The sequence below is a fragment of the Aeromonas sp. s1(2024) genome, assembly GCF_040908005.1.
GTDB lineage: Bacteria > Pseudomonadota > Gammaproteobacteria > Enterobacterales > Aeromonadaceae > Aeromonas > Aeromonas caviae.
On record NZ_JBFOCW010000057.1, the window covers coordinates 1 to 57,671 of the forward strand.

At 60.8% G+C, this 57,671-nt stretch carries 47 protein-coding genes, 1 tRNA gene, 1 pseudogene and 1 other annotated feature (1 of these 50 running past the window's edge); of the genes and pseudogenes, 16 read left to right on the forward strand and 33 right to left on the reverse strand.

What is annotated here, in order from left to right; translation table 11 throughout:
• The 5 genes and pseudogenes from AB5Y70_RS13205 to AB5Y70_RS13225 form a co-directional block, all read right to left on the reverse strand.
• Positions 1-271, reverse strand: a pseudogene (locus tag AB5Y70_RS13205) (hypothetical protein); the annotation flags it as partial.
• A 497-nt stretch (positions 272-768) separates the two neighbouring features.
• Entirely contained in the window at positions 769-1,512 is a 744-nt protein-coding gene (locus tag AB5Y70_RS13210; RefSeq protein ID WP_111736022.1) for a hypothetical protein, read from the reverse strand.
• Positions 1,512-4,688 (reverse strand): toxin VasX, encoded by a 3,177-nt coding sequence (locus AB5Y70_RS13215; protein ID WP_279988920.1) that lies wholly within the window; start codon positions 4,686-4,688, stop codon positions 1,512-1,514. Before AB5Y70_RS13215 ends, AB5Y70_RS13210 begins: the two co-directional genes overlap by 1 nt.
• Positions 4,685-5,554 (reverse strand): DUF4123 domain-containing protein, encoded by an 870-nt coding sequence (locus AB5Y70_RS13220; protein ID WP_279988919.1) that lies wholly within the window; start codon positions 5,552-5,554, stop codon positions 4,685-4,687. The genes AB5Y70_RS13215 and AB5Y70_RS13220 overlap by 4 nt, the downstream gene beginning before the upstream one ends.
• The gene (locus AB5Y70_RS13225) at positions 5,554-7,599 is read right to left on the reverse strand and encodes a type VI secretion system tip protein VgrG (RefSeq protein ID WP_279988917.1); all 2,046 of its coding nucleotides are present in this window, start codon (positions 7,597-7,599) and stop codon (positions 5,554-5,556) included. Before AB5Y70_RS13225 ends, AB5Y70_RS13220 begins: the two co-directional genes overlap by 1 nt.
• A 45-nt stretch (positions 7,600-7,644) precedes the next feature.
• On the opposite strand from AB5Y70_RS13225, the gene AB5Y70_RS13230 reads away from it, so the two are divergent.
• On the forward strand, positions 7,645-7,890 hold the full coding sequence (locus AB5Y70_RS13230) for a hypothetical protein (RefSeq protein ID WP_041211262.1): 246 nt from the start codon (positions 7,645-7,647) through the stop codon (positions 7,888-7,890).
• A 62-nt stretch (positions 7,891-7,952) separates the two neighbouring features.
• Here the strand turns inward: AB5Y70_RS13230 and hcp1 are convergent, their stop codons facing one another.
• Both hcp1 and AB5Y70_RS13240 read right to left on the reverse strand, forming a co-directional pair.
• A complete protein-coding gene (gene hcp1, locus AB5Y70_RS13235) occupies positions 7,953-8,471 on the reverse strand; it encodes a type VI secretion system effector Hcp1 (protein ID WP_005332563.1) in 519 nt (172 codons plus the stop codon).
• A 233-nt stretch (positions 8,472-8,704) separates the two neighbouring features.
• Complete coding sequence (locus AB5Y70_RS13240) at positions 8,705-9,469, reverse strand: LuxR family transcriptional regulator (RefSeq protein WP_279988914.1); 765 nt, start codon at positions 9,467-9,469, stop codon at positions 8,705-8,707.
• A 574-nt stretch (positions 9,470-10,043) separates the two neighbouring features.
• On the opposite strand from AB5Y70_RS13240, the gene AB5Y70_RS13245 reads away from it, so the two are divergent.
• Complete coding sequence (locus tag AB5Y70_RS13245) at positions 10,044-11,534, forward strand: SulP family inorganic anion transporter (RefSeq protein WP_279988913.1); 1,491 nt, start codon at positions 10,044-10,046, stop codon at positions 11,532-11,534.
• A gap of 145 nt (positions 11,535-11,679) precedes the next feature.
• On the opposite strand, the gene AB5Y70_RS13250 is transcribed toward AB5Y70_RS13245, so the two are convergent.
• Both AB5Y70_RS13250 and AB5Y70_RS13255 read right to left on the reverse strand, forming a co-directional pair.
• Positions 11,680-12,759: an ATP-binding protein gene (locus tag AB5Y70_RS13250; protein ID WP_279988912.1), complete on the reverse strand. Its 1,080-nt coding sequence runs from the start codon at positions 12,757-12,759 to the stop codon at positions 11,680-11,682.
• Positions 12,756-13,484, reverse strand: a complete 729-nt coding sequence (locus AB5Y70_RS13255; protein WP_279988911.1) for a response regulator — start codon at positions 13,482-13,484, stop codon at positions 12,756-12,758. The genes AB5Y70_RS13250 and AB5Y70_RS13255 overlap by 4 nt, the downstream gene beginning before the upstream one ends.
• Positions 13,485-13,639: 155 nt before the next feature.
• Between AB5Y70_RS13255 and AB5Y70_RS13260 the strand changes: the two genes are divergently transcribed.
• From AB5Y70_RS13260 to AB5Y70_RS13285, 6 genes are all read left to right on the forward strand, one after another.
• Positions 13,640-14,797: an efflux RND transporter periplasmic adaptor subunit gene (locus AB5Y70_RS13260; protein ID WP_319872562.1), complete on the forward strand. Its 1,158-nt coding sequence runs from the start codon at positions 13,640-13,642 to the stop codon at positions 14,795-14,797.
• A gap of 15 nt (positions 14,798-14,812) precedes the next feature.
• The gene (locus tag AB5Y70_RS13265) at positions 14,813-17,938 is read left to right on the forward strand and encodes a multidrug efflux RND transporter permease subunit (protein WP_319872561.1); all 3,126 of its coding nucleotides are present in this window, start codon (positions 14,813-14,815) and stop codon (positions 17,936-17,938) included.
• A gap of 810 nt (positions 17,939-18,748) precedes the next feature.
• Positions 18,749-20,086 (forward strand): putative glycoside hydrolase, encoded by a 1,338-nt coding sequence (locus tag AB5Y70_RS13270; RefSeq protein ID WP_279988906.1) that lies wholly within the window; start codon positions 18,749-18,751, stop codon positions 20,084-20,086.
• Positions 20,087-20,147: 61 nt separating this feature from the next.
• Positions 20,148-21,437, forward strand: coding sequence for a carbohydrate porin (locus AB5Y70_RS13275; RefSeq protein ID WP_233462984.1), 1,290 nt, complete (start codon positions 20,148-20,150; stop codon positions 21,435-21,437).
• 74 nt (positions 21,438-21,511) lie between these two features.
• Positions 21,512-22,381, forward strand: a complete 870-nt coding sequence (locus AB5Y70_RS13280; RefSeq protein WP_264787464.1) for a MalM family protein — start codon at positions 21,512-21,514, stop codon at positions 22,379-22,381.
• 139 nt (positions 22,382-22,520) lie between these two features.
• Entirely contained in the window at positions 22,521-23,543 is a 1,023-nt protein-coding gene (locus AB5Y70_RS13285; RefSeq protein ID WP_041201452.1) for a LacI family DNA-binding transcriptional regulator, read from the forward strand.
• Between the two features lie 326 nt (positions 23,544-23,869).
• Here the strand turns inward: AB5Y70_RS13285 and AB5Y70_RS13290 are convergent, their stop codons facing one another.
• From AB5Y70_RS13290 to AB5Y70_RS13300, 3 genes are all read right to left on the reverse strand, one after another.
• Positions 23,870-25,201: an ABC transporter substrate-binding protein gene (locus AB5Y70_RS13290; protein WP_368176055.1), complete on the reverse strand. Its 1,332-nt coding sequence runs from the start codon at positions 25,199-25,201 to the stop codon at positions 23,870-23,872.
• 10 nt (positions 25,202-25,211) lie between these two features.
• Positions 25,212-27,185 carry a methyl-accepting chemotaxis protein gene (locus tag AB5Y70_RS13295; protein WP_210601692.1) on the reverse strand — a complete coding sequence of 658 codons (1,974 nt, stop codon included), beginning with the start codon at positions 27,183-27,185 and terminating at the stop codon, positions 25,212-25,214.
• Between the two features lie 93 nt (positions 27,186-27,278).
• Positions 27,279-29,957: a glycoside hydrolase family 3 N-terminal domain-containing protein gene (locus tag AB5Y70_RS13300; RefSeq protein WP_368176056.1), complete on the reverse strand. Its 2,679-nt coding sequence runs from the start codon at positions 29,955-29,957 to the stop codon at positions 27,279-27,281.
• Positions 29,958-30,798: 841 nt separating this feature from the next.
• Between AB5Y70_RS13300 and AB5Y70_RS13305 the strand changes: the two genes are divergently transcribed.
• The 6 genes from AB5Y70_RS13305 to AB5Y70_RS13330 all read left to right on the forward strand — a co-directional run bounded on the left by AB5Y70_RS13305 (position 30,799) and on the right by AB5Y70_RS13330 (position 38,234).
• Positions 30,799-33,027, forward strand: a complete 2,229-nt coding sequence (locus AB5Y70_RS13305; protein ID WP_235663541.1) for a glycoside hydrolase family 9 protein — start codon at positions 30,799-30,801, stop codon at positions 33,025-33,027.
• Between the two features lie 826 nt (positions 33,028-33,853).
• A complete protein-coding gene (locus tag AB5Y70_RS13310) occupies positions 33,854-34,159 on the forward strand; it encodes a PTS sugar transporter subunit IIB (protein ID WP_010673339.1) in 306 nt (101 codons plus the stop codon).
• A gap of 27 nt (positions 34,160-34,186) precedes the next feature.
• Positions 34,187-35,539, forward strand: coding sequence for a PTS cellobiose transporter subunit IIC (locus AB5Y70_RS13315; protein ID WP_010673338.1), 1,353 nt, complete (start codon positions 34,187-34,189; stop codon positions 35,537-35,539).
• A gap of 57 nt (positions 35,540-35,596) precedes the next feature.
• Positions 35,597-36,976, forward strand: coding sequence for a glycoside hydrolase family 1 protein (locus AB5Y70_RS13320; RefSeq protein ID WP_042864290.1), 1,380 nt, complete (start codon positions 35,597-35,599; stop codon positions 36,974-36,976).
• A gap of 10 nt (positions 36,977-36,986) precedes the next feature.
• Positions 36,987-37,298 carry a PTS lactose/cellobiose transporter subunit IIA gene (locus AB5Y70_RS13325; protein ID WP_010673336.1) on the forward strand — a complete coding sequence of 104 codons (312 nt, stop codon included), beginning with the start codon at positions 36,987-36,989 and terminating at the stop codon, positions 37,296-37,298.
• A 240-nt stretch (positions 37,299-37,538) separates the two neighbouring features.
• On the forward strand, positions 37,539-38,234 hold the full coding sequence (locus AB5Y70_RS13330; protein ID WP_080560416.1) for a family 16 glycosylhydrolase: 696 nt from the start codon (positions 37,539-37,541) through the stop codon (positions 38,232-38,234).
• A gap of 94 nt (positions 38,235-38,328) precedes the next feature.
• Here the strand turns inward: AB5Y70_RS13330 and AB5Y70_RS13335 are convergent.
• Positions 38,329-38,416, reverse strand: a tRNA-Ser gene (locus tag AB5Y70_RS13335).
• Positions 38,417-38,614: 198 nt separating this feature from the next.
• Here AB5Y70_RS13335 and AB5Y70_RS13340 point away from each other — a divergent pair.
• A complete protein-coding gene (locus tag AB5Y70_RS13340; protein WP_039041345.1) occupies positions 38,615-39,364 on the forward strand; it encodes a DsbA family protein in 750 nt (249 codons plus the stop codon).
• A gap of 174 nt (positions 39,365-39,538) precedes the next feature.
• On the opposite strand, the gene galE is transcribed toward AB5Y70_RS13340, so the two are convergent.
• The 20 genes from galE to AB5Y70_RS13440 form a co-directional block, all read right to left on the reverse strand.
• Entirely contained in the window at positions 39,539-40,564 is a 1,026-nt protein-coding gene (gene galE, locus AB5Y70_RS13345) for a UDP-glucose 4-epimerase GalE (protein WP_052816338.1), read from the reverse strand.
• 85 nt (positions 40,565-40,649) lie between these two features.
• The gene (locus tag AB5Y70_RS13350) at positions 40,650-41,669 is read right to left on the reverse strand and encodes a hybrid-cluster NAD(P)-dependent oxidoreductase (RefSeq protein WP_182957401.1); all 1,020 of its coding nucleotides are present in this window, start codon (positions 41,667-41,669) and stop codon (positions 40,650-40,652) included.
• Positions 41,670-41,769: 100 nt separating this feature from the next.
• On the reverse strand, positions 41,770-43,419 hold the full coding sequence (gene hcp / locus AB5Y70_RS13355) for a hydroxylamine reductase (protein ID WP_109112613.1): 1,650 nt from the start codon (positions 43,417-43,419) through the stop codon (positions 41,770-41,772).
• Positions 43,420-43,655: 236 nt separating this feature from the next.
• Entirely contained in the window at positions 43,656-44,123 is a 468-nt protein-coding gene (locus AB5Y70_RS13360; protein ID WP_010673329.1) for a Dps family protein, read from the reverse strand.
• A 131-nt stretch (positions 44,124-44,254) separates the two neighbouring features.
• Positions 44,255-44,797: a DUF3833 domain-containing protein gene (locus tag AB5Y70_RS13365; protein WP_103244407.1), complete on the reverse strand. Its 543-nt coding sequence runs from the start codon at positions 44,795-44,797 to the stop codon at positions 44,255-44,257.
• An 11-nt stretch (positions 44,798-44,808) separates the two neighbouring features.
• Positions 44,809-45,351: a chalcone isomerase family protein gene (locus AB5Y70_RS13370; RefSeq protein ID WP_279988899.1), complete on the reverse strand. Its 543-nt coding sequence runs from the start codon at positions 45,349-45,351 to the stop codon at positions 44,809-44,811.
• On the reverse strand, positions 45,308-45,526 hold the full coding sequence (locus AB5Y70_RS13375) for a TIGR02450 family Trp-rich protein (RefSeq protein WP_010673326.1): 219 nt from the start codon (positions 45,524-45,526) through the stop codon (positions 45,308-45,310). The genes AB5Y70_RS13370 and AB5Y70_RS13375 overlap by 44 nt, the downstream gene beginning before the upstream one ends.
• Complete coding sequence (locus tag AB5Y70_RS13380; RefSeq protein WP_045523634.1) at positions 45,523-46,002, reverse strand: DUF2878 domain-containing protein; 480 nt, start codon at positions 46,000-46,002, stop codon at positions 45,523-45,525. Before AB5Y70_RS13380 ends, AB5Y70_RS13375 begins: the two co-directional genes overlap by 4 nt.
• 2 nt (positions 46,003-46,004) lie before the next feature.
• Entirely contained in the window at positions 46,005-47,261 is a 1,257-nt protein-coding gene (locus AB5Y70_RS13385) for a cyclopropane-fatty-acyl-phospholipid synthase (RefSeq protein WP_279988898.1), read from the reverse strand.
• Positions 47,262-47,367: 106 nt separating this feature from the next.
• Positions 47,368-48,147 (reverse strand): DUF1365 domain-containing protein, encoded by a 780-nt coding sequence (locus tag AB5Y70_RS13390; RefSeq protein ID WP_279988897.1) that lies wholly within the window; start codon positions 48,145-48,147, stop codon positions 47,368-47,370.
• On the reverse strand, positions 48,144-49,403 hold the full coding sequence (locus AB5Y70_RS13395; protein WP_279988895.1) for an NAD(P)/FAD-dependent oxidoreductase: 1,260 nt from the start codon (positions 49,401-49,403) through the stop codon (positions 48,144-48,146). Before AB5Y70_RS13395 ends, AB5Y70_RS13390 begins: the two co-directional genes overlap by 4 nt.
• On the reverse strand, positions 49,400-50,134 hold the full coding sequence (locus AB5Y70_RS13400) for an SDR family NAD(P)-dependent oxidoreductase (protein WP_279988894.1): 735 nt from the start codon (positions 50,132-50,134) through the stop codon (positions 49,400-49,402). The genes AB5Y70_RS13395 and AB5Y70_RS13400 overlap by 4 nt, the downstream gene beginning before the upstream one ends.
• On the reverse strand, positions 50,131-50,559 hold the full coding sequence (locus AB5Y70_RS13405) for a nuclear transport factor 2 family protein (protein WP_010673320.1): 429 nt from the start codon (positions 50,557-50,559) through the stop codon (positions 50,131-50,133). The genes AB5Y70_RS13400 and AB5Y70_RS13405 overlap by 4 nt, the downstream gene beginning before the upstream one ends.
• A 1-nt stretch (position 50,560) precedes the next feature.
• Entirely contained in the window at positions 50,561-51,985 is a 1,425-nt protein-coding gene (gene phrB / locus AB5Y70_RS13410) for a deoxyribodipyrimidine photo-lyase (RefSeq protein ID WP_279988892.1), read from the reverse strand.
• The gene (locus AB5Y70_RS13415) at positions 51,982-52,869 is read right to left on the reverse strand and encodes a MerR family transcriptional regulator (protein WP_042864296.1); all 888 of its coding nucleotides are present in this window, start codon (positions 52,867-52,869) and stop codon (positions 51,982-51,984) included. The genes phrB and AB5Y70_RS13415 overlap by 4 nt, the downstream gene beginning before the upstream one ends.
• 139 nt (positions 52,870-53,008) lie before the next feature.
• On the reverse strand, positions 53,009-53,953 hold the full coding sequence (locus AB5Y70_RS13420; RefSeq protein WP_279988890.1) for a DUF523 and DUF1722 domain-containing protein: 945 nt from the start codon (positions 53,951-53,953) through the stop codon (positions 53,009-53,011).
• Between the two features lie 173 nt (positions 53,954-54,126).
• Positions 54,127-54,756 carry an outer membrane beta-barrel protein gene (locus AB5Y70_RS13425; protein ID WP_039041374.1) on the reverse strand — a complete coding sequence of 210 codons (630 nt, stop codon included), beginning with the start codon at positions 54,754-54,756 and terminating at the stop codon, positions 54,127-54,129.
• Positions 54,757-54,934: 178 nt separating this feature from the next.
• Positions 54,935-55,489, reverse strand: coding sequence for a DUF3157 family protein (locus AB5Y70_RS13430; RefSeq protein ID WP_039041373.1), 555 nt, complete (start codon positions 55,487-55,489; stop codon positions 54,935-54,937).
• An 88-nt stretch (positions 55,490-55,577) separates the two neighbouring features.
• Positions 55,578-56,441, reverse strand: coding sequence for a hypothetical protein (locus AB5Y70_RS13435; RefSeq protein WP_279988888.1), 864 nt, complete (start codon positions 56,439-56,441; stop codon positions 55,578-55,580).
• A 114-nt stretch (positions 56,442-56,555) separates the two neighbouring features.
• On the reverse strand, positions 56,556-57,155 hold the full coding sequence (locus tag AB5Y70_RS13440) for an HAD family phosphatase (RefSeq protein WP_279990446.1): 600 nt from the start codon (positions 57,153-57,155) through the stop codon (positions 56,556-56,558).
• Between the two features lie 191 nt (positions 57,156-57,346).
• Positions 57,347-57,480: a sequence feature (Phe leader region), on the forward strand.
• Between the two features lie 38 nt (positions 57,481-57,518).
• On the opposite strand from AB5Y70_RS13440, the gene pheA reads away from it, so the two are divergent.
• Positions 57,519-57,671: the beginning of a prephenate dehydratase gene (gene pheA, locus AB5Y70_RS13445; protein ID WP_103244400.1), read on the forward strand. It continues 1,020 nt past the right edge of the window; only the first 153 of its 1,173 coding nucleotides appear in the window; it begins with the start codon at positions 57,519-57,521; its stop codon lies off the right edge, out of view.

The window sequence follows — 57,671 nt, forward strand, 5'->3', positions numbered from 1 at the left end:
CCCCCCCCATAATAATAAACCCCCAGCCTATAGAGGCCATGTTATCTCCTAACGCTAACCAAGCGCCAATCAAGATCAATATCCCTATTGGTATTGATATGATCAGCCAAGCGTGGGGATTTCTAACTCTAATATTCCACTCATGTAGCGTAGGAGCCTCACGCACCCTTTTTTGATTGGTATCGATAATGCGTTGTTGCTCCTGATGCGGTAGCAGATGGAAGGGGATTTCCTGCTCGCTCACCTCGATTGCCTCATTCACTTTGTCCATCAGTTATTCCCCAACTTACCGACCACCAACGCGGGCATTTAACCCAGATCGCCGCTGCTACTATTCAATATGACAGTACCGCCACTGCTACTACCACCATTGAAAATAAACTCCCGCTGAATCATGCCCCCCGAGATAGCCCAGTTCCAGTTTGATGGCCGAATTGGCATCCACACCCAGCGGAAGAGAATAGACCATGTCCTCCCAGCTCCCGCGATATGTCTCCAGCGTTCTGGGTTGCATGGCGGTCTGATAGCTGGCCAAGTCCTCTTTAGTGTGTACCGGCACCATTTGACCGACCAGAGCCAGAGGTTGGCCGATAACGCTTAGCCCAATGGTCAACCCCCGTAAGAGGTTAGCCACCAAGTGTTTAACTTTTATCAACCAGAAAGATGGCTTGATCTTGATGGATTACAACGGTAGAAATTTCACTACGTAAAATTGACGACCTGCTCTATTTAACATAGCTGATCGAATAAAAAACTTAATTTTTTTGGTTAAATCCCAGGGTGACCTTTGATATATTTCACACTCTCAACAAGGATATGAGACTTTATTAAATTGAGAATAACGTCTATATCCTCGACTCTACAATAAAGTGTACGACTGAACGCAGACTTAAACGGTACAGATTCAAACCGCAAAGCTCTATGTCTCTTCGAGATGGTAAAGACGTGTGGCCATTTTTTGTTAAATAGAGTGAATTCCTCACAGACTTCACTCTTAAAGTCAGTGAAAAATACAGCAAAGAGAGCCATGCCACCTGCACCAACCAGTGCTAATGGCCCCAATACAGCCACCGCCATCACGCAAACCACCACCCCAAACCAAGCCAAGCCACGCACTATGGTATAGGCCACTTCAGGAATGGCATCATGATAAGTGACTATTAAGCCTTCTGTCGTCATCCGGTAATGGTAGTTTTTATCCGCCATCACCAAGTAACGTAAATAGAGCGTCATCACTATCGACATTCCGACCATCATATAAACAAAAGTCCAATCATTATCCCCAGCAAACCATACCGCTGCACCTCCAAATAGCATCATAGAGCCAACGACTATTAATATCATTGGCCATGCAAATGCTGTAGATACCCGGATATCCCATTCATGAAGAGTTTGTGCCTCACGTACCCTTTTTCGATTGGCATCGATAATGTGTTGTTGCTCTTCCTGCGGTAACAGATGAAATGGGGTTTCCTGCTCGCTCACCTCGATTGCCTCGTTCACCTTGTCCATCAATTATTCCCCAACTTGCCGACCACCAACGCGGGCATGGTACCCAGATCGCCGCTGCTGCTATTCAATGTGACAGGGCCGCCACTGCTACTGCTGCCCTTGAAAATGCACTCCCGCTGAATCATGCCCCCGAGATAACCCAGTTCCAGTTTTATGGCTGAATTGGTATCGACACCCAGCGGCAAGGAATAGACCATCTCATCCCAGCGCCCTCGTAGCGTCTCTATCACCTTGGGTTGCATCGCAGCTTGATAGCGCACCAGCTCCTCCTTGGAGCGCGCCGCTACCATCTGACCAGCTCTCGCAATTGGCTGGCCGATGACCTTCAGGCCTATGGTCTGCCCTCGCAAGTGCGCAGGGAGCGAGAGTTGCAACTGCCACTGGGAACGACCTGTGTCCATCCACCCCTGAGGTGCGGTGCGTACCACAGTCAGGCTGGCCCCTGGCTTATTGACCAGCATTTCAAAGCGAGCGAGCTCATCTTCGACAGACCAGTTGGCAGGCTGCTTGCCCCAGGTAGATTGCAGCAACCATTTCTCCAGATCCGAGCGTTTAAAGATATTGAGCAGCACTGTCAATACCAGATAGGCAGCGCCCAATACAAATAACCCAACCGCCATCCAGGGTGCAAAAATCGCTGCTATGGTCGAGCCACCCAACCCATTGATACCTAAGAACACCAGCTGGGTAAAAAAGATCCCCCCCTGGCCTAGCAATACGACCGCTTTCATCTGCAGGAGTGTCTTTTCCATGCTGCTTATCAAAGGATCCTTGCTGGCCTGCAAGGTATCCCACATCTCTGCCCCTGCTGCAGCCAGACCCAGACTAGAAAACGCCACCATACGCCAAGTGAAGGCTTTAACCAAAACCGTATGATCACCTTCTTTAATCGCATTTTTAATTGAAAGAGACCGGATTGGGTTACCATCCTGAGCCGCTAGCGGCTTTAGCTTCTCCCACGCCGCCCCCTGATAGAGCGCGGCGATGGCATTACCCGTCCAGGCGAAGGCCGAGCCCAACTGCATATTTGCCCGTTCCCGACCGATGGACTGGGCGTTTTGCGCCGTCCCTGCGATGACCACTGTCAGATTCCAGAGGTTGAGCAGGGCAACCAGCCCGCCAAAGGTCGCCAGATTGGGAATTCTCTCGTTCATGGCCGTGATGCGTTGATTCACGCCGCTACGTACGCTCGCCAGATAGTCACCAACATATTGTCTGGCCTGCTGCTGGTAGAGATCGCCTTTCAGTTTCACCAGCAGGGGCATTTCGCTGGCAATCAGGGTATCAAGCTGTTGCTGCAAGGTTTTTAGCTGACCGTTGATGGCCTTCACCGTGGTGCTGCGCCCGGGAGGGGGGGAGCTGATGGCCGACATCTCCTTGACTATGATCCAGACCTTCTGCTGGAAGCGGTTGTGGAGCATCCGATAGTCTCGGTTGACCTGCAGCGGCTGGTCGCCGAGCAGGGATTCCAGCAGTACCAGTCTGAGGTTGCCCGCCAGGCTGTTCTTCCAGGCATGGGGCAAGATGGCCGCCATGATCTGGGCGTGAGCCCCCTTGGCCATGGACTTTCCAGCCATTTTCATGGCTTCAATGACGGCTTCGATCGTCTGGAACCAGGACTTTTGCTTGAATCTCTCGTCCCCCAATAGCGTCTCCAGATCAGCCGTTCTGCCATAGAGGGCTGTCATATCCCCAGAGGAGGTGCTGAGCCAGACATTGTCTACCGTCAGCTCGCTCAGTCCCTTGTGCAACGCGGCATCAAAGCCATAAGGGGCCAGCGCCAGCAAGTTGTCGCGGCTCTTTTCGCCCAGCAGTTTCTCCAGCGCTTTCTTCCTCTCCTCCGTGCGGCAGCTAAGAGAGAGAACCGGCCCGGCCTCGGCAAACAGGGTCTGCAGATAGGCTTGTCCCTTGGGTGTTCTGTTGTCCAGACCAAAAGGCAGCGGATCGGCCTTGAGGCGGGTCACACCGTTGAACAGATCTTCATGAGCCCGCGTCAGGGCCAGCTCCAGCTCATTGAGTGGCACCTGATACTGCTTGATAAAGGCATTGAGCCCGCTCCAGTTGACCTCATCCTGGAAGGCGGCGCGCTCTTTCCATTGGGAAACCTGTTTTTGGGATGGATTGAAACCATATTGTTCCCGCAAGATTTTCAGCTTCTCATCAGCCCGTTTCTCCATGGGGGAGTTGAACCGCACCATCCCGGGCTCTGCCGTCATGCTCTCCATGTCGGCGAGGTAGCGATCCCCAAGATAATCATCCAGCGCCTCTTCAAAGGCCTGGGTCCTGGCGACATTGCCCCTGACGGAGGCGGGCAACTCCTTCTCGTCGAGCCGCACCCTGGCCAGGTTGCGCGTGACCTCCGCCATCATCAGCTTGTGGCTGTTGACCTTGATGGTGGCATCATCTTTCCCCAGCAGAGCTTCGCGCTTGGCGAGCAGTTGATTGACCTTCATGGAAAGGTCGGCAAGGTCGGCCAGCGGGTCCTCCAGAGCGACCACCATGGCGCTCTTGGGATCCGGTATGCCCGCCTTGTAGGCGGTCGGCGAACTCGCCGGTTTGTGAGCCAGCAACTTGATCCCCTGCTCGTCCTCTTCGGCAGGCTTGGCAAGGGGGGTTGAAGAGAGCACAAATCCCTTGTTGGACATCCCCAGATCCGCAACCTTGTCGAGCACATCTGGCAGACCGCAATGAGGGGCCTTCATGGTGCTGGCAAAACTGCCCAGTTTCACCTGCCGCATCCAGGTGGTGCGCAAACCGCCGCTCTTTTCCATCTCATGCTTGATGCGCCCCGTCCAGCGCTGGGGAGAATAAGCGAGGAAGAGGGTATGGCTCGCCGGGTAGAGCAGATGCCCCTTGCTTCCCTTGCTCTGGCTGATAAAGGTCGCTCCCTTTATTTCGTACTCATCAAATGTCTTGGTCTTTTCGTCATAGACATAGAGCCAGCCATCACGCAGTTGACGCAAGGCATAACCGCTCTCTTTCAACTTGAAAGGCACCACAAAGCCTGCTCCGGCGGGGACTGGGTGAGGCTGCTTTTGTGGCGGGGAGAACGGCTCATCCAGGGCATAACGCACCGGGATGATGGCAATTTTCTTGTTCTTGAGCGGACAGACTCCTGCCGGGCTCTTGCTGTCGGTCGTGTTTGCACACTGGGCGGCTTGATTGGGCGTACTCATGCGTCTTGATCCTTGTTGCTCAATGCGGCAGCAAGCTCGGCGGCCTGCTCGATACGTTGCGAAGGGGTCTGGGGCGAACGCTGGGTAATCAACGCCTTGATCCGGGGATGCTCATCTTCATCAAACCAGCCACTGCCGAGATACCCCATCACATTGAAAAACAGCAGCAAATCCCGCTCGCTCTCGAATCCCTGGGCATAGGCGTAATCAGCCCAATGGGCAATCCAGGCCATGGGTTCTGGCAGCGTCAGCATGCGAGCCCCAAACCAGGTGTGCATGTGTGCTCTTATCCCATCGAGGGTGTGCAACCAGCTCACCTCTCCCAGACGGCGCCACTGCACGTCGGAAAGTCGCAGGCGATCCCCCATGGGGGACCCCATTCCAGGCGCGGCAACCTTGTGCTGCCACACCATCCCCTCCCCCTGCCGGGTCGGGATCCAGACTTGAGCCACCCCCTGCCAGAGCCAGGGTTCATCATCCATAAACAGCCGCCACATGGTCTCCGGCATGGCCAGCTTGAGCAAAATCCTGCTGCCATAGGGACTCTCCACCTCGATAAGCCCACGCAGTCGCTCGGCCAACGGCAACATAGAAAGAGGGGACGATAACAGGTAACCCCATGATGCATCGCGGTTTTGCATAAACCAATCCAGCAGATTAGGCGTTGCACAGACCAGACAGGGGCTCACTTCTCGCAAGCTGTCCCAGGGGGCGTGAAGGTAAACAGGCTGATAGGAAGGCGATGGGTCCTGCTCGAACAACGCGCGCTCCAGCGCGGGAATGCGCGCCCCATCGAGCAACAGATAGAGTTGCTCACCGCTGTTCAGCTCGATCTCGGGACGCTCTGCGACGAAAGCCATGGCCATCAGCCACCCCCCTCCTGTCTGGCCAGTTGCTCACAGATCTCGCACACAGGTTCGGCAGACTTGAGCGTCGCAATCTGACGTGCAGGGTCCATGGGAGGCGGGGGCGCCACCACTTCAACCGTACCAGGCTGGATCGGCATCTGGCCGCCCCAGCCAGAGCCAGACCCCGGGCTGCCGCCTGAGTTCATCTTGATGGAGCCGCCCGAGAGGGTGACACCGCTCGGGTCGATTTTGACAAAACTCCCCCCCACCTTGAGGGTCAGCTCGGCACCCGCCTCCATCACTATCTTCATGCCCGCCTTGTGGTGTACCTCGCTTCCCGCTTCCACCAGCAGGGATTGCCCCAGCTTCTGGTGCAAGCTGGCATCCACGGTCAGGGAATAGTCGGCCTTGATGTGATCGCGCTTCTCTCCATTGACGGTGAGATGGTCATTGGTCTTGATGCGGGTCACCCGCTCATTGTCGATGTCCCTGTGTTCGTCGTGCTTGATGTGCCAGGCTGCATCATTTTCGATAAGCACGTTCAGGTCTTTCTGACCGTGGATATAAATCTCTTCCTGTCCCGCCTGGTCTTCAAAGCGCAGCTCGTTGAACCCCTCCCCCTGATGGGTTTCGGTGCGCAGCACGGTACGGGTCTTGTTGGCCGGCAGCTCATACGGCGGTCGATTGGTGGCGTGGTAGGTGCGGCCGGTCACGATGGGCTGGTCCGGGTCCCCCTCCAGGAACGAGACAATGACCTCGTGGCCGATGCGCGGGATGGCCATCATGCCATATTGGCCGCCGGCCCAGCCCTGGCTCACCCGCACCCAGCAGGAACTCTGGTCGTTGGAGCTGCCATATCTGTCCCACGGGAATTGCAGCTTCACCCGGCCGTGTTCGTCGCAGTAAATCTCCTCCCCTTCGGGCCCCACCACCATGGCGATTTGCGGGCCATCCACCATGGGCTTGTGAGGGGCCTCCGGGCTGCCGATACGTGCCCGCCAGGTGGTGCTCGCTTTCACTACGCCAAATTCGTTGTGATAGACGGTAGGGCCGCTGCCCCCCTCCTCCTCCAGCGCCTGGGGCTGCAAGCCGGTGTGCTGGATGCGCACCACTTGCCAGTCGGTGTTGAGGTTGCCGTTGGGATGTTCAGTGAGCGAGAAGCTCTGCCCCGGCTGCAAGGCGGCGCAGTTGGACTTAGCCTGGCCCGCCACCGCATCGTTGCGCAGCGCATCCAGCCGGTGCTGGGCAAACGCCTTGCCGCTCTGGTCCGCTTTGTAGCGGCCCGGGTAGTCGAAGTGCTGGTAGGTATCGCGCTGGTGCTCAAGCTCGCTCCCCCGCTGCTTGTGGGACAGGCCATAGGCCGGCGTCTTGAAGCTGTAGTCTTTGAGCTCCACATCCGACGGGCGCACCGCCTCCCGGTAGTGGAACTGCCGCACATAGGGGCCTTGCTCAAGGGAACGATTGCCGAGGTTGAAGAAGAGCTCGGGGCCTTGAGTCAATGCGGCTGCGTCGTCGGCAAAGACGATGCGGTGCTTGCCCGCTTCAAACTCGTGGAAGTAGAACATCCCCTCTTCGGCGGCGAGGCGGTTCACAAAGTCGAGGTCGGTTTCCCGGTACTGAACACAGTATTCCCGCTGGGCATGCTCGTTTTTGAGCGCAAAGGCGTAATCGGTGATGCCGTGCTCTTGCAAGAGGATGGAGAGGATTTCATCGGGCTTCTGCGCCTGGAAGATGCGGGAGTTGTGGCGAAGCGACAGCCGCCACAGGGCCGGCTGCACCATGAGCTGATAGCGGGTGCGGCGAAAACCGCTGTTACCCTGCGCAAAATCACTGACCACCCCGCACACCCGGCGCTGCGGCTCGCCGTTGTACCAGACCAGCAGCTCGCACGGCTGGTCAAGCACGGCGCCAACGTCGATGTCGGGCTGGGCACTCGCCAGCGCCAGGCGCAGGTTGAATGGCCGATTGAGCGCTTCATCCAGCGCAAACTCGGCCACCACGAAAGTACTCTCGGGCAGAGCCCCCACCTTGACGGTGAATTGTAATCCTGTGCTGTCTGCCATGAGGGCTCCTTAACCTGCCAGTTCGCAGCCCCGGGAGCTGCACGGATGACGTCTGAGATCAGGCGCGTCGCAAGATGGGTCACCATCGCCATCAGCATCGCGAGGGAAGGCACGGTGCAAACTGAGAAGCGCCGCTTTCATCTGACAAGGCAATCGTGGGAGATGGCGCGACCGGCCTTCGTTGTGCTTTGCCATCCAGCCGCCATGCAGCCGGATGGCAAAACACAAAAGCTCCGACCACATCCGGTTGAATGGGTCGGAGAAAGCTTGCACGGGTCTGGTGACGGCTGACACGGCAGTCATCAGGCCCTGGGGTGCACTACAAGGAACAACGGCAATCAATAAATCGGTGATCAGGCCTCGATCGGCGCGCGCCAGTCATCCGCACCAGAGGTACCGGCAACGGTGTGCTCCCAGTCGATCTTGCGGTAGGCCATGGAGACCTGGATCAGCTGGGTGAAGTCGGACTTCGCCGGATCCTGGCAGTGGGGCATCTGGCAGTCGATGTCAACGATGGTGGCATCGGTCAGTACAGTGCTGAAGAAGTGCTCCTGCTTGCCCTCGACGGAGGTGCGGTACCACTTCAGGGTCACTTTCGGCAGCATCTCGCCGGAGGCCAGGGAGTTGTACATCAGCGGCACGGCCTTGTTCAGGGCTACGGTGAACTTGAACGGCTTGTGGACACGTTGACCCGCCGGCTGGCCGGATTGCGGATCGGTCGGCACGGTGACGACGTGCTGGAACTCTTGTACCAGCATCTCGTCTTCGTGGCCCTGCACGAAAATGTTGCCGACGGAATCGGAGGTGAAGGCACCGGCGGTGATGTTGCCCTGGGTTTTACCTTCGATGCTGATATAACATGGGGTTGGCATGGAATTGCTCCTGATGGTTGAACGGTTATGACACTCGCCCGAATCCGTTAGCAGCGTCCATGCCACTCTTTTTACCCATTACATTTCAATCAGTTATAACCCCCCCCCCCCCACAAGGCAGTACGCTCGGCGCAATAAGTTGTACTTTTCAACACGTTTGACCATCAGTCATTGCACTGGCAGTGTAATCTTCTGGTATGCGCGCAATTTTTTGCGCCAATCCGACGGGAACACTACTGTTCGTCCACATTGGCGACGGCGGCCAGCTCTACATTCAACCTCACCACCCCCTGTTTCAGCGCCCAGGAGATCGCCTGGCACTTGCTGCTGGCCCCCAGCTTGGTGACCACATTGTTCAGATGCAAGGTCACCGTGCGCGGGGTGATCCCCAGGATCTGCGCAATATCGCTCGTCTGCTTCCCTTCCGCCGCCCAGCGGCATACCTCCAACTCGCGCAGGCTCAGGGCATCATGAGAGGACTCCCCTACCAGACAGACCCTCACCACCGCCTCGAAGATATGCATGGATAGCCAGCTGAGAAAAGGCACCGCAGAGAGCCACTGCGCTCTGGTGCGAGGCGTGCTGGTGATCAGGGAGAGCAGGCCCACATGACCGTTGGCTCCGTGCCAGGGAAACGTAATGCCGTCGCGCAATCCCGCCTGCTGCGCGAGCGTCATCACCGCAAGGCGCTCATCGTCACAGACCCCCTGCACCATGAGATCCGCCCACAGGATGGGGGTGCTCCGCTCCATGCCGCGCTGGACGACGGGATCGATGGCAAAGAAGTTGGCCTGGGTATAGGCGTCAACCCACTCCTGAGGACAACCATTGAAGATGGTGACATCCGGTCGCTGTATGGTGCTGGGAGACATCAGGGCCAATCTGAAGTAGTCAAATCCCGCCTGTGTCGTCAACTGGCGCAGCAACGCCACTATGGTGTGCTCATCGTCGGCCTGTTCGAACCGGGAGATGAGATCTAACGCGTAGCTTGTATCCATGTTATCGAATTGTTTTCAAATGGTGTCGTCATTGTTTTTCATGAAACCCAATGGGAGCTGAATCACGTGCCAACAAATAGAAACGGAACCCGTGAAACCCTGATCTCAGGGCCCGCCACTAGCCTCGGGGCTCGCTCTCGGCGGGATGGAGGGCATGACGCAGAGCGAAATACCAATAACCAGAACTTAACTGCATTAAAATCACGAGTTTTTGCAAAAAACATCGCAATCATATAACAGCACTCGACGGGGAAGGGATAATAAACTTTCCAGATGAGACCTTGGTCACTGACAGGCCGATCGTTTTGTGTCCCGTCCCCCGTTTCTGGCCCTTTACGGGCTTCCCCGGCCTGGCACCGGCTGTTAACATGCGCCCCTTATGCCTGTTATGTGCTCTGGGGTGGCCGTCACGCCGCCCTGACCCTGCCCTGTGCGGCCTCTGCCGCCTGACTCCGGTTATGCCGACCGGCCGGTTTACCCGACCATCAACAGCCAGTCCAACCCTGTGATCCCCGCCATTCCCCCTGATTTGCGGGCCTGTGGCCATGGATCCTCAACGAGCGAGAAAATCCCCATGCTGGAACGTGCAAGACAAGAGTGGTTCTCCAACATACGGGGCGATCTGCTGTCGGGCATCGTCGTCGCCCTGGCGCTGATCCCGGAGGCCATCGCCTTCTCCATCATTGCGGGCGTCGACCCCAAGGTCGGCCTCTATGCCTCCTTCTGCATCGCCGTGGTCATCGCCTTCGTCGGCGGTCGTCCCGGCATGATTTCCGCCGCCACCGGCGCCATGGCACTCCTGATGGTGACCCTGGTCAAGGAACATGGCCTGCAGTATCTGCTGGCAGCCACCCTGCTCACCGGCCTCTTCCAGATAGCGGCGGGCTACCTCAGGCTCGGCAGCCTGATGCGATTCGTCTCCCGCTCCGTGGTGACCGGCTTCGTCAACGCCCTGGCCATCCTTATCTTCATGGCCCAGCTGCCCGAGCTCACCAACGTCACCTGGCAGGTCTACGCCATGACCGCGGCCGGGCTTGGCATCATCTATCTGTTCCCCCTCGTTCCCGTGGTGGGCAAACTGCTGCCCTCCCCCCTGCTGTGCATCGTCATCCTGACGGCGGTGGCCATCACCCTGGGCATCGACATCCGTACCGTGGGCGACATGGGCGAGCTGCCCGATACCCTGCCGGTCTTCCTCTGGCCCGACGTGCCCCTCAATCTGGAGACCCTGGCCATCATCTTCCCCTACTCAGCGGGGCTGGCGGTGGTGGGACTGCTCGAGTCCATGATGACGGCAGCCATCGTCGACGAGATGACCGACACTCCAAGCGATCGCAACCGCGAGTGCAAGGGTCAGGGGATCGCCAACATAGGCGCCGGTCTGCTGGGAGGCATGGCGGGGTGCGCCATGATTGGCCAGTCCGTCATCAACATCAAATCCGGTGGCCGCGGCCGCCTCTCCACCTTCGTGGCGGGGACCCTGCTCATCCTGATGGTGGTCTTCATGGATGAGTGGATCCGTCAGATCCCCATGGCAGCCCTGGTGGCCGTGATGATCATGGTCTCCATCGGCACGTTTTCCTGGGAGTCGGTACGCAACCTGAAGAGCCACCCCCTCTCCACCAACCTGGTGATGGCGACCACCGTCGCCGTGGTGGTCGCGACCCACAACCTAGCACTCGGGGTCTTCGTGGGGGTGCTGCTCGCCTCCCTCTTCTTCGCCCACAAGGTTGCCCGCGTCATGCTGGTCAAGAGCGACAGCGAGCGCAGCGGCGCCGTGCGTACCTATCTGGTGCGGGGCCAGGTCTTCTTTGCCAGCGCCGAGCAGTTCCTGGCCGGTTTCGATTTCAGAGAGGAAGTGGAGAAGGTGGTCATCGACCTGACGCACGCCCACTTCTGGGACATCACCGCCATCACGGCCCTCGACAAGGTGGTCATCAAGTTCCGCCGCGAGGGGAAAGAGGTGGCGGTCATCGGCCTGAACGACGCCAGTGCCACCCTGGTCGATCGCTTTGCCATCCACGACAAACGCCAGGAGGGAGAGCCCCTGCTGGCCGAGCATTGATCCCGGCGCCCCCATGAGGGCGCTGCCTGCAAGCCATAAAAAAAGCCCGTCTCTCACCATGAGATGGGCTTTTTTTGGGCTGTTGGATCACAGTCAACACACGCGCCTCGGCGCGCCCATCCCGAGCCGATGCGGCAACGCGGGGTCATGACCTGCCGTCAGGGTGCAAGAGGGGCCATGAAAGCAGGAACAGGGTGCCGCCCCGCCCGCCGGGTTGGCAGACCGCACTGCCGCCGTGGGCCTCGGCAATCGCCTTGACCACGGCCAGCCCGAGCCCGCTGCCGCCACTCTTGCGTGAGCGTGACGGATCCCCCCGGCGAAACGCCTCGAAGATATGGGCGGCGACCTCCTCGCTGATGCCAGGCCCCTCATCCTCCACGCTCAGGATGCACTGGGGGCCAGAACGATGCAGGCGCACGGTCAGCATGCCCGGCACCGCGTGCTTCTGGGCATTTTCCAGCAGCGCCATCAGGGCCTGACGGATGCGAAGTGCATCGCAACAGACACAAAGCTCGGCATCGAGCTCCCGCTTGAGGGTGAAACCGCTCGCGGCCAGAGGGGTGGCAAACGCCTCAAGCACCACGGCAAGCTCGTCGGCCAGCCTGATCGCCTCTCGTTGCAACTCCAGGTGGCCGCTGTCGTTGAGACTGAGTACCCGCAAGTCTTCGATCAGGTGGGTCAATCCCTCCACCTGACGCAGCAACCCTTCAAAGAGCGCACGCTCTGGCACAAATACCCCTTCGGCCAGCCCCTGCAAGCGGCCACGCAAGATGGTCACCGGGGTGCGCAATTCGTGGGCGATGGCGGCATTCCAGAACTCCCGTTCACGGGTCATGCTCTGCAGCCGTTCGGCCATGGTGTTGAAGTCCCGCACCAGTTGCGCCGTCTCCCCGATCGCCTGCTCATCCAGCGGCACGCGCGCATCGAGTTTGCCCTCTGCCACCTCTCGCAGGCTGTTCGCCACCGAATTGAGCGGGGTCAGGATGCGCCGAGAGAGGCGCACCGCCACGTACAGCGCCATCCCCAATGCAATGAGAATGGTCGAGCCAATCCAGATCATCTCGACCCTGGAGGGCATCCAGCTCTCGGAGATGCTGCCGGGCACATAGGTCACGGCAATGGCGTAGAACACATAGGTGCCGATCACCGCGAGGCAGATGATGCCGAGCGCCATCAGCCCCAGGGAGCGGATGATCTGCCTGCGCAGGCCGGGGGCCGATGTCACGCATCGCCCCCGAAGCGATAGCCGACGCCCCAGACACTGGCGGGCACCCCCTGGATGCCCTGTGCCTCCAGCTTCTTGCGCAGCTTGCTGATGTGGCTGTCCACCGTGCGCTCCTGGGTATCCCCCTCCGGCAGGCAGTGGGTCAGCAGTTCGGCGCGGCTGAACACCCGCTTGGGAGCCCGCATCAGAGAGGCGAGCAACTTGAACTCGGTCAGGGTCAGATCCAGCATCTGCTGCCCCTCATCGCGGCAAATGCTGGCCTCGTGGCTCTCCAGATCGATCTGGAAGGGGCCGACCCGCAGTACCCGGGCCGTGGTCTGTTTCGCAGCCTGGCTGCGTCTGAGCACCGCCTGTACCCGGGCCACCACTTCGGCCGGGTTGAAGGGTTTGACCACATAGTCATCCGCCCCCATGCGAAGCCCCATCAGCTTGTCGAGGTCCTGATCCAGGGCAGTCAACATGATCACCGGCGTGTCGCCACGGGCCCGGATTTCGCTGAGCACCTGCCAGCCATCGACCTGCGGCATCTGCACATCCAGCAACAGGAGATCGGGTTTGCATGTCTGGTGCATGGCCAGGGCTTCGCGGCCATCGGCGGCATGCAGGGTGCGCAATCCGTGGCGTTGCAGGTAAGCGGCGAGGATGTCGGCTATCTCGGCTTCATCCTCTGCAATCAGTACCAGTGACTGGGCCGCCAGGTTGGCGGAAGCAGGAAGATACGACATGGTCGGACTCGAAAATGGTGGGCTTGAACTTTATCACCGCCTCCATGGATTCTCCACAAAGCCTCGAATCATTCGCAATAGCCCCTCTCCATAATGCCCGTTCGATGTGCTCTCGCGGCAGCACCATGCCCGGGAGACGGTTTAACGAGGTGAGTATGATGTTTGTCAAACAGCGGTATGCGGGCACCCTGCTCGCCGTCATTGCCGCATTCGGGTTGGCAGGTTGCGATGGGGCGACGCAAGCGCAAGATGCGCCGACCCTTCCTCAGGTGTCGGTGATGACGCTGGCAGGTCAGGACCTGGTCATCAGCGAGGATCTGCCCGCCCGGGTGGCCGCGCTGCGCAGCGCCGAAATTCGGGCCCAGATCAGCGGCATCGTGCAGCGCCGCCTGTTCGAGCAGGGCGCCGAAATCGGCGCAGGCACCGTGCTGTTCCAGATAAATCCGGCCCCCTTCAAGGCGGATGTCGACAGCGCCACCGCAGCATTGCAGCGGGCGGAGGCCGTGCTGGCCCGCGCCCGTATCCAGATTGACCGTCTGGTGCCGCTGCTGCGCACCGAGGCCATCAGCCGCCAGACCTATGACGATGCAGTGTCCCAGCGGGATCAGGCGGCCGCCGACGTGGCTCAGGCCAGGGCGACCCTGGCCCGGCACCAGCTGAACCTGCAATTTGCCAGCGTGGAGGCCCCCATCGCCGGGCGCATCGATCAGGCCTTGGTGAGCGAAGGTGCCCTGGTGTCGCCCACCGATACCACCCCCATGGCCAGGATCCAGCAGATCGATCAGGTCTACGTCGATGTGCGTCAACCCGCCTCGGTGCTGGAAGCCCTGCGCCAGCAGGCAGGCTCAACGGCACCTGAACTGACGGTGGACATCCTCGGCAGCGATGGCAAGCCGCTCGGCATGCAGGGGCACATCCTCTTTTCCGGCATCGAGGTGGATGCCGGTACCGGTGACGTACTGCTGCGGGTACTGGTGGACAACCCGGAGCGGCGGCTCTTGCCCGGCCTCTACGTACAGGCGCGCATTCCCCGTGCCCGCTATGCCAACGCCCTGAGCGTGCCTCAGCAGGCGGTGGTGCGCACATCGGGCCAGACCAGCGTGTGGGTGGTGGATGGCCAGGGGCAGGCACAACTGGTTCCGGTCAACACCGCTGAACTGGTGAATAGCCAGTACCGAATCGCGTCCGGACTCAGCGCCGGACAGCGGGTGGTGATCGAGGGGATCGACCGCCTGACCCCGGGGGCGCAAGTCATTGCCCATCCCTGGCAATCCCCCGCAGTCAGCCAGCAGGCTGACGCCGGTAACCGCTGAATCGGAGACATTTTCATGCCGCAGTTTTTCATTCATCGCCCGGTGTTTGCCTGGGTGATCGCCCTCTTCATCGTGCTGGCGGGGGTCATCGCCATCCCCAAGCTGCCCATCTCCCGCTACCCCTCGGTGGCGCCGGTGTCGGTGACCCTCTATGCCACCTATCCGGGCGCAACGCCGCAGACCCTGAACGATGCGGTGGTGAGCCTTATCGAGCGCGAGCTGTCGGGGGTCAAGAACCTGCTCTACTTCGAGTCATCGGTAGATGCCTCCGGCAGCGCGCAGATCACCGCTACCTTCAAGCCGGGCACCGATCCGGAGCTGGCCCAGATGGACGTGCAAAACCGCATCAAGGCGGTCGAGCCTCGCTTGCCACAGGCGGTGCGGCAAACCGGCCTGCAGGTGGAGTCCGCCTCGTCCGGCTTTCTGATGATGGTCGGCATGACTTCACCGGATGGCCGCTTCGATGAGGTCGCGCTGAACGACTACATGGCCCGCAATATCGTGCAGGAGCTGCGCCGCATCGACGGCGTGGGGCGAGTGCAGCTGTTCGGCGCCGAGCAGGCCATGCGCATCTGGGTGGATCCGGGCAAACTCGCCGCCTACGGGTTGACCATCAGCGAGGTGGCGCAGGCCATCGAGCAGCAGAACGTGCAGATTGCACCGGGGCGCCTCGGCGACGAACCCGCCCTGCCTGGCCAGCGACTGACGGTTCCCCTCACGGTACAGGGGCAGCTGACCACTCCCGAGGCGTTCGCCGCCATCGTGCTGCGGGCCGGTAGTGATGGAGCCAAGCTGGTGCTGGGTGACGTGGCCCGGGTCGAGCTGGGGGCGCAATCCTACGCCTTTTCCAACCGCGAGAACGGGGTGGCTGCCACCAGCGCCGCCATCCAGCTCTCCCCCGGCGCCAACGCCGTGCGCACCGCCGATGCGGTACGCACTCGCCTTGCCCAGCTCTCGCCAACCCTGCCGGCGGGCATGGCCTATTCGATCCCGTTCGACTCGACCCCCTTCGTCAAGGTCTCCATCGACAAGGTGATCCACACCCTGCTGGAAGCCATGGTGCTGGTGTTCCTGGTGATGTTTCTCTTCCTGCAGAACCTGCGCTACACCCTGATCCCGGCCATCGTCGCCCCCATCGCCCTGCTCGGCACCTTCGCGGTGATGCTGCTGGCCGGCTTTTCCATCAACTCCCTGACCATGTTCGGCATGGTGCTGGCCATCGGTATCATCGTCGACGACGCCATCGTGGTGGTGGAGAACGTCGAGCGCCTGATGGCCACCCAGGGGCTATCGCCCCGAGAGGCGACATCGCGGGCCATGAAGGAGATCAGCGGGGCGGTGATCGGCATCACCCTGGTGCTCACGGCGGTGTTCATCCCCATGGCGTTCGGCAGCGGCTCCGTGGGGGTCATCTACCAGCAGTTCACCCTGTCGATGGCGGTGTCGATCCTGATTTCCGCCTTCCTGGCCCTGACCCTGACGCCGGCGCTCTGCGCCACCCTGCTACGTCCGATCAGCCCGGATCACCATGAGAAGCGCGGTTTCTTCGGCGCCTTCAACCGGGGCGTCGAGCGGCTCACCGCAGGCTACGGCGTTCGGGTCACCCGGCTGGTCGGGCGCAGCGGACGCATGATGGCTACCTTCGCCGCCCTCTGCGCCGTGCTGGCCATCGCCGCCACCCAGCTGCCCTCCTCTTTCCTGCTGGACGAGGATCAGGGCTACTTCATGACCTCCATCCAGTTGCCGACCGGTGCCACCAGCGAGCGCACCCTGGCCGTCATCAAGGAGTTCGAGGCCCATGTAGCCTCTCGCGAGGCGCTCGACACCAACCTGGTGGTGCAGGGCTTCAGCTTCTCCGGCGCTGGCCCCAATGCGGCCATGGCCTTCACCATGCTCAAAGAGTGGGACCAGCGTCATGGTGCCACGGCCGCCAAAGAGGCTGAGCTGGCACAGGCCGCCATGGCCAACAGCAAGGAAGGCACAGTGATGAGCCTGCTGCCGCCCGCCATCGACGAACTGGGCACCTCTTCGGGTTTCACGCTCTTCCTGCAAGACAGGGCCAACCAGGGGGAGGCCGCGCTGCAGGCCGCCCAGGCGCAACTGCTGGCACTGGCGGCCCAAAGCGAGGTGGTGAGCGATGTCTATCCCGACAGCCTGCCCCCCGGCGAGAGCATTCACCTCGAGATCAACCGGCAGAAGGCCGAGGCCATGGGACTCTCGTTCACCAGCGTGAGCAGCACCCTGTCGGCGGCGATGGGGTCGCTCTACATCAACGACTTTCCCAACGGCGGGCACATGCAGCAGGTCATCCTGCAGGCCGACGCATCGGCGCGCATGCAGCTCGATGACGTACTCGGCCTGCGGGTGCGCAATGCCAGCGGCGGCATGGTGCCCCTGCGGGAGGTGGTGACGCCGACCTGGCGCCAGTCGCCACAACAGATGATGCGCTTCGAGGGCTTCCCCGCCGTGCGTCTCTCCGGGAGTGCCGCCCCCGGGGTTTCCAGTGGCGCCGCGATGGCGGAAATGGATCGCCTGGTGGCGCAATTGCCGCCAGGCTTCGCCCTGGCCTGGACGGGACAGTCGCTGCAGGAGCGCCAGTCGGCGGCCGAGGCCCCCCTGCTGATGCTGCTGTCGGGGCTGGTGGTCTTCCTGGTGTTGGCCGCGCTCTACGAGAGCTGGTCCATTCCGCTCTCCGTGATGCTGGTGGTCCCCCTGGGCCTGCTCGGCGCCGTGGCGGCGGTGATGCTGCGCGGCATGCCCAACGACGTCTTCTTCAAGGTGGGCATGATCACCATCATCGGTCTGTCGGCCAAGAACGCCATCCTCATCGTGGAGTTTGCCCGCCAGTTGCACGGCGAAGGGCGCTCGCTGCTTGACGCTGCGGTGACCGCCGCCCGCCTGCGCCTGCGCCCCATCCTGATGACGTCGCTCGCCTTCACCCTCGGCGTGGTGCCGCTGATGCTTGCCAGTGGTGCCAGCGCGGAGACCCAGCATGCCATCGGCACCGGCGTGTTCGGCGGCATGATCAGCGGCACCCTGCTGGCCATCTTCTTCGTGCCGGTCTTTTTTGTCTTCGTCATCGGCACCCAGGCGCGCATTCAGGCCTGGCGGGCACAGCGAGCACAGCACCGATCATGCTGACCGCTGCGCGGGTTTGCTGGCCCTGGGGAGGCGATGATCATGCTATGCATGCCTGGCACCATTTTGCGTTCCTTCGAAGAGGATGAGCGCGCCATGGTGCCGGGCCTGTGGTTCATGACCGATGCTGCGGGGCGACCCTATCGCGGGTTGCCTCTCCTGGGTTTGTGTCCAGCCCTCCGTCGCCGGTGCATCCTTGGTCTTCTCCAAGATGGCGATCTGCTATCTGGCACAGGGGGCTTGCACCATCCCGGGTCGGTGCCGACCCAGCAGGAACCCGGCATCAGCATCGCTCTGAAGACCGACGCCATTGGCCTCATCGACTGCATGCTGTCTGCCATCACCAGTCAAGGCTGGACACTCCTGGTGTCTGAACCGCTGGAGAGGCCCCCGCAAGGTTGATGACACCCTGGTTCTCATACAATACACCATGAAATCGAAGTCAATTTAAGTGTTGCTCAGAAATCGACACATCGCAATCACCTCAGATACATTGCAGATCTACTCCGATACTTTCCCTCTGATCGTCAGCCTCAAGAGAAAAATAAAATAAACCATTAAAAACAACACTATAAACTCTTTTCATTTAAAGATAACTCTTTCTTGCACATCCCATCAGCTGGTCGTCAGGACACGTTTTCTGTGATTTGAAACACAAACTTTGATCATCACAGGGGATAAGCATTGCATTGGAAATCGATTTCAAGAAAATGAAGCCAGCATGATTTGTCTTGGCATCGATTGCATAGCGTCTGTTTGAGTCTTGACGGTTCATCGCGGTGGATATTTTTCCCATTGATTGGAGTGGTCAGTATGAATGCATCAAAAAAAGGACTTTTGGCGTCGTTGATCGCCGCTGCCCTGCTTGGCGGGTGTGGTGGGGCCGATAATATCGACTCGAATAGTGGCAACACCGGTGGTAATAACGGTGGCGACAACGGTGGCACCACGCCCCCTGGCGACAGCACCCTGATCCTGTTCGGGGTCGGTGCCAATGGGGGTACAACCCCCAGCATCCAGTCAGAGAAGGACAACTGGAGCTTGCAACCGGTCACCGCTTCTCCCGTCGCCATGACCAGCATCAGCGCCGTGCTCATCAACAATGCCGGTACCGATGACACCGCCGATGTGCAGGTAGCCGGTGACGGAGATGGCACCTTCATGCTCAAATCCGCCACCCCTCTGAACCTGAGCAAATACGCCTCCGGTTTCATCGAGTTCCAGCTGCGGACCAAGAGCAAGGTGCCGGAAGTGCTCAATGCCTCCATCGACAACGAGTATCCCAACCGCAGCAGCCTGCCCATTGCCAGCGCCCTGACCGGTTCGGGCGACTGGGAAACGCTCACGCTGCCCATCAACTGCATGAAGCCCTTCCCCGGTGCCACGGCCATCAACCTCGCCACTGTGGGCACACCGTTCCACCTGGCCACCAAGGAAGCCTTCAACTACGAAATCACCAACATCAAGTACCAGCTCACCACCTCGGCCAAGCCCGTTGTCGACCCGGTCACCTGTGAAGCGCCTGGCGGCGCTACCGACCCGGGCACAGACCCAGGCACCGACCCGGGAACCGATCCCGGTACCAATCCGGACACAGGCTCCGGCGTCAACAATGCCCCCGCGCTGGTGGCCACCGATGCCGCGCTCTACTACTCCGGTGACAAGAGCCAGGCCTTGGACCGCAGCGCCGATTACCCGGCAGCCAGCTTCGGCGGCACCCTGACCGATGAAAACCAGGTCATCACCATGGACCTGCCAGGCAATGGCGCCGCCTTCCTCGGGACCGACAGCGCCAATGGGGATCTCTCCGCCTATCAGGACGGCGCCATGCTGCTCGACCTGAAAGTCTCCAGCTATGGTGACTCCCCCAACATCCAGATCCGCATGGACGGTACCGCCGGCCCGGACTTTGGCACCTTCTTCACCATGGACAGCAACATCGTGCCCGATGACGACACCTGGTACCGCTGCATCCTGCCGGTCGCCTCTCTCATTCCTGTGGCCAACACAGGCTCGGTGCAAAAGGCGCTCTACCTGAGCGGGGCCTGGGACTCCATGGCCGGTCTGCGCTTCGCCTTCACCAACGTGGCCCTGAAAACAGCCATCCCGGCAGACTTTGACAGCAATCAGCCCTGCCAGCAGATCAAGTGACAAGGCATTGAATCTTCGAGAAATCGATTGAAAATAATTTTCTACGGATTGGAGCAATAAGATGAAATTGAAGTCACTCGCCTTGTTTGTCGGGGCATGTTGCGGGCTGGCAGCGCCCGCAGTATCGAATGCCGCCGAGAGTTTTGGCTTCCACGGTTATATTCGTGCCGGCTCGATGTTTGACGCCAAGGACAACTTCGCCAAGGCGGGGTACGAATATGAGATGGACAAGACCATGGGGCGCCTGGGCTCCGAGCTGGACAACAGCTGGGAAGCGGGCCTGAACAAGTTGTGGGATCTGGGCAGCAACAAGTCGGTCAACATCCACTTCAAGGTGGAGTCCGATGCCGACGGCCTGCAAACCCGTGCCGCGCCTCGCGAAAGCGGTGTGTCAGAAACCTATGTGGAGCTGGGTGGCATCACCCCGACCGGGACCATGTGGGGTGGCCTGCGCTATTACGACCGCGAGAACTACATCTGGACCACCGACTATTTCTACACGGACTACTCGGGAACCGGCGTCGGCATCAAAGCCATGGAGATGGCGGGTGGCAAGTGGGACTTTGCCTATATCAACAGCAACGACACCAGCCACTCCGACCGCGCCAATGGCACTGAAGCCACCATGCACACCCTCCACACCAGCGCCCTCTATGGTGCCTGGGACATGGAGATCGCACTCAAGCAGATGCCCAGCAACGAGTTCACCGGCGACAACAAGCAATATGCGACCAAGGGGGCAGAAGGAACCGTCATCTATTCCCGCGACGACTTCTTCTTCATGCCGGGCGGCTTCTCCAAGTTCATCGCCCAGGCAGGACGTGGGCTGGGTTCAGGGGACTTGCTGGGTGCCAACCTGACCAATACCGCCATGTATCGCAAGGGCTCCCTGTATCAGAAGACACTGCAGGACAAGGCGGATGGCTATAAACCCTACCAGTCCAAGGTGATGGAAGGCGATCAATCCTACCGCCTCTTCCTCTGGGGTGGCTGGTATGGCGCCAATATTCATCTGCTGCCGACCCTCTCCTACCAGTACAACGACTACGAGCTGGGTGGCCATGATTCCTGGTATGCCGCATCTCTGCGCCCGGTATTCCCGATCAATGAGTTCTTCTCCATCCAGACGGAAGTCGGATATGTGAAAAACAACCTGATCATCGACAACGTCGAACGGGGTGGCACCTCTCACAAGGTCAGCATAGTGCCGACCTTCACCGTCAATACCGGCATGGGGCCCTCACCGGAGATCCGCATTCTGACGACCTATGTCGATCACAACAACGAGACCCCCTGGCAGGAAGACCGGGAAGATTTCCTGGTCGGTGTACAGGCGGACATGTGGTGGTAGGTTAGGTCGCGATACTTATCTGCACTATAATCTCGGGTCCCTTGGGGGACCCGCATTGCATACGAGGAAACACGATGAAGGGAACGAAGCAGTGTCTGCCTTTCCTGGTCAGTCTGCTGATGGCCGGATGCGCCGGCATGGGCCCGGAGCATTCGCCAGGATCGGCAGTCTCCGCCCTGCAGCAACAGGTTGAACAAGGTCGGGAACAATTGTCGAACAAGGTGGCGGTCGAATCGTTCAAGGAACTTCGCTTCCAGTCCCTCGGGCAGGAGAGCCGCTGGGTCGATGTGAGCACCGACAGCCAGGTCTATGCATTTGATTCAGGCAAAAGCTATGTAATGGCCTTCTCGCTGCCCGAAGTCAGCCAGGCAACTCGCGTCAAAATAACCATTCCGGTCGACTATACCGTCTTCCTGCCCAGCATCCTGTTGCTGGACGAGCAATACAACGCCGTTCAAACCATTCCCGGTTCCACATTCAGTTATGACGGTCGTTCGTTAATTTCAGGGCAGAACATTCAGGGGGAATTCACCATTCCGGCCCCCATCGGCAGCGCTCGGGCCGCCTATATGGTGATCTATTCCACGGCGAAGGACATGCAGGGCAGTACCCGGCTCAATCCGGACGATCTCCAGCGCGCCATGCAATATGATCGCACCACGGATGTCGCCCGCCTCATCAATGTGGAAGTGCCTCACTCTGCTACCGGACGCCTATATTTGACGCTGGACGCAGAGCCCGCTGCAAATGCGACGCAGATCGCAAAAACCATATCGCCCGTGATGGTCTCACCAGATAAATCGTTGGGTGAACTGGATTATTATCAGCATATTCGCACTGCCGTTCAGAGCAAAAGCTATGAGCAGGCGCTCGCCTGGGTCAAAGCCGCCGAGCAAGCCGGTTTTACCAAGGCAAAAGAGGTCTTTTTTGCCGCCCAGCAGTAGCATTCCCTCCCCTGGCAAGGCGCATCATCGCTTGTCACCACCAGGGGAAATGGGTATCCTAACTTGCTGATTTATTAAGAAGATATTCATATAACACTGGCCATGACCAGAGGTTTTCACAGTCGAGTACGGAGGGGGGATGTCGAAGTCAGCTCAGGAGAAAAAAGCCACTGTCTATGATATCGCCCGCCGAGCCGGTGTCTCGGCAAGCACTGTATCCCGGATATTGAACGGCTCGGCCAAAGTGGCCGCAGATAAACGTCAGGCGGTGGAAGATGCCATTCAGGAATTGAATTTTCGTCCCAACCTGATGGCGCAATATTTGAAAACGGGTCAGTCCATGACCCTGGGTGTTTTGACCCAACATGTGGAGAGTCCATTTTCCAACGAAATGTTGCGGGGTGTTGAACACACTCTTCAGGGCATGGAGTATGTGCCGCTGATTGTCAGTGGTCACTGGAATGCGGAAGAAGAAGTTGAGCGGTTGCGCCTGCTGGTGGCCCGGCGGGTTGATGGCCTTATTATTTTGACCGGCCACGTCAATCAGCAAACACTGCTCGAGTTTTCCCAGCAAATACCGATTGTGGCCACAGGTCACAATATCATGACCGAGCGGGTACACTCCTTCAGCATCAATAACAGGCTGGGTGGCTATATGGCGACTCGCTATTTATTGGATCTGGGTCATCGTGACATCGCCCATATCGTCGGTTTGCCGGATCATAACGATGCCATCGAGCGTCATCATGGCTATCGCCAGGCCCTGGTGAGCGCAGGTATCGAATATGACCCCTCCCTGGTCATCCAGGGGGATTTCGCCGAAGTCGGCGGGCTCAATGCCGTTAAGAAGCTGGTGGAGAGCGGCCGGAAATTCTCCGCCATCTTCTGCGCCAACGATCAGACCTGTTACGGGGCCATTCTGGGGCTCAAGCAGTGCGGCTTGCGGGTGCCTGAGGATGTCTCTCTCATCGGTTTTGACGACCTGCCCTTCTCTACTTATTCCAACCCGCCATTGACCACGGTACGCCAGCCCATCTACGAGATGGGGGTCAAGATGGTCAAGACTCTGTTGGGTTTGATCGAGAACACGGAGCTGAACTCGGACGAACTGCCCGAATTGAGCATTGTGGTGCGTGATACCACACTGCCGTACAAGGGGTGAACACAGACCGGGGCAGTTCTCTGCGCAGCATCAGATCCCAGCACAGCATCAGCGCAAAGCGGCCTTCGGGCCGCTTTTCTTTTGTCAGCCACCTGTCCAGCGAGCGACGAGCCCCTGCCGCGACTTCCACCTTGACTCTCTGACATAGCACAGAGACTACACACAACCTGGCGTCCCTCTTCTGCCGGCCCCCAATCCGGCCTGGCCCCATGACACCAGCCAAAGCCTGGCAATCACAACCCGATGACCCCGGTCGACCTGAATGAAACAAGGCGCCTGAAGGCGCCTTGGGGAGTGTGCAGATCCCTGCGGGAGCAGGGCCACCGTCAAGGCGCTGCGAAGGGGGATTCCGTCCCGGTGGCCGCGCTGGTTGCCAGCGTGGGGAGAGGCTCGTCCGCTTCACACAGACTGGCTCTTCTCGTGGCCGCCTTCTGGGGGGGATACCAGCTTGCCAACCCCTGCTGGATGCGCGCGGCGGCGGCTTCCGGCGTCATGGTGCCGAGCACCACGGATTGCGATACCTCCGCAAGCTCTGTGGTAAGCAATGGCTCACCCCGGGTGAGGAACTGCGCCCCCAGACGCAAGGTGGAATCGCAGGTATCCCGCCAGCCCATCATGGTGCTCGCCACCGGATCCTTGAGCTCGAAGAAGTGATTGGAGAGGGAGAAAAAGCCGGGCACCGAATTGGAGAAACGCTCGGCAAAGTCGGCGCTTGCCATCCACTCCACCAGTTTCAGGGCGGCCTCCTTGTTCGGGCTGGCGGCATTGATGCCGATCCCCATGTCGGTGTGATCGGTGAAATAGCAGGTGTCCCCCTCCTGCGCGACGGGGGGCGGGAAGGCACCAAAATTGACCTTGCCGGTGAACTGGGCCAGCGACCAGGAGCCCGCCACTATCATGGCGGCCTTGCCCGCAGCAAAGGCATCCACCGCCTGTGCTTCGGTGGCATCGGCCGGATGGTCCCCTATGTAGGGCCGCCAGCTCGCCAGCTCACGAAACGCCGCCACATAAGGGGCATCGGTCACTCGCGCCTGACCGTTGATCAGCGCCAGGCGGCCATCTTCCCCATGCCAGTAATTGGGACCGATGTTCTGATAACCAAGCTCGGAGACCACCCAGCTGTCGTGAGCCGCCAGTGCCAGCGGCAGATAGCGGCCATCCTGCTTCACCTTCTCCAGCACGGCGAAGAAGTCGGCACGGGTTCGCGGCGGTGTCAGCCCAAGGGCGTTGAAGATATCGACATTGAAGTAGAAACCCTGGATCACGGAGGCAATGGGCAGGCAGAAGGTCTGGGCCCCGGAGTCGGTCTGCCAGGCGGCCTTGGCAAAGCTCGGGAAGTTCTCCATCCCGGGCAGGTCCGTCAGATCCAGCAGATGCCCCTGCTGGAACAGCCGCAGGGACTGATCATAAGGACGGCAAGTGATGAGATCCCCTGCCTTCCCCGCCGCCAGCCGCTCGGCAAGCTCCCGATCATAATCCGCCGAGCGCTGCGAATGCAGCTTAAGGGTGATCTCGGGATGGATCGCCTGAAAACGGGGCAGAAACTGCTCCTTCCAGAGCGCCTCGTCATCCACGCGCCAGGTTTCCAGCACCAGCTCCTGGGATACCGCCGCCGTACTCAGCCCCCAGACCAGCAGGGCACTCACAGATTTCCACATCGCCTCTCTCCTACACCTTGAAACGGGCCACCAGACTCTGCTGCTGGCTGGCCAGCCCCGACAACACCTCACCACTGCTCGCCGATACCCGGGACGCCTGCTCGGTCTCGTGAGCCACGTCTGCGATGGCCGCCACGTGCTGGGCCACTCCCTGACTCACCGAAATCTGCTCCGCTGCGGCATAAGCCATGTGATCCGCAATATCCTTGATGGCCTCCATGCGCGAGGCGATCCCCGCCAGGGCACTCTCGACATCCCGGGTCTGCAGCACACTCTGCTGGGTCTGCTCATGGCTCTGGGCCATCACGCTCGCCACATCGCGGGCGCATCCCTGCAGGTTGTCGATCATCACCTGGATCTCCTGGGTCGCCCCTTGTGAACGGGTAGCCAGCGCCCGCACCTCCTCGGCCACCACGGCAAAGCCCCGCCCGGCCTCCCCGGCACGGGCCGCTTCGATGGCCGCATTGAGGGCCAGCAGGTTGGTCTGTTCAGCCATGCCACGGATCACCTCGAGAATGTTGCCAATGTTGCTGCTGTAGCCTTCGAGCTTGCGGGTGATCGCCATGGCCCCGGCGATGTCGGTCGCCAGTTGCTCGATGCCATCCCGATTGGCCTGCATCAGATGACGTCCGCGCCGGCTCTCGTCATTGGCCTCCCCCACCTCCCGACGAACATGATCGCTCGAGCGCGCCACTTCGGTCGCACTGGTCTCCAGCTCGAAGATGGCGGCCGCTACCTGATCGGTCTGGGCCTTCTGCGCCTGCACCTGCGACATCACCTGCTCGCCGATCTCTGCGGTCTTGCGCGTCTCGCTCACCAAGTACTCAGAGCCGGTCTGGACCTCCATCAGAAGCGTCTTGGTGTGGTGGGCCAGCTGGTCGATGGAGTTCGCAACCTCACCAAGCTCGTTCCTGGCGGGGTAGCGAACCCGCAGCGTCATGTCACCTTGTGCCATCAGACCGAGAACCCGATTGATCCGCACCAGCGGCACCTGGATGCTGCGGGCCGTACTCCAGGCAACAATGAGGGCGATGAGCACGGAACACAGGGCCACCATCACGATCCAGGTGCGGGCGCTGTCAACCGCGACGTCGGCACTCAGCCTGTCCTCCTGCATGCTCTGGTTGCTGATGGCGATAAGCCTGTCCAGGACCTCCCCCAGTTGCTGGCTCTGCGCCTCCTGCTGTTCACGCAAGCCATGGAGTTGCTGGCTGATTTGCTGACGGCGCACCAGGGTGGCAATCAGCCCCTTGTCGCCAAATACCAGCTGGGGAATGCGCGCCACATGGCGGGTGAACCTGGCCTTGACGTCATCGGGGACAACAATCCGCTCCAGACGCTGGTTCGCAATGTCGATGTCTTTGGCCAGCACCCCCTGTAGCGCCACCAGATCCGTGTTGCCGTCGGCACGCAGGATCAGCTTGAGATCCCGTGCAATACCGCTGGTGATGAGCTCCGCCTTGTTCTGCAAAGAGCGCCGCCCTGCCGTGTAACGCACCAGCAGGTCTGCCGCCGAACGGTAGTTGTCGTCCAGGTGCAGCAGCTCGCTCCGCATCCGTGCGAGCACCCGTTCCAGCTCGACCGACTCTTCGTGCAGGCTCATCAACTGCTCAGAGATGGTAAACAGCCGGGGGGCCTGGTCGGTGACCCGGGCGAGTTGCCGCTCACTCTCGGTATCGAGTGTCAGGGCCGCGAATGCCTTGATGTGCTGCTCATAGCGGACCTTGTCATGGGCAACACGCTGACGGGACTCGGGGAACGCCGACGTCTCCCGGATGGCGAGATGCGCCAGGCTGTCCCTGTCAGCCATCAGCAACGCGGCGCGCAGCCGGCTGGCGGTCAGGGCCTGAGGCGTCGCCTCCTCGGTCACCTGCTGGAAACGACCGTGAATGGAGGTCGTCTTCAGGTAACTGATGGCCCCGAGCAATAGCAACAGGACCAGCAGCAGCGTAAAGCCCAATCTGATCCGCTGTACGATCGACATCCTTCTCTCCCACCTCTCCCTCCGCATCGGGGCGGAGCCGGTTATCAAGGCACCAGGAGCCCGACAGGCATCCTGGTGCATCTGGCTGACGGCTTATCGACTCAACCTGCCCTGGCAATCGAGCCTGACCACTTCCCCTGAGGCCCCCAGCAGAGAAGCCGGTACCCAGCGAACGGTCGCCATGTCGATACGCGCCTGTCCACTGGTGCCCAGGATGAAGGGGGTATTGACCTTCGCGAAGTCCATGCCCTCTTCGAGGCAGCGCAGGGGCAGACTCAGGGTCACCCACTTCTGCGGGGGCAACTGGCGCAAGGCCGGAGCAATCTCGATAGACTTGCCGCAGGGCCAGCCACACTGCAGCCCCAGCGTCATGTCCCCCGCTGGTGCCTGCTGCACCCGCAGCGTCACCTGCAGCTCGCTCTCTCCCTTCAGGTAGGTGCGACGGTCCGCCCCCTTGACCTGGGTGGTCTGCAACTGGATCGTGGCTCCGGAGTCGACACCCGGCTTGTCCGCCCCGAGGAAGGTGACCGCTCGCGCATCCTGCTGGCGCAGGTAGTCGATGGGCTGAACCTTGATGAAGGTCATCTCGGTCACGCTGTTGCCGGAGACTTCAGTCCCCGTCCAGTTGCTGGCATCCCCCATGCGCAGACGGTGTTCTTCACCCGCCTTTGGCCCGAACAGCTCGAGCACCTTGTCAGCGGCGCTCAGTTTGGCGGGGTCGCTCTCGTTGCAGCCGAAGGTACGATTATCCAGGGTCAGGGTATTGAGGTTGCTGACCCGGGCCGCCACAGGGGAAGGCTTGCCGTAGCTGAGCCCGTAGCCATAGGGGAAGAGCGGTGCGTACTCACCCGCTGGATCCTGCTCGAAGGCTGGACGCTGCCAGCCCGGGATATGGGTGGGCGTGCGATTGATGGTGGTGGCGCACTTGCCAAAGGGCCACGAGAAGGAGAGGCGTCCCTGGAAGTCATGGGCCACCTTGCCCTTGGCATCCCTGAACAGCAGATCGGTGATCCCCTCCCCCTCGGTGCCCGGCAGCCAGGCGGCGACAAAGGCGGAAGAGAGATTGAGCTCCTCATTGACGTAGAGCGGACGTCCGGAGAAAAGCACGGTCACCACGGGGATGCCGGCCGCCTTCAGCCGCTTGAGGGTCAACAGGTCCTCGTGATAGCTGCTCTTGAGATCCCCATAGGCAAGGGTCTTGTTGTCAGGAATGTCGCCGAACCACTCGGCATAGGGATCCTCCCCCATGACCAGGATGGCGACATCGGGCTTGGCTCCCGCAAACTCACCGGATCCCGTGCTCACCTGCACATGATCCGCACCGACGGTGGCGGTCACCGCATCCAGCACGCTCTGGGCACCGGGGAAATCACCGCGCCCGTTTTCGCTGCCTTGCCAGGTCAGGCTCCAGCCCCCCACCTGCTTGCCCAGATCATTGGCGGCGCTCCCAGCCACCAGCACCCGGCTCTGCCGGCTCAGGGGCAGGATCCTGCCCTCGTTCTTGAGCAGCACCAGCGACTTGCGTACCGCCTCCCGGGCCAGCGCCTTGTGCGTCACGGCACCAAGTTCACCCTGCTTGCCCGCCAGCTCACGGGCCGATGGCATGGGTTTCTCCCACAGCCCGGCCCGCATCTTGACCCGCAGGATACGCGTCACGGCATCGTCGATCCGGCTTATCGGGATCTGCCGGCTCGCCACGCCATCGAGCAGGCTCTGGCGAAACTCCATCCAGTCCTTGCGCGCTGTGACCATGAAGATGTCGACCCCGGCCAGCACCGCAGACAGGCAGCTCCCCATGGTGCAACCGGCGATCTCGCTGTGACCGTTCCAATCAGAGACGACAAGGCCATCAAAGCCCATCTTGCCCTTGAGCACGTCGGTCAGCAGATAGCGGCTGCCGTGCAGCTTGCCGTTGTACTCCACCCCGTCTTCTGGCAGCACGTCGCGGTTGAGCTCGTTGTGCCAGCTGTTGAACGAAGCCATGACCACCTGGGCACCGGCATCCAGCCCCGAGAAGTAGCCCACCGCGTGCAGGTTGCGCAGGTCCTCTTCCGAATAGAAGTTCTGACCCCGGTCGACCCCGTTCAGGGTACCGCCGTCCCCCACGAAGTGTTTCACGTTCGAGATGACATGGCGCTGGCCGCGCAGATCCGTCGCGGAACCTTGCAGGCCACGCACCATCTCGCCAGCATAGTGATAGACGATGGCGGGATCTTCGGAATAGCCCTCATAGGTCCGGCCCCAGCGATCATCCCTCGGCACCGCCACCGTCGGGGCGAAGGTCCAATCCAGCCCGGTGGCGGCCACTTCCCGCGCCGTCACCTGGCCGATACGGTAGATGAGATCCGGATCCCGCGCCGCCCCCAGGCCAATATTGTGCGGGAACAGGGTCGCCGCGAAGACGTTGTTATGGCCGTGCACCGCATCGGTCGCCCACATGAAGGGGATGCGATACCCACTGCCCTCGAAGCCCGCTTCCGCCGCCTGCCAATAGGTGTCGGCCTGGTGTGCCCAGTCCTGGGCCGACGCGTGTTTGTTGTTGCCGGGCCAACCCCCCCCTCCGTTGAGGACGGAGCCAATCTTGTAGCGCGTCACCTCCTCAGGTGTCACTTCACGAAAGTCGGGCTGGATCATCTGGCCAACCTTCTCCTCCAGGGTCATCCGGGAGAGCAGAGCCTGGATCTGGCGCTCCATCCCCTCGTCCCTGGCAATGGCGCTGTGGATCTGCGGCCAGGTGGAAAAATAGGGCATGGTCGACAACTCATCCGCCATCCCGGCACTCCAGATGCCGCACCCCACGAATAGGCAGGTCATAGACCTGGTGAGACCTGTAGTTTTACGCATTTTCCTTATGACTCTCCGGATGTTCTCGTTCATCGCCTGGACTCATCGTTCATGGCGAGTCGTCTTGAAAAACAGCCTAATTTGAAATCGATTGCAAGAATATTAAATGGTAAACAGAAATCTCTTCGTCATTCCAGCAGTATCTTTGTCATGCCATGACAAAGATCCCGCTGAAAGAGAAAATAGTGATGCAACTCACAAACTCGGGGGCTTGTCTCATCAGCAGAATACCCAGGAAGGAACAGAGAGAACGGGTAGATTCATGGCAGGAATACCAACAAAATAAAGTTAAAACAATAATTTAAATGCAATCAATCACGTTGATTTGCCGCGTGAGCTGTCTGGAACGACACCGATATGGCCAAACGGCTCGGGAGTCAGAGGAATGTTGAAAGGATTCAATGGAATTCAATTCAAGTGCATGAATATATCAATAAACGAAAATTTGCCGTCTCCATCACATTTCATAAAAGCAAACTTGATCTGCCAAAAAATTTACTGTTACCTGAATCGTGAAATCGATTTCCACTCAAGGATTGTGTGTGAATCTTGACAGTGAAATGCGGGCCGCAGGATGACTCGGTCATTTTCTGCGTGAGTGCGAAAATCGACGCCATTATTTCCGTCTGTGATCAAAGGGGTAACAATGAAAACATCTCGGCTTAGTGCCCTGACGCTTGCCATGTCTTGCGTCATTGGCTTGCATGGCTGCTCACTGCCCAGCGCAGGAGCATCTGGTTCAGCGACCTCCTCGGCATCTGCCGGACCTGTGGGTGAATTGCTGACCAATGGGGGCTTCCAGGGAACCGATGGATGGTGGACGGCCGGGGGGACCCTGAACGCCGAGAACCAGATGGGCTGTATCACCTTCACCGAGTCGGGCTCCAATCCCTGGGATGTCATCCTGGGTCAGTCCAATCTCGGCCTGGTGCAGGGGCAAACCTACAAACTCCATTTCACTGCCATGGCCAAGAGCGACATCAACGTCAAGGCCCTGATCCAGCATGATGGCGCCCCCTACACCAACTACATGGTGCAGGACCTCGCCCTCGGCAGCACGCCCAAACCGTTCGATATCCAGTTCACACCTTCTGCCACTGACGAGAAGACCCAGTTCCAACTTCAGATGGGCACCCAGACACCGACCACTGTCTGTATCGGTGAAGCCACGCTATCGGGCCCCTCCTTGATCAAGAAATCGGAGCTGGGCAGCGTGCGCGTCAACCAGGTCGGCTATCTCAGCAAGGCTCTGAAACGGGCGACCATCGCCACCGACAGCAAGGACGCGCTCCCCTGGACCCTGCGCAATGCCCAGGGTGAGACCATCGCGGAAGGCAAGACCACGCCCTTTGGCCTGAATGCCGCATCCGGCGAGAACGTACAGATTGCCGACTTCAGTCAGGTCACCACCCCGGGCACCGGCCTGGTACTGGAGGTCGCCGGCCAGAAGAGTCATCCGTTCAGCATCGGCGATGACATCTATCACACCATGAAATTCGATGCCCTCTCCTTCTTCTATCAGCAGCGTAGCGGCATCGACATCGAAGCCAAATATGTCCAGCGCCCCGACCTTGCTCGCCCGGCAGGACACAAGCCCGAGAACGTAACCTGCTTCAACAAGCTGGACGCCAAGGGCAACCAGTGGCCTGGCTGTGACTTCACGCTGGATGTGACCGGCGGCTGGTACGACGCCGGCGATCAGGGCAAGTACGTGGTCAACGGTGGGATCTCGGTATGGACCTTGATGAACCTTTATGAACGGGAGCAGCTGGCGAAAGAGGGTGACAAGAGCGCCTTTGCCGACGGCAAGGTCAAGATCCCGGAACAGCACAACGGCTACAACGATCTGCTGGACGAGTCCCGCTGGATGATGGAGTTCTTCCTCGCCATGCAGGTGCCCGAAGGCAAGAAGGCCTGGGTGCCGGTAGGCGATCAGTCCAAGCAGCTCGACAGCCTGAAACTGACCGAGATCGATGCCTCCGGCATGGTCTTCCACAAGGTCGCCGACGAAGCCTGGACCGGGATGCCGCTCCCGCCCCACAAGGATCCACAACCCCGTTTCCTGAGCCACCCCAGCACGGCTGCGACTCTGAACCTGGCGGCCACCGCCGCCCAGTCTGCTCGCGTATGGAAAGATCTGGATCCGGCCTTCGCACAGCGCAGCCTGCAGGCAGCGGAACGAGCCTGGAAGGCGGCCAACCGCCATCCGGACGTCTATGCCTATGACAACTTTGTGGGATCCGGTCCCTATGATGACACCAACCTGAAGGACGAATTCTACTGGGCTGCCGCCGAGCTGTTTGCCACCACCGGCAAAGCCGAGTACAAGCAGGCCGTCCAGCAGTCCCCTCTCTATCTGGCCGCCCCCAAGGGGGATCGTAGCGCAAGCGGTGATCTCTACTGGCAGGATCTCAGCAGCGCAGGGACCATCACGCTGGCCATGGTGCCTAACAAACTGGGCAAACAGGAAGTGGAGAAGGCGCGCGCCGCTATCATCGCCGCAGCTGACGGCTACCAGAAGAGCGTGGTGACGGAGGGTTACCTTATCCCCTATCAGGCGACCGAATACCCCTGGGGCTCCAACTCCAACCTGATGAACCGCAGCATCTTCCTCGGGTTGGCCCATGACTTCACGGGAGAGCGCAAATACCTGCAGGCCATGTCCGATGCCATGGACTATGTGCTCGGCCGCAACCCCCTCGACCAGTCCTATGTGTCGGGCTACGGCAGCCGTCCGCTGAAGAATCCGCACCACAGGTTCTGGGCTCACCCCATCGACCCCGCGTCTCCCCTGGTACCACCAGGCGTACTCTCGGGCGGACCGAACTCCATCAACTTCAGCGATCCCGTTGCCTCCACCCTCAAGGGCAAGTGTACCGGCCAGACCTGCTGGAAAGATGAGATTGGTGCCTGGACGCTGAACGAGGTCACCGTCAACTGGAATGCCCCCTTCTTCTGGACGGTCAGCGTACTGGATGAAGGTGGATTGACCCGCTGATCACCCTTCCAATGCTCCGTCCCCGTGACGGAGCATTGTTTTACTCCCCTGCCATTCTTGCCCAGGACAGCTCCCGCACCGGTCGCCACCCTCAGCTTTACGTTTTCCTTTTCCCTTTTCCATCATCATTCAGAGGCTGACGGCAGCAGAACCCTCTCTTATCGATCATTTCATCTGACCGCACCTTCGCAACCCTGTCATTTACATGTCCGTCTCTTGGCCACCTTATTTGCGCATCCACTTGATCCCTCATTTGCCATCAGATCTGCTTACGCCAACTGGGCATCACCCGCCCCCCGCCTCTTCTACAGTGCCCCGCGCGCGAAGAAGGCGGGAAAGCAGGATACCCGGCTCCTGAATCGGGTTTCGTGACCCTCAGCGAGAACCACAAGGCAACCCCAGGCTGAGCCCGCCATCTGAGCAAGACACTGTACAGAGCCCCTGAGCCGACACCATGACGCCCTGCCACCAGGGGGTGAAGGAGCACGGCGATGAGCTCGGTTACCCGGGGTTGCTGGCATGGTCGCCGGATCGACACCATGCCGAAAGCGCCCCCTGCATCATGCAGGGGTCCAGGAGCAGCATGAAAACCACGACAGATTTGAAATCGATATTTCAAAATGCCAAGTCGAATAAACATGGCTTAAACCACATCATAAAAAAATTATAACCAACTGACAAATAACGATATTTTATTTTATACGCCTTATATCAGATATCCATCAAGTGATCGCGATCACAATTACAAAACCCCATTTGTGAAATCGATTTCCCACTTTGTTGCATCGATCTATAGTGAGCCCAGCTTAATAACTGAGGAATGATCATGAAAAAAATCATGTTGTGCTGCTCTGCCGGGATGTCCACCAGCCTGCTGGTGAAAAAAATGCTGGTAGAAGCCGAAAAACGGGGCCTGGCTGCCGAGATCAAGGCTTTTGGCGCATCGGAGTTCGATGACCAGATGCCCCATTACCAGGTGGTCTTGCTGGGACCGCAGATCAAGTACATGCAACCGGAGTTGCAAGCCAAGGCGGCGGCTCACGGCATCAAGGTACAACCTATCGACATGATGGATTACGGCATGCAGCGCGGCGACAAGGTGCTGGACTACGCCCTGTCCCTGATTGGTTAAGCGTGCTCACAAGGAAGGACACACACTATGAGTTCACTCTATGGGATGCTGGTCAAGTTGATCGAACAACGGATCGGCCCATTGGCAGGAAAACTGGGTCAGCAACGCTATGTTCTGGCCATCCGTGACGGTTTTATTGCCGCGCTGCCGTTCATGATCGTCGGCAGCTTCATGCTGGTCTTCATCTTCCCACCCATCTCCAGCGAAACCACCTGGGGCTTTGCCAGAGCCTGGCTCGATTTTTCCAACACCTATCGTGCCGAACTCATGTTGCCCTTCAACATGAGCATGGGGCTGATGACAGTCTTCATCTCGGTGGGCGTCGCATCCAGCCTGGCCAAGCAATACTCCCTGGACCCCATCACCACGGGCCTGCTGTCGCTGATGTCGTTCATGCTGGTGGCAGCGCAATACAAAGACGGCACCATCTCCACCCAGTATTTCTCCGGTCAGGGCATCTTTACCGCTCTTATTTGCGCCATCTATTCGACTGAGGTCTATGCCTGGCTCAAGCGCAACAACATCACCATCCGTCTGCCCGAGCAGGTGCCGATGGGGGTGGCGCGCTCCTTCGAGGTGCTGATCCCGGTCCTGGCGATTATCCTGACCCTGCACCCCTTCAACATGCTGCTGCAGGAAACCACAGGCATGATCCTGCCCGAGGCGATCATGTCCATGCTCAAACCGCTGGTGGCGGCTTCCGACAGCCTGCCTGCCGTCTTGCTGGCTGTGCTGTTGTGCCAGATCCTCTGGTTTGCCGGCATCCACGGCACCATGATCGTCACCGGCATCATGAACCCCTTCTGGATGGCAAACCTGGCCAGCAACCAGGCCGCATTGGCCGCCGGCCAAGCTATTCCCCACACCTTCCTGCCCGGTTTCTGGGATCACTTCCTGTTTATCGGCGGCGTGGGCTCCACCTTGCCACTGGCATTCCTGCTGATGCGCAGCCGCGCCGTGCACCTGCGCACCATAGGGCGAATGGGCGTGGTCCCCGGGTTCTTCAACATCAACGAGCCGATCCTGTTTGGTGCTCCCATCATCATGAACCCGGTCTTCTTCCTGCCCTTCATCCTGGTGCCGGTGATCAACGCCATCCTGGCCTGGTTCGCGGTGGATCTGGGTCTGGTTGAGAAGGTCGTGATGCTGACCGCATGGACCACGCCGGCCCCCATCGGCGCCTCCTGGGCGACCAACTGGGCCTTCAGTCCGGTCATCATGTGCTTCATCTGCATGGGGATCTCCGCCCTGATGTATTACCCCTTCGTGCGAGCTTACGAACGCACCCTGCTCAAGCAGGAAGCCGAGACGGCTGAAGCGGAAGAAGCCGCCAGATCAGAAAAAGCAGACACAATCACACCGATTCAGAGTCAGGCGTAAGCGCCAGGCGTGCGGGCGCCACGCCGCCTGCACGCCGGTCATCAAGAGGAAACTGCAATGCAATATACATTCCCCGAAGGCTTCTGGTGGGGTAGCGCCTCGTCGGCCGCACAATCGGAAGGAGCTGCCAATATGGGCGGCAAGGCACCGACCATCTGGGATCACTGGTTCGAGACGGAGCCACACCGTTTCCACGGCCAGGTTGGCCCGGCCAACACCTCCACCTTCTACGATCGCTATCGTGAAGACATCGCATTGATGGAACAGATTGGCCACAACAGCTTCCGCACATCCATCTCCTGGGCCCGGTTGCTGCCGGATGGCCACACCGTCAATCAGGAGGCCGTCGACTTCTACAACAAGGTTATCGATGAGCTGCTGGCCAAGGGGATCAAACCCTTCATCGGCCTGTTCCACTTCGACATGCCGATGTACTGGCAGGAGCAGGGGGGCTGGGAGAGCCGCGAAACCGTGGCGGCTTATGCCGAGTACGCAGCGCTCTGCTTCAAACTGTTCGGTGATCGCGTCGCCTGCTGGATGACCTTCAATGAACCCGTTGTAGTAGTGGAAGGAGGGTATCTGTATGACTTCCATTACCCGAACCAGATGGACTTCAAACGGGCAGCCCAGGTGGCCTATCACATGATGCTGGCCCACAGTCTGGCGGTGAAGCGTTATCGCACACTCTCCCTGCCCGGCCAGATCGGCATCGTCCTGAACCTGACCCCCTCCTATCCGCGCTCTTCAAACCCGGCAGACTTGAAGGCCTCGTTCATTGCCGACCTGTTCTTCAACCGCGCCTTCCTCGATCCTGCGGTGAAGGGGGTTTATCCCCAGGAGCTGATCGATATCCTGCGCGAGCACGATCAGATGCCAGTTGTGCAAAGCGGCGACTGCGAACTGCTGGCCGCCGGCAAGATCGATCTGCTCGGCATCAACTACTACCAGCCGCGGCGAGTGAAGGCACGCATGACGGCCATCAACCCGGACTCCCCTTTCCTGCCTGACTGGTTCTTCGAGAATTACGAGATGCCAGGCCGCAAAATGAACCCTTATCGCGGCTGGGAAATATATGAGCGCGGTATTTATGACATATTGATCAACCTGCGCGACAACTATGGAAATATCCCAAGCTATATCTCCGAAAATGGTATGGGTGTCGAAGGGGAGCACAGATTCATTGGTGAAGATGGTCAGGTAAAAGACGATTATCGTATCGACTTCATTCGCGGCCACCTCCAGTGGATTCATACCGCCATTGCTGAAGGAAGTAATTGCCGTGGTTATCACCTGTGGACCTTTATTGACAACTGGTCCTGGATGAATGCCTACAAAAACCGTTATGGATTCATCAGCCTTGATTTGGAAAGCCAGCAGCGCACCGTCAAGAAAAGTGGTGAATGGTTCGCCAACGTCTCTCGTAATAATGGATTTTAAGGAGTCATAAATGATGGATCTTGAAGAAGCAGTCATGGGCATCATCGTCAATGCCGGCCAATCTCGCAGTCTCTGTTTCGAAGCCCTGCGTCAGGCTCGTGCTGGCCAGTTCAGCGAAGCGGATGCCTTGCTGCTCCAGGCCACCGACGCGGGGAAGGCTGCCCATGCCGTACAAACCAAACTGATTGAAGCCGATGAGGGCGAAGGCAAGACCAAGATGACACTGGTCATGGTACATGCCCAGGATCACCTGATGACCTCCATTCTGTGCCGCGAACTGGCCACCGAACTGGTCGAGATCTATCGCCGCCAAGCCAGCTGATTTTAACTCATCGGATCGGGAGTCCGTGCTTTTGCCACCGTTATATACGGTGGCTTTTTTTATTCTGGTTATACCAGCCAGCCGTCATGTCTTTCATACCTTTTTCAGGCAATTTCAAAAGTATGAAACTGTCATGACGCGATACCAGTATAAGTTTCAATATCTGTTTATGGCTATTCTGATGCTGCTTGCAGTCATCAATAAAACACTCATTAATAAACACACAGGAATGTGGATAATATGCGTAAACTTGGACTGATGTCAGTATTGCTGATGGCGGGAGGATTATATTCCACTCAGGCATCGGCATGGTGGTGGAGCAATCAGGATTGGCAGGTCTCTGATGGTTGGCGCAATGGCGGGTCAGAATTCGACTGCACCTGGCGCGCCGCCAACGTCTGGATGGAGTCCGGCACGGCCATCCTCCATGCGAAATCCGACAAAGGGAACAAGAGCTGTGCTGAGCTGCGAACCTACAACTACACCCGCAAGGGTCGTTATGAGGTGCAAATGCAGGCAGGATCGGTGCCCGGCACCATCAGCTCCTTCTTTACCTATACCGGAGATGCAGGCACCAGCTCTCACTATGAAGTCGACATCGAGCTGATGGGGGGCACCAACCTGCTCCATACCAACGTCTGGATCCAGGGGCGTCAGTATCCCCAGGACATCGACCTGGGCAAGTACGGTATCTCCATCTGGAACATGGAGCGCTACGCCTTCAACATCGACGAGGCGGGAGTCACCTGGCAGGTCTTCAGCCGCACCCAGAACAAATGGGTGAGCGTGCGCCGCGAGAGCCGCCCCGTCACCAGCTGGATGCAGACGTTTGTGAATAACTGGATCAGCGCCAACCCGAGCTTCCCGCCCAGCTCCTACAACGGCCAGCCCGTCTACGCCAAATACAAGTACGCCAATGTGACGCCCTGGGAGTGATCGCGATGGTCAACTAAATCCGGGCACACGGCGGCATACCCAAAACCGAAGACACAAAAAAGCCCAACTGAATAAATCAGTTGGGCTATATGGATGGCGGAGGAGGTGGGATTTGAACCCACGGATGGTCGCCCATCGCCGGTTTTCAAGACCGGTGCATTCAGCCGCTCTGCCACCCCTCCGCAGCAGTGCGACGCATATTACCCATGCCCCCAGCCCTTGTAAATCCCCACTCCGTTTGTTTGCCCATTTATTGGGCTATCTGGCGCACAAAACCGGCAAAACCTCTGCAAACCGTGCTTTTTCAAGCGGATGGCTTGACTTGAAAACAGACTCACCCACTATAGGGGCCACTACCACATCCCCAGCAAGATGGACTTATGAGAATCAAACATGCCCTGTTCGCCGCCCTGACCGGCGCGACCCTGCTTGCGGCGCCCGTGCAGGCGAGCGAGCTGACCAAGAGCGATGTCGAGCAGATCGTGCGCGACTATCTGGTCAAGAATCCGGAGATCCTGGTCGAGATGTCCAACGCCCTGCGTGCCAAGCAGGAGAGCCAGCAGGCCGAGAACGACAAGACGCTGATAGAAGCCCATGCCAAGCAGCTCTTCGCCAACCAGGATCCCGAGAGCGGCAATCCCAAGGGCAGCCTGACGGTGGTGGAGTTCTTCGACTACAACTGCGGCTACTGCAAGCGCGCTCATCCCCTCATTCAGCAACTGCTCTCTGAGGACAAGGAGATCCGCTACATCTACAAGCAGTTCCCCATCCTGAGCGAAACCTCCTACTACGCCGCCCGCGCGGCGCTGGCGGTGAAGCTCGGCCAGCCCGACAAATACCAGGCCTTCCACGACAAGCTGTACGCCCATCAGGGGCCCCTCTCCGATGAAGCCCAGGTGAAAGACGTCGCCAGGGCCGCCGGCGTGGACTGGAGCAAGGTAGAGGCGAAGATCAAGGACGGCAGCATCGATCAGAATCTGGGTACCAACCGGGCGCTGGCCGAAGCCATGGCCATTTCCGGCACCCCGGCCTTCATCATCGGCGATCAGATCCTGCGCGGCGCACCGCGGGATCTGGCCAGCCTCAAGGCCATCATCAAGGATGTCCGCGCCGGCAAGAGCATTCAGTAACCCGCGCGTTGTTCATGAAAAAACGCCCCGGCATGCCGGGGCGTTTTGCTATTCATGCTACAAACCATCAGGCCTGATGGGCCGTCGCGAGAAGCTGTCAGCAAGGCGAAGAGCAGCGCTGGGACCCGAGTTGATATGAATAAATGAGGCTCCCGAGCAACGCATGACCCGTGATCACGGCTTCGCAGCAGGGCCATAACCGTTCGGGTTCTGGCTTTGCCAGCGCCAGGTATCGATCATCATCTGCTCCAGACCCCGCTCAGCCTGCCAGCCCAGCTCGTCACGGGCCAGGGCCGGTTCAGCCCAGCACTCGGCGATGTCACCGGGGCGACGGGGCTTGATCTGGTAGGGAATGGCACGGCCACTGGCTGCCTCGAACGCCTTGACCATCTCCAGCACGGAATAGCCCTGACCGGTGCCGAGGTTATAGGTGAAGACGCCGGTATCACTCTTGATGCGGGCCAACGCTTTGAGGTGACCGATGGCGAGATCCACCACGTGGATATAGTCGCGCACCCCGGTGCCGTCCGGGGTCGGATAGTCGTTGCCAAAGACCCCCAGCTCCTTGAGCTTGCCCACGCCGACCTGACTGATGTAAGGCAGCAGGTTGTTGGGGATGCCGTTGGGATCTTCACCGATGAGGCCGCTCTCGTGAGCACCCACCGGGTTGAAGTAGCGCAGCAGCACGATGGCCCAGCGGGGATCGGATTTGGAGAGGTCACGCAGGATCTCTTCGACCATCAGCTTGGAGCGGCCATAGGGGTTGGTGGCGCTGGTGGGGAAATCTTCCCGCAGGGGTACCGAGGCCGGATCCCCATAAACGGTGGCCGAGGAGCTGAACACCAGCCGGAACACGCCGGCCCTGGCCATCTCTTCGCACAGCACCAGGGTGCCGGTCACGTTGTTCTGATAGTAGGTGAGCGGGATCTGGCCGGATTCCCCCACCGCCTTGAGGCCGGCGAAGTGGATCACGGATACTATCCTGTGCTCGGCAAACAGCCGCTGCAGGCAGGCTCTGTCCAGAATGTCCCCTTCCACGAAGGTGACCGGCTTGCCGGTGATCCGCTCGACCCGTTTGAGCGATTCGGGGGAAGCGTTGGAGAGGTTGTCCAGTACTACGACCTGCTGCCCGGTACCAAGCAGCTCGACCAGGGTGTGGGAACCGATGTAACCGGCTCCCCCCGTCACCAGAATTGTCATTTTTTATCCCGTACTTTGCTGAAACTGGGGTTGAGTCTACCCGCACGACCCGCCCGAGAAAAGCTCGGGATACCAATGACGCCCGTCAGTACTCCAGACTCACATCCCCTCTGGCGGTGCAGGAACAGGCCAGCGCCACCCCGTTCTCGAGGTCCTGCGCGCTCAGGGTCATCACGCTCTGGCGCTCGATTTCGCCTTCCGTGGTGCAGCGACAGGCGCCGCACACCCCGGCGCGGCAAGCGGCCATCATGGTCTCCCCCGCCCCCTCCAGTGCCGCCAGCAGGGTCTGACCCGGCAGGATCTTCACCTTCTTGTCGCTCTTTTTGAGGGTCAGCCAGAAGTGGTCGCTGCCGGCCGCAACTGGCGCCGCACTCGATGTTCCAGCAGGCAGGCCGAACGACTCCTGGTGCAACTGCGCTGCCGGCAGTCCCAGCTCCGCCAGCATGGTGCAGACTGCGGTCATGTAGGGGGCAGGCCCGCACAGATAGACGTGGCGCGCCAGCAGGTCTGGCGCCAGTTCCCTCAACATGTCCGGTGTGAGCCGGCCAACCCAGGGATGAGCCGTTGGCGCCTCTTCCCCTACTTTCTCCAGCACTAAAGCATGGCGCACACCGGCATGAGCCTCGGCCAGCGAAGCCAGTTCCCTTGCGAAGATCACATCCCCGGGGGTTCTGGCGCTGTGAATAAAGCGAATGTCTGCATCCGGCCGTTTGGCCAGCTCGTCCCGCAGCATGGCCCACATGGGGGTGATGCCGGAACCGGCGCTGAGCAGCAGCGGCCGCTCGCAGGGCAAAGCGGTCAGGTGGAAATCGCCGAAGGGGCCGTCTACCCGGATCTCGTCCCCCACTTGCAGGCTCTGGTGCAGATGGTGAGAGACCAGCCCCACATCCTTGATGGTGACCTGCCAGAAAGGATCCTGCGGGCTGGAGGAGAGGGTGTAGGCGCGGCAGTGGGGCTGGCCGTCAATCATCGTGTGCAGAGTGACGCACTGGCCAGCCAGCACGGAGGGCAGGTCGCCAGCCAGGGGTTCAAATTGCCAGCTCGCCACGTCGTGGGTCTCTGCCCGGCGGGCTATACAGCGCAGGCTCAAAGAGGTGGAGGTCATCGCAAGGCTCCTCTTGCTCGGAAATAGCGTTGAAAAAAGGCGAGCCATCAGGCTCGCCAAAGGCTTACAACATGCTGAGCGTGTAAGGCTGTATCTTTGCTCAGGCCGCCAGGATCTCGGCGAGATCCGCGTCTGCCGTGGTGGTTCCTTTCAGGCCGAACTGCTCCTCCAGCACCTTGAGCAGGGCCGGGGTGAGGAAGGCCGGGGCGGTCGGGCCGGTGCGGATGTCCTTCACACCGAGCGCCAGCAGGGTGAGCAAAATGACGATGGCTTTTTGCTCGAACCAGGAGAGCACCAGGGTCAGGGGCAGATCGTTGACGCCGCACTCGAACGCGTCGGCGAGCGCCAGCGCCAGCTGGATGGCGGAGTAGGCATCGTTGCACTGACCCACGTCCAGCAGACGGGGAATGCCGCCGATGTCGCCGAAGTCGAGCTTGTTGAACTTGTACTTGCCGCAGCCCAGGGTCAGCAGCAGGCTGTCCTGCGGGATCGCCTTGGCAAACTCGGTGTAGTAGGCGCGCTCGGCACGGTCACCGTCACATCCCCCCACCAGGAAGAAGTGGCTGATTTCGCCAGCCTTGACCTTGTCGATCACCGCAGGAGCGGCCTGCATCAGGGCGTTGCGGGCAAAACCGATGGTGATGAAGTGCTCGAGCTCAACGTGCTTGAAGCCTTCCAGCGCTTGCGCCTTGGCGATAACGGCGGAGAAATCTTCCCCTTCCAGGTGGGTCACACCGGGCCAGCCGACGATAGAGCGGGTGAAGATGCGATCCGAGTAGTTGCCCACGTTCGGGTCGATGATGCAGTTGGAGGTCATCACCACGGCGCCCGGGAAGTTGGCAAACTCCTTCTGCTGGTTCTGCCAGGCGGAGCCGTAGTTGCCCACCAGGTGCGGGTACTGCTTGAAGAAGGGGTAGGCCAGGGCCGGCAGCATCTCGCCGTGGGTGTAGACCTTGATGCCGGTGCCCCTGGTCTGCTCCAGGATGAGCTTGAGATCCACCATGTCGTGGCCGGAGACCAGGATGCACTTGCCCGGTACCGGAGTGACGCGTACCTGGGTCGGCTCGGGGTGGCCGAAGGCGGTGGTTTCACCGAGATCCAGCATCTCCATGATCTTGAAGTTCAGCAGGCCAATATCCATGGCGCACTTGAACAGGAGATCCAGATCGCAGGGATCCGTGCCGAGCCAGCTCATGATGCGATGGAATTCGGCGGCGACCCCGGCATCCTGCTGATCCAGCACCCGGGCGTGTTCCATGTAGGCGGCGGCGCCCTTGAGGCCGTAGAGGCAGAGCAGGCGCAGCCCCATGATGTCTTCGTTGACCTCGTTCTTGCCCCGGTTGACCGCGGTCTGCGGCGCCTGGGCAAGCTGGGCCAGCAGATCGGCACCCGGTTCGAAGCTGGCCGCGGCGGGCAGCGTGTCGGCCTGCACCGCCAGCGGTGCCAGCTTGGCGGCCAGTTGCTGGCGATAGGCCAGCGCCTGGTTGACGTAGGCGACGATGCGAGCGGAGTCGAAGTTGACGTTGGTGAGGGTGGCAAAGAACGCCTTGGGCACGAAAGCGTCTATTTCGCTGTCGACGATGCCGTGCTCGCGGGCCGCCAGGGCCCAGGCGCTGAGCCCTTGCAGGGTATAGATCAGCACATCCTGCAGATCGGAAGTTTCAGCCGTCTTGCCGCACATGCCTTGTGCATAGGCGCAGCCGTTGCCTGCCGGGGTACGAATAGTCTGTTCACATTGCACACAAAACATCATGTCTCTCCTAATTGGACATTTCAGTTATCTGTTTTGTGGCGATTCTATTCCGCTCCTGGAAAACTTAATAGGCATTCAATTTACCAATTAACATTTCATTGATGCAGATCAAATAGAAAAAAGCCGCCCAAATCGGGCGGCAAGCGGGTGGGAAATCAAGGAGAGACAACTCGGGTTTGCAACAACAGGGGCAATGATACGGGCCGGGGCATGGGCAGCCGGCCCCAGGTTCATCAGGCCAGATAGGCGCGCAGCATCCAGACCAGTTTCTCCTGCTGCTGCACATAGTCGGAGAGGATGGACGCAGTCCCTTCATCACCGGCATCGGCGGCCTGACCCAGGATGCGGCGCTGGGCAACCAGCAGTTCGCGGAAGCTCGCCAGCAGGGATTCCACGCAGGCACGACCGTCATGCAACCCCTTCTGCTCGGGGATGGCGGACACCTGGATGTAGTCGCTGAAGCTGTGCAGGGGCACCCCATCCAGGGTCAGAATGCGTTCGGCCAGGGCATCGACTTTCAGCAGCAGGTCGTTGTAGATCTCTTCGAATTTCAGGTGCAGCTCGAAGAACTGGTTGCCGCGGATGTTCCAGTGGAAGCCACGGACGTTCATGTAGAGGATCTGGTAGCTGGCCAGCAGCTTGTTGAGCTCGGCGGCCAGGGCTTGTGATTGAACGGTATCAAGACCAATGGGGCTCTTCATGATTCACCTCCAGGTGGTAAGCATTATCGGGAACGGAGTCAGCTTATCCAGAAGCAGACTCAAAGGACAATCGTCAGTGCCTTGCCGATCCATAGCCAATGGCTATCGTCGGCAAAAAAATGCACCGGCTTTCATTGCTCAAGCCGTTCGATATAGAGGATCACCTCGCCGAGATGAATACCGAACTTGCTGATCTTCGCGCGGTTGATCAGGCGGTCGTCGTCCAGCAGATACATCCAGTCATCAAAGCTCACCCTCACCACGCTCTCATCCGGCAGAGCCAGATCGAGTTGATAACGCCAATTGAGGGCAAAGCCCGCTGTCTTGCCTACCGCCTCCCCCACCACGTCTGAAGCCGTGCCGCGCCAGTGGCCATCCGCCCCCTTGCTCAAGAACCAGGTGCGGGTCTGCCGACGGCCATCATCAAAGTAGAACTGCTCGAACAGCTCCCCCTTGCCCTCTCGCCAGTGCCCCTGCATCTCGACCCGAAAGCGACTGGTCACTTCGCCGCTGCGGTCCGTCACCAGGCCATGGGCCACCAGCTTGCCATTGAAGAAACGGGCGAGATCCCAGCCCGGCCGGGAGCCGCGATAATCGTCAAGACCCGCGCCGCAACCAGAAAGCCACAGCAGGGGCAGCAACCAGGCAAGACGCCACCAGGAAGAGAACTTCATGGAATACTCCATCAGGATTGGCCGCGCAGGCGGCGGGTCAGAGCGGGATCCCGGCTGTCGTCAGTCAGCCAGATAGCAAGAAACGCGGGGGCGAAGGCGGGATCATCAAGAGAGCCAAGGAGGCGATCTCGCAACCAGAAGTGGCCCGAGCCTTGCTCGTCCACATAAAAAACCAGCTTGTCGCCGGGGGCGACATCCGGCCAGAGCGTGGCCAGTCGAGCCAGCCAGCGTTGGCGCTCACTCTCGCTGCCAAGGCCGAGCCGCTGCCACTCGGCGGCGGTCGCCTCCAGCAAATCCTGGCGCTCGATGGCCCTCGCGTAGGTAATGCTGAGGGCCTGCGGGTAGCGCCCCGGCTGATAGCGACCGCTCTCGCTGTAGAGGGTGGCGTCATAGAGCTTGAACCAGAGCCAGCGCATCTCCCCCTGTCCCACGGTGCGCAGCCCCTGCCAGGGGGAGGCAACGCTCTGGGCGGTCGCAAACAGTGGCAGGCTCAAGGCCGCCAGCAGCAGGCTAGTTCCACCCCATGTGCCAACGGGCGGGATCCTCCAGTTCATGCCAGTCCATCTCCTGTTCCTGCAGGGTGTTGATATCCTGCATCACCACGCTCGCCAGATGCCCCTGGGCATCGCGCTGGCAGGCCACCACCAGGTAGAAACGCTCGGCCAGCTCGCACTGGCCATCCCTGGTCCACTTGGAAAACAACAAGGTGTCGGTCGAAAAGGTGTTCATCTCGTCTCACCCTCCAGCTTGACCGTTACCCACAGGAGTACGGGTAACCACCACATCCAGATCACCGCCAGCAGCACTGCGCTTGTCCAGATGCCCCAGGGTAAGTTTACTGCCCCCATGGCGGCCCCCGCCATATAGGAGGAGGCACCCCCCACCATGCCGAACAGCCCCTGTTGCCAGCGCGGCAAGGGGCGAAGCCAGCGAAGGCCGTGGGAGAGGGTCAGGGCGAAACCGCACCAGAGCAGCAACAGCCAGAGCGGAAAACCGGACGGAAAGTGAAACAGGCCGAGGCGCCAGAGCAGGATGTCGAGCAGGCAGCCTGCCAGGGCGACCGGGATGAGGCGCCAGTCCTGCCCACGGCGGGGGGAGAAGATGAAATGGAGCAGCAGCATCCCGAGCAGCGGGCCCGGTTGCTGCCATGTCACCGCCAGCAACCAGTAGAGGTTGAACCCCAGCAGGTGGGCCCACTGCCACATGATCAGCGACCGCTTGCCGGCAAGTCCCCGGACCAGCCATGGGGCCCCGGCTTGGCAGCCTCCAGTTGCACCAGGCTGATGGCCCGCTCCCAGAATCCCCCTTCACAGTAGGCGAAGTAGAAGTGCCAGAGCCGGATGAAATCCTGGCTGTAACCGAGCTTGGGCAGCTCCGGGGCCAGCGTCAGGAAGCGTTCGCACCAGTGGGCCAGGGTACGGGCATAGTGGTGGCCGTGATCGTGCAGCCGTACCAGCTGCATGTCGGTCTCCCGCGCCAGCAGACCCGCCATCTGGGAGACGCAGGGCAGGCAGCCTCCCGGGAAGATGTAGCGCTGGATGAAGTCCACCCCGCGCAGATACTGGGCGTGGCGCTGATCGGCGATGGTGATGGCCTGGATCAGCAGGCGTCCGCCGGGCTTGAGCAGGCGCGACAACTGGCGGAAATAGTCGGGCAGGAAGGCGTGCCCCACCGCCTCGATCATCTCGATGGAGACCAGCTTGTCATAGCGTCCCTCCAGCTTGCGGTAATCCTCCAGCAGCAAGGTGATGCGATCCCCCAGCCCCTCCCGCTCGATCCACGCCTTGGCATAGTCGTGCTGGGCCCGGGAGATGGTAGTGGTGGTGACCCGGCAGCCGTAGTGACGGGCCGCATAGACGGCGAGACCGCCCCAGCCGGTGCCTATCTCCAGCAGGTGGTCGTCCGGCCCAAGCTCAAGCCGCTCACAGATGGTGCGCAGCTTGGCCTGCTGCCCCTCCTCCAGGGTGGCATCCGGGTGGGGATAGATGGCGCTCGAATACTGCATGTGATCGTCGAGAAAGCCCTGATAGAGGGTGTTGCCAAGGTCATAGTGGGCGGCGATGTTGGCGCGCGAACCGGTCAGGGTATTGCGATTGAACCAGTGGCGCACCTTGTTGAACGGGAAGCTGAGCCAGCCGAGGCGCCGTTCCAGGGCGTCGAGCAGCTGCAGATTGCGGGCCAGCAAGCGCACCAGTGCCACCGGCTCCGGGCTGGTCCAGAGACCCTCCACCCAGGTCTCTCCTGCGGCGATGCTGCCCCCCAGCAGCAGGCGGCGATAAAACGCCGGATCCTGCACCACCAGCTCGGCATGCAGGTCGCTGCCCGCCTTGCCGAAACGGTGGCACTCGCTGCCGTCGTGGAGCACCAGCTGGCCCTGCTCAAGGCGCGCCAGCAATTTGAGCAGCAGTTGCTTGGCCCCCTTGTCGATGAAAGAGGCAGAGAGGGTTGATTGAGCAAGTTCCATTAGCGGCTCTCCGAATGGGTCAAGAGTGGGGTCGTTCGGTTGGGATGAACCCGCACCATGGGCTGCTGACAACACCAGGAAGCGGAGTTAAACGGGTGTGTCAGCGTCACGGGCGGCTCTCCGGATGGGTGAAGACGGGGGTGCGTTTGATAAAAAGGCGCAGGGCCTGCCAGTAGATCCCGAGCAGCACCTTCAGGGTCATCCAGGGCCAGCGAGCCAGCAGCGCCGCCAGCCCCTTGCGCGACAGCGGCACGCGGCGCAGGGCCAGGGTGGCGTCAAACAGCTTGCTCTCACCGGATACGGGGTGGCTCTCGATATGGATCAGCGCCTCCTCTTTCGGCGCCCGGATGCGCCAGTGGTAGCGCATCCCCAGTCCCATGAAGGGGGAGACATGAAAATCCTTGTCATGGGGGGAGAGCGCCGCCAGATCCAGCAGGTAGTAGTGGCGCTCGTTCCAGGGGGTATTGGAGACCTCCGCCAGCAGGTAGCGGGTCTCCCCCGCCCGATCGCAGAAATAGAAATTGACCGGGCTGAAATAAAACCCGAGGCAGCGCACGTTGCCAAGGAGCAGCACCCGCCCGCCGGGCTCCGCATCCCCCCCAAGGGCCGCCACCTTGTCCCAGACCGCCTGCTTGAGGGGCCCTTCGCTGCCCCGCAGATAGTCCTCGCGGCGAAACGAGAGCAGTCCGGCCCGCTCCACAGCAAACCAGCGCCCCTGCTCAAGCCCGGGCAGTTCGTCCAGATCCAGCCCCAGCATGAAGAGGCTGTATGAAAAAGCGTGGACCCTGGGGGCGAAGCGGCGATGGCGCACCGAGCCTTGCCAGATGGCGCTGATCCCCTCCCCCATTCCCTCGTCCCCCTGCGTCAAGGCCGCGGCGCCGCTCATAGCTCGGCCCCGAAGCGTCTGGCCACGTCCAGGGCGCTGCGCACCCCGTCCTCGTGAAAACCGTTGTACCAGTAAGCCCCGCAGAAGTGGGTATGCTGATGGCCACAGATCTCGCCCCGTCGCTGCTGGGCGGCGATGGAGCCCTGATTGAATACCGGATGATGATAGACGAAACGGCGCAACACCTTGCTCTCGTCCACCCGTCCACGGGGATTGAGGCTGACGCAGAAGGGCGCGGAGGAGCTTACCCCCTGCAGGATGTTCATGTTGTAGCTCACCAGGGGGCGCGCCCCGTCATCCTCACCGAGCTGGTAGTTCCAGCTCGCCCACGCCTTGCGGCGCATCGGCAGACAAGAGGCGTCGGTGTGCAGCCAGACGTCGTTGGCCTGATAGGGCATGTTCCCGAGGATGGCCCTCTCTGCGTCGCTCGCATCCGCCAGCAGGGCCAGGGCCTGATCGCTGTGACAGGCGAAGATCACCTCGTCAAAATGGGCCTCCTGCCCCTGGCTGGTGACCACGACGCCATCCGCCACCCGGCGCACCGCCTCCACCGGGGTAGCGAGGCGGATGCGCGACTGCCAGCCCGCCGTGAGCGGCCCTATGTACTCTCGCGAGCCACCCGGGATCACATACCACTGGGGCCGGTTCGCCACCTCCAGCAGCCCGTGGTTGGCGAAAAACCGCAGGAAGAAGCTCAAGGGGAAGGCACGCATGTCCGCCAGGGTGGAGGACCAGATGGCCGCTCCCATGGGCAGGATGTAGTGGCGGGCGAAATAGTCGCTGAATTTCCCCGCCTGCAGGAAGTCCCCCAGGGTCAGCTCGGGGGTCAGCTCCCGCTGGCGATGCGCGGCCAGCCAGGCCCGCGCCTCCCGGTTGAAGCGCAGGATCTCGGCGACGAAGCGATAGAAGCGCGGGCTCAGCAGATTGCGGCGCCGGGCGAACAGGGTATCGAGGTTGTGACCGTTGTACTCCATCCCCTCGGGACTCTTGACCGAGAAGCTCATCTCGGCGGGTTGGCGCCCCACCCCGATGCGCTCCAGCAATTTGAGGAAGTTGGGATAGGTGCGGTCATTGAAGACGATGAAGCCGGTGTCGATGGCATAGTGGCGCCCAGCCTGTTCCACCTCCACGGTGGCGGTGTGGCCTCCCAGGGTCGGCGCCGCCTCGAACAGGGTGATGTCGTGCCGCTTGTGGAGCAGAAAACCGGCGGTGAGACCGGAGATACCGGAGCCGACGATGGCGATCTTTTTCTTCATGAAGGGCGTCCTTTCGAAACGAGTGTGCGGCCAAGGCGCAGCCAGAGCCCTGTCGGCAGGGCGCCGAGCAGGCGCAGCAGCCAGATGAAGCGACGGGGAAAGTGGATCTGGTGGCGACCGGCGGCAAGCCCCGTCATGATGGCGCGGGAAGCCTCTTCCACCGTCACCAGGCAGGGCATGGGAAAATCATTCTTGTCGGTGAGCGGCGTCTGCACGAAGCCCGGGCGGATCAGGGTCACCCCGATGCCCTTGCTGGCCAGATCCAGGCGCAACGTATCCGCCAGATAATCGAGGGCCGCCTTGGAGGCGCCATAGGCCTCCGCCCGTGGCAGGGGCAGCCAGCTCACCGAGGAGCTGACGATGGCAAGCCGTCCACCCGCCCCCAGCCGCGGCAGCAAGGCAGCCAGGGCGTTGCCGGTGGCTATGAGGTTGGTCTCGATAACCCGGGCAAACAGGGCGCCGTCAAAGCCTTCTGCCGGATCCATGTATTCACAGTTGCCCGCATTGAGGATGAGCAGGTCGAGGACGGGCAGGCTCGCGGCCACCCCGGCCATGGCGGCGCTGTCACGCGCATCGAATCGCAAAGGAATGATCCCCAGGTCGGCCAGTGCCTGCAAGCGCACCTCGTCCCGGCCACAACCCCACACCTGCCAGCCGGCGCGCCGATAATCCAGCGCCAGCTGGCGGCCGATGCCCGAGGTGGCCCCGGTGATCAGCACCCGGCCGCTCATGTCCCCAGCCTCCCCTTGATGGCCCGTACCACGGGCCCCAGCAGCGGCAACTGCTCGTAGAGCATGGCCCCGAGATCGAAGTAGTCCCGGTGCAGGCACACCTTGCCCCAGGAGTCGAACGTCAGCCGGGTGGCCCCCTCCACCCTGACAGCCCGGCCACCGGCAATCCTGGGGTGGGAGAAGGTCATGACCCAGGCGAGCCAGGCTTCGTTGCCCGACTGCTGCTGACTCGTTATCTCGAAACTGCACTGGGCAAGGCGCTCATAAAGGGAGGAAAAGTAGCGGGTGAGCGCGGCCAGCCCCTCTATCCGGTGCGCAGGATCGATGAAGAGCACCTCATCGGCATAGACCTCCGGCAAGCGGTGCAACTGATGCTTGTCCAATTGCAGGTAGAGGATGACAAAGCGGGCCAGCGCGTCATTCATGCTAGTTTTTCTCCAGTTCGCGGAACATCTCGATGGCCCTCACCCGTGCAACGGCATGATCCACCATGGGGGCCGGATAATCCTGCCGCCCCTTGAGCCGCAACCAGTCGTGGGGCTCGTGGAGATAGGCAGCAGGCACATCCGCCAGCTCAGTGACCCAGGTACGAATGAACTCCCCTTGTGGATCAAATCGTTGCCCCTGGGTGGTGGGGTTGAAGACCCGGAAATAGGGCGCCGCATCGGCCCCGGTCCCCGCCGCCCACTGCCAGCCGCCATTGTTGGCCGCCAGATCCCCGTCGATGAGCCGACTCATGAAGTAGTCCTCCCCAAGCCGCCAGTGGATATGGAGATCCTTGGTGAGGAAGCTCGCCACTATCATCCGCAGCCGGTTGTGCATCCAGCCGGTGGCGTTGAGGCAACGCATGGCCGCATCGACCACGGGGTAGCCGGTGCGCCCCTCGCACCAGGCGGCGAAGGCATCCGGATCCCAGCTCCACGGCAGGGCCGCCGTCTCCGGCTTGAAGGGGCGGTTCATGGAGAGGCTCGGGATCAGCACCAGCAAGTGGCGGTAGAACTCGCGCCAGATGAGCTCGTTGAGCCAGACGAAACCGGGTTGGGCCTTCGACTGGGGCCGGTAGCCGAGACGCTGCTGCAGCGCCCCCACGCACTGGCGGGCACTGATGATGCCCGCCGCCAGATAGGGGGAGAGCACGGAGGTGCCCGCCAGCGCCGGAAAGTCCCGGGTCTCGCCGTAATCGAGCACCTCCTGATCCAGAAAAGCGTGCAACCGGCGGCTCGCCTCGGCCTCCCCCACCGGCCAGCGGGTGTCCGGCGTCAGATCCCCCAGCCCGTCGTCCACCCACTCCCGCTCGGCCAGGGGCAGCCACGGCAACGGCTCGCTGCGCGGTGCGGGGGCACGGTGAATGACGAAGCCATCCTCCTCGAGAGCCTTGAGCCAGGCGCGGCTGAAGGGGGTGAAGACCTTGAACATCTCCCCCGACCCGGTCAGCACCCGACCGGGCGGCAGCACGCAGCAGCCGTTGAACCAGTGGCTGGTCAGGCCCTGCTCCCCCAGCGCGGCGCTGACAGCGTGGTCGCGGCGCAGCTCGTCAATCTCGATGGCCTGGTTGGCGTAGAGCTGGCTCACCCCGAACTCCCGGCAGAGCGCCGTCAGCGCCGTCGGCACCTCGGCAAAGGTCTCGACCCGCAGCAGATGAAGCGGAATGCCGAGGGCCGCCAGCTCGCGGCCCATGGCATCCACCTGTGCCAGCATGAAGCGCTGGCGGACCGGGGCCAGCTTGTGCGCCTGCCACTGGGTCGGCGAGACGATGAAGAGTGCGGCGACCGGTTCATCTCCGGCGCAGGCGTGGCGCAGGGCCGGGTTGTCGGCCAGACGCAGATCGTTGCGAAACCAGACCAGCCTCATGACGGTGTTCTCCCGCCCTTGCCCTTCGCCTTGGCAGTGCGGGGCGTCGCACTGACCTCTGCCAGGGTGGCGTGCCAGTTGCGGGCACGCCGCCACGGCTCATCGTAGAGGCGTCCCAGCTCGCCAAAGAAGCGGGTACCCGCAGGCCATTCGGCGGCCTGGTCCTGCTTGCCGAGCCCGGCCCCCAGCAGGATCAGCCAGGGGGGTGTGGCGCGCCCCTCCAGCAGGGTGGCATGGCGGGGCTCCACCGCCCCCAGCAGTTGCACCTCATATCCCTGACCGATGAGCTCATACGCAGCCCAGACCAGATCCAGCGGCCCCACCTGCCCCCAGCTTGCCAGGGTGACGGGGACGCCCTTCTCCTGCTCGATGAGGTGGCGGGCGAAGCGGGTATGCAACCAGCCGAGCCACACCTGTTGCAGCAGCTCGCCATCGGGGCGCTCGCGCCACAGCCCCAGCAGCCGCTCCACCAGGGGCTGCAGCACCCGGCTGCGCACCAGCTCGAAGGGGTAGCTCGCCAGCAGATCGCCAAGCTCGGCCTCCGCCTTGCGCTGGTTGAAGGCGAGCAGCGCCTGGCTGAACTGCTCCAGGGTCTGCTGCCAGTGATCGCTCACTGGCGCACTCTGGGGCTCGCTCAACAGCCCCTTCACCTGACCTATGCTCACCCCACGCTCCAGCCAGCTCAGGATCTCGCCTATCTGGCGGATATCCTGCTCGCTGTAGAGGCGATGGCCCTTCTCGGTTCGGGCCGGTTGCACCAGCCCGTAGCGGCGCTGCCAGGCGCGCAGGGTGACGGCGTTGACGCCGGTGAGGCGGGAGACCTCGCGAATGGGGTAGACGCCCTCGTCGGGGAGAGGCGCGGCGGCTTGTGATTCATCAGACATGAGAGAGTCCATCAGACGTTGGAAAGAGGCCCCGAACATCCACCGGGGCCTGCACAGGGGGTTCAGAGCCCGTAGCGCAGCTTGAGCGTGTCGGGATGAAGGTCGAGGTAGGCCTGATCGGCCAAATCCAGCCACACCTTCACAGCCCGTAACGCAATTTCAGCGTGTCGGGATGGGGATTGAGGTACACCTGCTCGGCGAGATAGGGGTTCGGGTACTCGCGCAGGTAGTGGCGGATCAGGGTAAGGGGCACCAGCAATGGGAAGACCCCGGTGCGGTACTTGTCGATGGTGTCGCACAGCTCCTGCTTCTGGGCCGGGGTCAGCACCCGCTTGAAGTAGCCCTGCAGGTGCATCAGCACATTGGTGTGGCTGCGGCGGTTGGCGCGAAGAGTCAGCGCAGCCATCAACCCCTGGATGTAGCTGTCGGCCACCTCCTGCAGGTTGGCCTTGCCAAGGTTGGCGAGCAGGCGCCCCAGCGCCCGGTAGTGGGTGGTGGCGTGGGAGAGCACCAGGTACTTGTAGCGTGAATGGAAGCGGATCAGGGCTGAGGCGGTGATCCCCCGGGCGCAGAGCTGCTGCCAGTCGTGGTAGGCGAAGACCCGCAGCACGAAGTTCTCCCGCAGGATGGGGTCGCACAGGCGGCCATCTTCCTCCACCGGCAGCAGGGGGTTGGCCTCCATCAGCGCCTTGGCGAAGAGGCCGACCCCCTCCTTGGCGCTGCCCTCGTTGTTGGCGCCATAGATACGCACCCGCTCCATGCCGCAGCTGGGGGACTTGGCGCAGAGGATGTAGCCGGAGAGGAAGTCGAGCTGGCGTGCCTTCTGCTCGCTGAAGGCAATCAGCTTGTCGGTGACGTCGAAGCTGCCGTTGCTTGCCTCGGCCCGCACCTCGCCCTGGCGCTTCACCAGCCGGATGGCGGCGCGGGGTGCGCCCAGGCCAATGGCCATCTCGGGGCAGATGGGGTGATAGTCGAAATGGGCACCCAGATCCCGTTCGCAGAAACTGGATCGTTTGTGGCCCCCGTCGAAGCGCACTTCCTGGCCGAGCAGACAGGCACTGATACCGACCTTGATCTTGTACATGATGAAGCCCCTTGTATAAGCCTTGAGTAAGTTATAGCAGTTATACAAAAAATTGGAAGCTGTATAACTATTGCGAACTGATACGGCCAGGGGGCGGCGGGCGGATCAGCCCCCATAAAAAAAACCCATGACCGAAGTCATGGGTAAAGGTGAAGACCCTGCAGGAAGGACGATCAGAAGCTGTATTTCACACCCAGGCTGGAGATGGAGCCTTTTTGCAGATCCCAGTTGCGATAGGTGTAGTCGGCGGTGAGGGCCAGGTTCTGGGTCAGCTTGTACGCCGCCCCCGCCTTGAAGTCGTGCATGTCGTCGGTCATGTTGGCGTAGCGATAGCCGGTGGAGAGCTCGACGGCACCGATGTCGTAGCGCAGGCCCACTTCTCCGTAGAGGCTGCCGCTCTTCTTGCGGGCCAGGGTATCCCAACCGGAGTGGTTCACGTCGGAGGCCAGCTCCCGTTCCAGGCTGTAGCCCATCAGGCCGGTTTCACCGTAGAGGTTCAGGCCGGTGCTGAGGGGGGTGTAGACACCCATCCCCAGGCTGGAGATGGCCATGCTGTCGTTGCCGCTGCTGCGGGAGGTGTATTCGCTGCCGATCCGGCCATAGACATTGCTGGTGAAGCTCTTGGAGAGATCCAGGCTCAGGCCGCCGAAGTCGCGGTTCTCTCCATCCTTGCCACCGATGTAGTCAGACTTGGTGTGGGCCCAGGTGGCAGAGCCCTTGGCATAGCTGAAGGCATCTTGCGCCAGGACGGAGGTGGAAGAGAGACCGGCCAGAACCAGAACAGACAGTGCGATCTTTTGCATTTTGTTGACTCCATGGGTTGAGTTAGGCGGACCTAACTGGAATGGAGCCATTGTGACGGGCAAAGGGGGCAACGCCGAGGAGCAAGCTGTTGCCAAACCATGTCAGATGTAAGCGGATATTGCTGGCAGTTACCGGTGCAACACTCTGCGGGGGAGCGAGGGCTCCCCCGCCGTCATCCTAGCGGAACTCCACCTCGTCGATCTGCACCCGCACCAGCGGCTTGCCGGTGAGGCCGGCGGGTCGTGCCAGCTCGATGGCCCGGGAGGCGCGCGCTTCCCCCTTGCGCAGGTAGGAGTCAGGCAGGCGGTTCTCCCCGACCCAGAAGCGCACGGGCTCGCTCGAGAGCTGCACCCCGTCGGCGCTGAACAGGGTCAGGCTGCCGTTGACGCGCACCACGTTGCGACTGCCGGTGTTGCTCACCACGAACTGCAGGCTGAGGGGATCGTCCCCCGCCACCTGGTCCAGCTTCACCGTGATGCCGTCCCGGGTCGCCTGGGAGAGCAAGTCGGGATGGGCCATGGCCTGCTCGGTCAGCACCGGGGCCGCGACACTCGCCGTCACTGCCTGACCGGCTACCGTGGCTGCCGGCTTGACCAGCAGGTATTCCCAGGTGAAATCGTCATTGAGTTGCACCTGGCGACCATCCGGCAAGGTGATCTGGTGCAGGGGAGCCGCCTCGGCCAGCAGAGGGCACAGACAGAGGGCGACCAGCAGTCGGGAGAGGGGTTTCATGGGCAGGCACTCGATAAAGGATGCGAAGGGGGCAGTATAAAGAGTCGTGCCCTCCTTGCCTATGACCCCCCTCACGTTACGCCCCGGCTCAGATGACCAGGGGGTGGGGATCCTCCAGCGTGGCCTGATCCAGGGTCACCAGATCGAACTGGGCACTCCTGAGGGCCTTCTGGATGGTGGGCTGCATGTCGAACACCAGGGCCCGCAGCCGTTCGGGCACCCGGATCCTCGCAAGGGTGGTGACCCTGTCACCCAGGGTATGGAAGAAGACCTGGGCGCCCCCCAGCCCCATGTCCACCAGCATCTGCTCGGCCATGTCGACCATCCGCAGGTGCCGCCTGTCCAGGGAAGTCATATCGACAAACCGCCGGCTCAGGCAGGCCTCCCCCACGTCTCCCCAGAGCGCCAGTTGCCGCTGGTGAAAGCCGTAGCGAAAATCCCGGTTGGTCATCCCCTGCTCGGCAAAGATCCAGAGGGTGTTGGCGGGCAGGCTGTGGAATCGGCGCAGGTACTCCCGCTTCTCCTCCACCGAGGCCGACATCAGCAGCGGCGGGCCCTCTTCATGTTCGAGCTGCTGGCAGAGGTAGCGCACCGGGTCGGTCACCTCGGCGAGGTGGCCCAGGTGGGCGCTGAAGATCATCTCGTCGGTCTTGAGCACCTGATGGGGGATGCCGTAGTGCCGGCAGTAGCGCTGTGCCCTGGCCACCGACTGGCGGCTGAGGGTGGGGTTGTCCAGGGTGATGGCGCGAAATCGCACCCCGCTGGCCCGGCACAGATCCATGCTGTAGCAGGATTCCAGTCGGCCGGAGAAGGAGACAAGCAGTTCGCTGTAACCGGCCAGGGTGTTGATGAGCCTCTGTTCCCTGGCTTGAAAGGTCTGATCGTATCCCCGATTCAGCGCAACGACATTGGCATCCATAACAACAACTCCGGATGATGAACTGGATACCATTTTGCCCGCCCCAAGCTGAATATACACTTAAAGAGCATGGATAAAGATGTACATTATTTGCCCTGAATCAAGGTTTTGCCCACTTTTTTCGCTGCGAAGCGAAACTGGCTCCCCTCAGGCAGGCAGCAGCCCCTTGGCGATCAGGTGCGCCCGGCACTGAGCCGGATCGGTGAAGATCAGCCCCCGCAGACCGAGCGCCTCGGCCGCCGCCACGTTGGCCGGGCTGTCGTCGATAAAGAGGCACTCCCCAGCCTTGAGGTCGAACGACACCAGCAGATAGCGGTAGATGTCGGGCTCGGGTTTGAGCATCCGCACCCGGGCCGACACCACCTTGCCGCTGAAGAAGCGCCAGAAGGACTGATGCTGCTCCAGCCAATCGATGCTGGCGTGCCCCATGTTGGAGAGGGCATAGAGGGGGTGGCCTGCACCGTGCAATTCTTCGATGAGCGCCACCATGGCGGGATCCGGCACAAGGGAGGACGGCACCGCCTGCAAGATGGCCAGATTCTCCGCCATCGACAGGCCGGTGCGCCCCTGCGCCTGACGGGCCATCGTGTGCAGGGAGAGGGTCCCCCTGTCCACCTCCAGCCAGTCCGGGTGGTTGAACAGCAGCTCTGCGATCGCAGTCGCCCCCTCGGGTCCGCGCACCCCACTCACTATGGCCACCGGATCCCAGCGCACCACCACCCTGCCCAGATCGAAGATCACCGCCATCGTCTCGTCCCCTCTATGTGTTGTTGCCACGGATGTGGTCACGGCGGTTGCCATAAACAGGGACCGGAACGACGCTCACTCTCCCTCGGCAACCCGAGCCACCACCCTGCCCCGTTCAACGCCCCCGGGCAAGTTTTACTTGCATCGCACCGCCAAATCCCTTAATGGTTATGGCGTTACATTCAGGACACGCCCATGAACACACCATTCTTCTTTGTTTTCTCGTTTACCCGGCCCACATGAGGGAAGGCCCGTCGTCACGTGAACCATTCGCGTAAACAGAAACCAAAGACGAATCGAGCCTCCCCAGCGGAGGCTTTTTTTTGCACCACACACCACAGAATCACTGGATAGGGAACCACCATGGCAACGCTCGACGAGATCAGACACGACATCACCCAGTTGGATCAGGAGCTGCTCGCCCTGCTGGCCAAACGCAAGACCCTCAGCATCGAGGTCGCCCGCGCCAAGCAGGCCAATCCCCGTCCCATCCGTGACCACCAGCGCGAGCAGGAC

What these genes read in the sequence shown, in the direction of transcription:
- AB5Y70_RS13210 (WP_111736022.1), bottom strand. Translation starts at nt 1,512, where the DNA reads ATGGACAAGGTGAACGAGGCAATCGAGGTGAGCGAGCAGGAAACCCCA.
- AB5Y70_RS13215 (WP_279988920.1), bottom strand. Translation starts at nt 4,688, where the DNA reads ATGAGTACGCCCAATCAAGCCGCCCAGTGTGCAAACACGACCGACAGC.
- AB5Y70_RS13220 (WP_279988919.1), bottom strand. Translation starts at nt 5,554, where the DNA reads ATGGCCATGGCTTTCGTCGCAGAGCGTCCCGAGATCGAGCTGAACAGC.
- AB5Y70_RS13225 (WP_279988917.1), bottom strand. Translation starts at nt 7,599, where the DNA reads ATGGCAGACAGCACAGGATTACAATTCACCGTCAAGGTGGGGGCTCTG.
- AB5Y70_RS13230 (WP_041211262.1), top strand. Translation starts at nt 7,645, where the DNA reads ATGACGTCTGAGATCAGGCGCGTCGCAAGATGGGTCACCATCGCCATC.
- hcp1 (WP_005332563.1), bottom strand. Translation starts at nt 8,471, where the DNA reads ATGCCAACCCCATGTTATATCAGCATCGAAGGTAAAACCCAGGGCAAC.
- AB5Y70_RS13240 (WP_279988914.1), bottom strand. Translation starts at nt 9,469, where the DNA reads ATGGATACAAGCTACGCGTTAGATCTCATCTCCCGGTTCGAACAGGCC.
- AB5Y70_RS13245 (WP_279988913.1), top strand. Translation starts at nt 10,044, where the DNA reads ATGCTGGAACGTGCAAGACAAGAGTGGTTCTCCAACATACGGGGCGAT.
- AB5Y70_RS13255 (WP_279988911.1), bottom strand. Translation starts at nt 13,484, where the DNA reads ATGTCGTATCTTCCTGCTTCCGCCAACCTGGCGGCCCAGTCACTGGTA.
- AB5Y70_RS13260 (WP_319872562.1), top strand. Translation starts at nt 13,640, where the DNA reads ATGATGTTTGTCAAACAGCGGTATGCGGGCACCCTGCTCGCCGTCATT.
- AB5Y70_RS13265 (WP_319872561.1), top strand. Translation starts at nt 14,813, where the DNA reads ATGCCGCAGTTTTTCATTCATCGCCCGGTGTTTGCCTGGGTGATCGCC.
- AB5Y70_RS13270 (WP_279988906.1), top strand. Translation starts at nt 18,749, where the DNA reads ATGAATGCATCAAAAAAAGGACTTTTGGCGTCGTTGATCGCCGCTGCC.
- AB5Y70_RS13275 (WP_233462984.1), top strand. Translation starts at nt 20,148, where the DNA reads ATGAAATTGAAGTCACTCGCCTTGTTTGTCGGGGCATGTTGCGGGCTG.
- AB5Y70_RS13280 (WP_264787464.1), top strand. Translation starts at nt 21,512, where the DNA reads ATGAAGGGAACGAAGCAGTGTCTGCCTTTCCTGGTCAGTCTGCTGATG.
- AB5Y70_RS13285 (WP_041201452.1), top strand. Translation starts at nt 22,521, where the DNA reads ATGTCGAAGTCAGCTCAGGAGAAAAAAGCCACTGTCTATGATATCGCC.
- AB5Y70_RS13290 (WP_368176055.1), bottom strand. Translation starts at nt 25,201, where the DNA reads ATGTGGAAATCTGTGAGTGCCCTGCTGGTCTGGGGGCTGAGTACGGCG.
- AB5Y70_RS13295 (WP_210601692.1), bottom strand. Translation starts at nt 27,185, where the DNA reads ATGTCGATCGTACAGCGGATCAGATTGGGCTTTACGCTGCTGCTGGTC.
- AB5Y70_RS13300 (WP_368176056.1), bottom strand. Translation starts at nt 29,957, where the DNA reads ATGGCGGATGAGTTGTCGACCATGCCCTATTTTTCCACCTGGCCGCAG.
- AB5Y70_RS13310 (WP_010673339.1), top strand. Translation starts at nt 33,854, where the DNA reads ATGAAAAAAATCATGTTGTGCTGCTCTGCCGGGATGTCCACCAGCCTG.
- AB5Y70_RS13315 (WP_010673338.1), top strand. Translation starts at nt 34,187, where the DNA reads ATGAGTTCACTCTATGGGATGCTGGTCAAGTTGATCGAACAACGGATC.
- AB5Y70_RS13320 (WP_042864290.1), top strand. Translation starts at nt 35,597, where the DNA reads ATGCAATATACATTCCCCGAAGGCTTCTGGTGGGGTAGCGCCTCGTCG.
- AB5Y70_RS13325 (WP_010673336.1), top strand. Translation starts at nt 36,987, where the DNA reads ATGATGGATCTTGAAGAAGCAGTCATGGGCATCATCGTCAATGCCGGC.
- AB5Y70_RS13330 (WP_080560416.1), top strand. Translation starts at nt 37,539, where the DNA reads ATGCGTAAACTTGGACTGATGTCAGTATTGCTGATGGCGGGAGGATTA.
- AB5Y70_RS13340 (WP_039041345.1), top strand. Translation starts at nt 38,615, where the DNA reads ATGAGAATCAAACATGCCCTGTTCGCCGCCCTGACCGGCGCGACCCTG.
- galE (WP_052816338.1), bottom strand. Translation starts at nt 40,564, where the DNA reads ATGACAATTCTGGTGACGGGGGGAGCCGGTTACATCGGTTCCCACACC.
- AB5Y70_RS13350 (WP_182957401.1), bottom strand. Translation starts at nt 41,669, where the DNA reads ATGACCTCCACCTCTTTGAGCCTGCGCTGTATAGCCCGCCGGGCAGAG.
- hcp (WP_109112613.1), bottom strand. Translation starts at nt 43,419, where the DNA reads ATGTTTTGTGTGCAATGTGAACAGACTATTCGTACCCCGGCAGGCAAC.
- AB5Y70_RS13360 (WP_010673329.1), bottom strand. Translation starts at nt 44,123, where the DNA reads ATGAAGAGCCCCATTGGTCTTGATACCGTTCAATCACAAGCCCTGGCC.
- AB5Y70_RS13365 (WP_103244407.1), bottom strand. Translation starts at nt 44,797, where the DNA reads ATGAAGTTCTCTTCCTGGTGGCGTCTTGCCTGGTTGCTGCCCCTGCTG.
- AB5Y70_RS13370 (WP_279988899.1), bottom strand. Translation starts at nt 45,351, where the DNA reads ATGAACTGGAGGATCCCGCCCGTTGGCACATGGGGTGGAACTAGCCTG.
- AB5Y70_RS13375 (WP_010673326.1), bottom strand. Translation starts at nt 45,526, where the DNA reads ATGAACACCTTTTCGACCGACACCTTGTTGTTTTCCAAGTGGACCAGG.
- AB5Y70_RS13380 (WP_045523634.1), bottom strand. Translation starts at nt 46,002, where the DNA reads ATGTGGCAGTGGGCCCACCTGCTGGGGTTCAACCTCTACTGGTTGCTG.
- AB5Y70_RS13385 (WP_279988898.1), bottom strand. Translation starts at nt 47,261, where the DNA reads ATGGAACTTGCTCAATCAACCCTCTCTGCCTCTTTCATCGACAAGGGG.
- AB5Y70_RS13390 (WP_279988897.1), bottom strand. Translation starts at nt 48,147, where the DNA reads ATGAGCGGCGCCGCGGCCTTGACGCAGGGGGACGAGGGAATGGGGGAG.
- AB5Y70_RS13395 (WP_279988895.1), bottom strand. Translation starts at nt 49,403, where the DNA reads ATGAAGAAAAAGATCGCCATCGTCGGCTCCGGTATCTCCGGTCTCACC.
- AB5Y70_RS13400 (WP_279988894.1), bottom strand. Translation starts at nt 50,134, where the DNA reads ATGAGCGGCCGGGTGCTGATCACCGGGGCCACCTCGGGCATCGGCCGC.
- AB5Y70_RS13405 (WP_010673320.1), bottom strand. Translation starts at nt 50,559, where the DNA reads ATGAATGACGCGCTGGCCCGCTTTGTCATCCTCTACCTGCAATTGGAC.
- phrB (WP_279988892.1), bottom strand. Translation starts at nt 51,985, where the DNA reads ATGAGGCTGGTCTGGTTTCGCAACGATCTGCGTCTGGCCGACAACCCG.
- AB5Y70_RS13415 (WP_042864296.1), bottom strand. Translation starts at nt 52,869, where the DNA reads ATGTCTGATGAATCACAAGCCGCCGCGCCTCTCCCCGACGAGGGCGTC.
- AB5Y70_RS13420 (WP_279988890.1), bottom strand. Translation starts at nt 53,953, where the DNA reads ATGTACAAGATCAAGGTCGGTATCAGTGCCTGTCTGCTCGGCCAGGAA.
- AB5Y70_RS13425 (WP_039041374.1), bottom strand. Translation starts at nt 54,756, where the DNA reads ATGCAAAAGATCGCACTGTCTGTTCTGGTTCTGGCCGGTCTCTCTTCC.
- AB5Y70_RS13430 (WP_039041373.1), bottom strand. Translation starts at nt 55,489, where the DNA reads ATGAAACCCCTCTCCCGACTGCTGGTCGCCCTCTGTCTGTGCCCTCTG.
- AB5Y70_RS13435 (WP_279988888.1), bottom strand. Translation starts at nt 56,441, where the DNA reads ATGGTATCCAGTTCATCATCCGGAGTTGTTGTTATGGATGCCAATGTC.
- AB5Y70_RS13440 (WP_279990446.1), bottom strand. Translation starts at nt 57,155, where the DNA reads ATGGCGGTGATCTTCGATCTGGGCAGGGTGGTGGTGCGCTGGGATCCG.